Genomic DNA, 56,447 nt, shown 5'->3' with positions numbered 1-56,447 from the left:
CGGGTTATCATGGCTGGTATGTCGCGCTGTGGACGCTTGTCCCGGCGGCGATCTTCCTCGCCATCTGGGCGAACATCGCGCCTGGGCTCGTTACCCAGGATGTGCTGCACAGCCCAGCCGCGCAGGGCTTGCCAGCCGATGATTTCTCGCGCTCGGCGATATTGGGCGAAGCGCGGGCAATCGCGGTGGGATCGCAAGCGGGAGCGTTCAACCCGCTCTCGCAGGGCCTTGTCCAACCCTATAGTGACGCGCTCGCCAAATATGGCATGGCTGGCGCGGCGCTGGCCCTGGTGCTGGCCTTTGCCGGGGGCGCCTACGCCTTCACCCGCGTGCGGCCTGATTTCCGGGCACGCACGCGGGTTGAAAGGCTCGTGATGGCCGTATTGCTCATCGCCTCCCTTCTGGCGATCGTCACCACCCTTGGCATCGTCGTATCGCTGCTGTGGCAGAGCCTTCGCTTCTTCTCGATGGTGAACCCGTTCGATTTCCTCTTCGGCACCAAATGGAGCCCGCAGTCTGCGGCGATGGGCTATGGCAATGACGATGCGTTCGGCGCCGTCCCGCTATTCTGGGGCACCATCTTCATCGGCGCGATCATCGCCATGGTCGTTGCTATCCCGCTCGGCCTGATGAGCGCCGTCTATCTCACCCAATATGCCAGCCCCACCGTCCGCAAATGGATGAAGCCCATCCTTGAAGTGCTCGCGGGCGTGCCCACCGTGGTCTACGGCTATTTCGCCGCTTTGACCGTCGCCCCCGCATTGCGCGACCTCGCCGTGGCGATCGGCATTCAGGGTGCCTCTTCGGAAAGCGCGCTTGCCGCTGGCCTCGTCATGGGCGTGATGATCATCCCGTTCGTGTCCTCCATGGCTGACGACAGCATCGCCGCCGTGCCGCAATCCATGCGCGACGGCAGCCTTGCCATGGGCGCGACCACCAGCGAAACAATCCGCCGCGTGCTGATCCCCGCCGCCCTTCCCGGCGTCGTCGGCGGCGTGCTGCTCGCCGTCAGCCGCGCGATCGGCGAGACGATGATCGTTGTCATGGCTGCGGGCCTGGCGGCAAACCTCACCTTGAACCCCTTCGCGAGCGTGACCACCGTCACGACCCAGATCGTGCAGCTGCTGACCGGAGACCAGGAATTCGACAGCGCAAAGACTCTGGCGGCCTTCGCCCTTGGCCTTGTCCTCTTCGTCGTGACCCTGCTGCTCAACATCGTGGCCCTGCGGGTCGTGAAGAAATATCGCGAGGCTTACGAATGAGCCTTCATATCCGTCATCCGTTCGGGCTGAGCTTGTCGAAGCCCTTCACTTCTCGTCCAGAACTGAAGAGCCCTTCGACAGGCTCAGGGCGAACGGGGTCAATATTGTGAACAGCGAACGCCTCCCCACCGACTGGAAGTCGGACGCAATGCGCAAGCGGATCGCCCGCCGCTATGCGTCGGAACGCCGCTTCAAGGCTGCCGGCCTTCTCGCCGTGGGGCTGTCAGCCGCCTTCCTCGCCTTCCTGCTCTTCAGCATGCTCGGCAATGGATTGCGCGGCTTCAGCCAGACGGAAATCGCCGTGAAGATCGACTTCCCGGCCTCTCCCATCCTGCTTGATCCCTCGGCGATTACGGACGAAGCGCTTGCCAACGCCAATCTGCCGATGGTGACGGGGGAGGCTGTGAAGAAGGCGCTGGGCCCGGATGCCGAAGAATGGGTGTCGCCTGCCGCATGGACGGTCGTTCGCGATGCGATCAAGGCCGACCCCGATATTCTCGGCCGCACGGAGACCCTGCGCCTGCCAGCTTCGACCGGGATCGATCTCGCCACCAAGAGCGACGGCACAGCGGAAGCGGAAGCCGCAGTGGACCGCCTCGAAAAGGCGGGGCTGCTTTCGACCAGCTTCAACAGCGGCTTCCTGACCGGCAGCGACGGTACGGACCCGACCCGCGTGGGCATCTGGGGCGCGTTCAAGGGATCGCTGCTAACCATGCTGGTGACGCTGGTGCTGAGCTTCCCGATCGGCGTCGCGACCGCCGTCTATCTTGAGGAATATGCGCGCAAGAACTGGCTGACCGACATTATCGAAGTGTCGATCAATAATCTCGCGGCCGTTCCCTCGATCATCTTCGGCTTGCTTGGCCTCTCGATCTTCCTCAATTTCCTGCATTTGCCCCGTTCCGCCGCACTGGTCGGCGGCATGACGCTGGCGCTGATGACGATGCCGGTCATCGTCATCGCGGGCCGTAACGCCATCAAGTCGGTGCCCCCCAGCATCCGCGACGCGGCGCTCGGCATCGGCGCAAGCCCGGTCCAGGTGGTCTTCCACCACGTCCTGCCGCTCGCCCTGCCCGGCATCCTCACCGGCACGATCATCGGCATGGCCCGTGCGCTTGGCGAAACCGCGCCGCTGCTCATGATCGGCATGCGCGCCTTCATCGCGACGCCGCCGGGCGGGATCACCGACCCTGCAACGGTTCTCCCGGTGCAGATTTTCCTCTGGTCCGACGAAGTCTCAAAGGGCTTTGTCGAAAAGACCTCCGCCGCCATCATCGTCCTGCTGGTCTTCCTGCTCGCGATGAACGGCCTCGCCATCTACCTGCGCAACAAGTTCGAAAAACGGTGGTAACAATGATGCACGAACCGCAAACACTGGTGCCCGCCACCGAAACCAAGATGACCGCGCGCGACGTGAAGGTCTTCTACGGCGAAAAGCAGGCGATCAAGGGCGTCTCGATCGACGTCGACATGGACAATGTGACGGCTTTCATCGGCCCGTCGGGCTGCGGCAAGTCGACCTTCCTGCGGACGCTCAACCGCATGAACGACACCGTCGCTTCGGCGCGGGTCGAAGGCACGATCACGCTAGATGGCGAGGATATCTACGCCCCGTCGATGGACGTGGTGCAGCTACGCGCCCGGGTCGGCATGGTCTTTCAGAAGCCCAACCCCTTCCCCAAGTCGATCTACGAGAATATCGCCTACGGCCCCCGCATCCACGGCCTCGCCCATGGCAAGGCGGACCTCGACGTCATCGTCGAAAAGTCGCTGCGCCGCGCGGGTCTGTGGGACGAGGTGAAGGACCGCCTGCACGACAGCGGCACCGCGCTTTCGGGCGGCCAGCAGCAGCGCCTCTGCATCGGCCGTGCCATCGCCGTCGAGCCGGAAGTCATCCTGATGGACGAGCCCTGCTCGGCGCTCGACCCGATCGCCACCGCCAAGATCGAGGAACTGATCCACGAACTGCGCGGCCGTTACGCGATCGTGATCGTCACCCATAACATGCAACAGGCCGCCCGCGTTTCACAGCGCACCGCCTTCTTCCACTTGGGCGAGCTGGTCGAATATGGCGTGACATCGGACATCTTCACCAATCCGCGTCAGGAGCGGACCAAGGACTATATCACCGGACGCTACGGCTGAACCGGGGGAGACGAGACATGGCTGAACATACGATCAAGGCTTTCGACGAGGAAATCGACAAGCTGCGCGGCCTCATCGCCGAAATGGGCGGGCGCGCCGAAGCCGCTATCGAGAACGCGATGCTGGCGCTCCAACGTCAGGACAAGTCGCTCGCGGCGCAAGTCGTCGCCGACGACAAGCGCATCGACGCGATCGAGGCCGAAGTCGAAAAGCTGGTGATCCAGGTCATCGCCCTGCGCGCGCCCATGGCAAACGACCTGCGCGACGTGATCGCCGCGCTGAAAATTGTCGGTGTGGTCGAGCGGATCGGCGACTATGCCAAGAATATCGCCAAGCGCGTGCCGCTAATTGCCGCCAACCAGCGTACGCTGGAGCCGGTCTCGCTGCTTCCATCCATGGGTCAAGTCGCGGCTGAAATGGTGCATGACGCCCTCAATGCCTTCGCCGCACGCGACGCAGATCTCGCGCTCGCTGTCATCGAGCGCGACACGGTCGTGGACGACTTCTACAACAGCGTCTTCCGCACGCTCGTCACCTTCATGGTCGAAAACCCCAAGACGATCAGCGAGTGCGCGCACCTGCTGTTCGTCGCCAAGAATATCGAACGGATCGGCGACCACGCGACCAATGTTGCGGAGATGGTCTATTACGCCGCGACCGGCCAGACCCTGCCGGAGCGCGAGCGCGGCGGCACCCAGCCCCTGGAGGACTGAATATGGCGAGAGCCAAGATGCTTCTGGTTGAAGATGACGCGGCCCTCGCAGAACTTCTGATCTGGCATTTCAAGCGCGAGGATTTCGACGTCGCGCACACCGTCGATGGCGAGGAAGCGCTGCTGCTCGCGCAGGAGAATGTGCCCGACATCGTCCTGCTCGACTGGATGGTCGAAAGCCTGTCAGGCATCGAAGTCTGCCGCCGCCTGCGCCGCATGAACGGGACCGCCAATGTGCCCATCATCATGCTCACCGCGCGCGGCGAGGAAGAAGACCGTGTGCGCGGCCTCGAAACCGGCGCCGACGACTATGTCACCAAGCCCTTCTCCCCCCGCGAACTGGTCGCCCGCGTCGGCGCCGTCCTTCGCCGCGTCCGCCCGGCGCTTGCGGGCGAGACGCTGACTTTCGCGGACGTGGAAATGGACACGGTCGGTCACAAGGTCCGGCGCGGTGGCCAGGTGATCCCGCTCGGCCCCACCGAATTCCGCCTGCTCAAGCATTTCTTGGAGCATCCCGGCTGGGTCTTCTCGCGCGAGCGGCTGCTCGACAGCGTATGGGGTCAGGACAGCGATATCGAACTGCGCACCGTCGATGTCCACATCCGCCGCCTGCGCAAGGCGATCAACGCGGATGGCAAATATCGCGACATCATCCGCACGGTCCGATCGGCGGGCTATGCGCTCGATACGGATGGCGTAGGGTAGAGGATCGGTTGGCTTGAGTGCCCCGCATTCATCCCCCCTCCCGCTTGCGGGAGGGGAAAGTGAGCTGAAGGTCATCAATATATCATCAGAAAAAGCGCTCCAGCCGTAGAGCCAGAGCGCTTCCGCAACCTTTCAAGGGCGTATCAAGCCGCCTTGCGCGCCTTCGTCAGCTTCTTCAGCAGCATGTCGCGCTTCAGCCGCGACAGATGATCGATGAACAACACGCCTTGCAAATGATCCATCTCATGTTGCAGGCAGGTTGCCAGCAGACCCTCAAGCTGTTCCTCATGGATGCGCCCGTCCCGGTCCATCCAGCTCGCCCGGATCGTCGCAGGGCGCTCGACCTCGGCATATTGGTCAGGCACCGACAGGCAGCCCTCATTGTAAACCGACAGGTCCGCAGAGCCTTCCAGGATCTCGGGATTGATGAACACCATCGGCTTTTTCACCGAGGGTGCCCCCTCCTCGTCCGATTCGGGCTCCTGCAAATCGATCACCAGCACGCGCTTGGGTACGCCGACCTGGATCGCAGCCAGGCCGATGCCGGGGGCGTCGTACATGGTCTCGAACATGTCGTCGATCAGGCGCTGCAGATCGTCATCGATCGCCTCCACCGGAGACGAAATGGTACGCAGGCGCGGATCGGGCGCCTCAAGGATCGGAAGAATGGCCATGTGGTTAAAATAGCCGCAATGGCGGGCTTTTTCAAGCGACCGCCAAGCTCACGAAACGGGACGCCGTGCCCGCAGTGCCTGGGCCAAAGTCCCCTCGTCCAGATAATCAAGCTCGCCGCCCACCGGCACCCCATGGGCCAGCTGCGTCAGCCGCACCGGAAAGCGCTCCAGCCGCTCTGCCAGATAATGCGCCGTCGTTTGCCCCTCCAGCGTCGCGTTCATCGCCAGCACCACCTCGTCGATGCCGCCCGCCTCCACCCGCGCGATCAGGGCGTCGATGGAAAGGTCCTCCGGCCGCACTCCCTCCAGCGCCGACAATCGACCGCCCAGCACATGGAATCGGCCCGGAAACAGCCGCGACTTGTCCAGCGCCCACAGGTCCGCGACATCCTCCACCACGCACATCGCCCGCGCGTCGCGGCGCGGGTCCGCGCAAATGCCGCAGGGGTCGACCGTGTCGACATTGCCGCAAATGCCGCAGGTCACGAGCCGATCGTTCACCGCATCAAGCGCGCGCAGCAGCGGTTCGAGCGCGCTTTCCCGCTTCTTCAGCAAATGCAGCACAGCGCGCCGCGCCGAACGCGGGCCAAGGCCTGGCAGGCGGGACAGCGCCTGCGTCAGCGCATCGATCTCTGGAGAAGCCATGGAACCGAGATAGGGGCTTGCAAGTCCGGGGTCAAAAGAGTTGAGAGGCCACTATGCGCATCATCTACATGGGAACCCCGGATTTCGCCGTCCCCGCCCTCGTCGCGCTGGCCAAGGCTGGGCACGAGGTCGTTGCGGTCTACAGCCAGCCACCCCGTCCCGCCGGGCGCGGAAAGGCGCTGCGCCCCTCCCCGGTTCAGGCCCAGGCAGAGCAGATGGGCATAGAGGTGCGCACGCCCATCTCGCTCAAGGACCCGGAGGTGCAGTCTGCCTTCGCCGCGCTTAACGCCGACGTCGCGGTGGTGGCCGCCTATGGGCTTATCCTGCCGCGCGCCGTGCTGGATGCGCCTCGCTTTGGTTGCCTCAACATCCACGCGTCGCTCTTGCCCCGTTGGCGCGGCGCAGCTCCCATCCAGCGGGCAATCCTCTCAGGCGACAATGTAACCGGCGTCACGATCATGGACATGGAGACTGGCCTCGACACCGGCCCGATGCGCGCAAAACATGTGACCCCGATCGAGGACAAGACGGCGGGCACCCTCACTGCCGAACTGGCGCAGGCAGGCGCGGAATTGATGGTGGAGGTACTGGACGACCTCCCCGCACACCCCCCTGTTCCGCAACCGGATGATGGCGTCACCTATGCGGCAAAGATCGACAAGAGCGAAGCGCGCATCGACTTCTCTCGCGATGCCCATCAGGTTGAACGGCATATCCGCGCCTTCAACCCCATGCCCGGAGCCTTCCTGGAATATCGCGGAGAACGTTTCCGCATCCTCGCCGCCCATGTCGAGGAGCATGACGGCCAGCCAGGCGAACTCCTCGACAACAGCCTGCTCATCGGCTGCGGTCACGGCGCGATCCGTCCCACCCTCATCCAGCGCGCAGGCAAGGGCGCCATGTCTCCGGGCGAGCTGCTCCGTGGATATGACCTGCCCGCTGGGTCGCGCGTCGATGGCTAACGTCATCTCGCCTCCACCCCGTCATCCCAGCGGAAGCTGGGATCTCCGGCCATGTGGCACTCCCTCTGCCGAGATCCCAGCTTCCCCTGGGATGACGCATGAGAGGATTGAGATCGCGCTACTCCGCCCATGACCCGCTTCGCCTTCACCGTGGAATTTGACGGCCGCCCCTTCATGGGTTGGCAACGGCAATCACATGGCCCCAGCGTCCAGCAGGCGTTGGAGGATGCCATCCACGCCATCACCGGCGAGCGCGCCGTCATCCACGCCGCCGGGCGCACTGATGCAGGCGTCCATGGTCTTGCCATGCGCGCCCATGCCGACATCGACAAGCCGATCGCCCCCTTCCGCCTGATGGAAGCGATGAACGCACGCCTGCGGCCGAACCCGGTCGCGATCCTGGCCTGTGAAGTGGTGCCCGATGATTGGCACGCCCGCTTTTCCTGCGTCCGCCGCGCCTATGTCTACCGCATCGCCAACCGCCGCGCGCCGCTGACCTTCGAGGATGGCCTGTGCTGGCGCGTCATCCAGCCGCTCGACGCGGACGCAATGCAGGAAGCCGCCCAGCTCCTCGTCGGCCGCCACGACTTCACCACCTTCCGCTCCGCTCATTGCCAGGCCGAAAGCCCGCTCAAATCGCTCGATCGCCTCGACGTGGAACGGACAGGCGACCGGATCGCCATCCATGCCGAAGCGCGCTCATTCCTCCACCATCAGGTCCGCTCGATGGTGGGCTGCCTCGCGCTGGTCGGCATGGGCCGCTGGTCGGTCGACGACATGCGCGCCGCCCGCGATGCGAAGGACCGCGCGGCTCTAGGCCTCAACGCGCCCCCCGATGGCCTGTATTTCGTGAGAGCGGCCTACTAAAATCTCGTCATCCCAGCGAAAGCTGGGATCTCCAGCCCCCTAAAGCTTCGTCCGAAATGGCGTGAAATCCGTCCCCTCATCATAGACGTCCAGCCCCTCGGCGCGCTTCAGGCTGTTCACCACAACATAGGTCAAAGGCGTCAGCACCGCTTCCCATGTCACCTTCATCAGCCAGTTGGTGACCATCACGGTCAGCACCTGCGCATTGCTCCATTCCCCGAAAAAGGCCAGCGGATAGAAGAGCAAACTATCCACCCCCTGCCCGACGATCGTCGATCCGATCGTCCGCATCCACAAATGCCTGCCCTGTGTCAGCAGCTTCATCTTGGCCAGCACGAAGCTGTTGGCCAACTCCCCTGCCCAGAATGCCGCAAGCGACGCAAAGACGATGCGCCAGGTATTGCCGAACACCGCCTCATAAGCTGCCTGGTCCGGCCAGCCTTCCGCAGGCGGCAGCTTCACCACCACCCAGCTCATCAGCGCCATGAACAGCATCGCGCCAAAGCCCGCCCACACGCATCGGCGGGCACGGGCATAGCCATAGACTTCCGTAAGCACGTCGCCCAGCACATAGCCGAGCGGAAAGAAAAGGATGCCAGCACCGAATGTAAAGCCGCCCACGGTGGACAGCTTGGCCGCTCCGATCAGGTTCGACAGCAACAATATGGCGACGAACGCCGCGATGAAGAAATCGAAATAGCGCATCGGCCGCTCGCGAAGCGCCTGCGCATCGATTTTCCGAACCCCCAAATCGGTCATGGGGCCCCTGCATATCGGCCTGCCGCGCAATTGCAATGGCAGGCATGATTGCGCGCAGGCACAAGCCCGGCTATCGAAGCGCCAATGCGGCCCCGTAGCTCAGCTGGATAGAGCATTCGCCTTCTAAGCGAATGGTCACAGGTTCGAATCCTGTCGGGGTCGCCATACTCCCTACAAGCGCCAGCCCAGCAGCAGCATCAGCAACCCGGCGATCAGGATCGCGGCGGCCAGGAAGCCCCAGCCGAAATCAAGGTCGTTCCTATTCGCCATCGAGCGGACTGTCGTCCGGCCGCGCCCGCATCAGCAGGTCGTCGGTCACCGTCATGGTGAAGATCGGGTCGGCGTCCGCTGGCACTTCAGCGATCGCATCGACAAAGGCGGCGCGGGTTTCCGGCTCGTCATAGACCATCTTCCGGTCGAACGCCGCGCGCCAGGTCTCTTCGTCCGGCCATTCCGCATAGCCGACGAAGCGCCCATCCGCGTCGCGATGGAGCCGCGATCCGTAGCTGCCATATTTCTCCCGGATCAGGTCAGTTCCCCGCCGCCATGCCGCGCGGAACTGATCTTCCTTTCCGGGATGCACCCGCCACCAGTAAACCGCGACGAACATCGCACCTCTCCTTCAGGGAGAGAATGACGCAGCGGGTCAGAGGTTGCGCCCCCTTGGCGCGCCTCCCCTCCGTTCGGGCTGAGCTTGTCGAAGCCTCTTACTTTTCCAACAAGGAAGAGCCCTTCGACAGGCTCAGGGCGAACGGGTTTTTTGCCTAGCTTCCAGAGATTGAACCAGGATCAGAGAACCGACTGCCCGGTCTTCTCCCAGTCCGCCAGGAACCCCGCAATGCCCTTGTCGGTCAGCACATGGTTGAACAGCGCCTTGATGACCGAAGGCGGCGCCGTCATTACGTCCGCGCCGATCTTCGCGCTTTCCAGCACATGGATCGGGTGGCGCACGCTTGCCACCAGGATTTCCGTGTCGAACGCATAATTGTCGTAGATGAGGCGGATGTCTTCGATCAGCTTCATGCCGTCGAAGCCATTGTCATCATGCCGCCCGACAAAGGGGGAAATGAAGGTCGCGCCCGCCTTCGCCGCCAGCAGCGCCTGGTTGGCGGAGAAACACAGCGTCACGTTCACTTGTACGCCCTCGCTGGTCAGCGCCTTGCAGGTCTTGAGACCGTCGATCGTCAGCGGAACCTTGATGCAGACATTGTCGGCGATCTTCCGCAGCACGGCGGCTTCCTTCATCATCGTCTCATGGTCGAGAGCGACGACTTCGGCGGAGACGGGGCCGTCGACGATGGCGCAGATTTCCTCGACCACTTCTACGAACTTGCGGCCCGACTTGTGGATCAGCGACGGGTTGGTGGTGACACCGTCCAGCAGGCCAGTGGCGGCCAGGTCGCGGATTTCGTTGGTGTCGGCGGTATCGACGAAGAACTTCATGGGGTCTGCTCCGGGCGGGATGTGCGAATCGGCTCCCCTTTAGCGGCTGATCCCGCCTTTAGCCATTATTGCCAGCGGCAGGCTTTACGGAAACAGCTCCGTAACATTATGACGGCGGCACCTTTCCAAAGGACCGATCGATGCACCGCCATATGCGCCCGCACCACATCAAGGGCGCGCTTCTCCCGTTGGCTGCGGCCTGCGCCACGCCCGCCGCTGCTGCCACCGAAGAGTCGCAAGCCTGGATCACCGAATCCCTGATCGTTACAGCCACCCCAGCCGACACGATCACGCTCGACCTCAGCCAGCGGTTCCGCCGCGACAGCTCCAATGGAGAGCAGCAGACAGCCCGCATCCTCATCGACCATCGCATAGCTAGGGGCGTCCAGATCGGCGGCGGCATCGCCTTCTTCCACTCCGAACCGGAACAGGAGCTGCGCCTCTTCCAGCAGGCCACCTTCACGCGCGGAATCTTCCTCGCCCGCACCCGCATGGAGCAACGCTTCTTCGACACGGCCGACCGGCCAAGCTGGCGGCTTCGTCAGAGGGTTCAGGCGTCCATTCCCCTCGGCTCATCAAAGGCCCCTACCCTCATCGCCGCGACGGAATTCTTCTTCCACCTCAACCGCGCGAAGCCCAGCGACAAGACCGGCCTTGCCGTCCTGCGCCAGCAGGTCGGCCTGCGCCAGCCGCTCGGCAGATCGCTGGACGCGCAGCTGCTCTACATGCGGCAACAGACCTTCCGCGACAACGCACCCGACGCCGTCGCCCATATCCCCTGGCTCACCCTCAGCTGGAAAATCTGAACGCGCCGCCTTGCCTCCCGCCCTTGAGGCGATAGGGAGAGGCGGATGAGTTCGCGCGCCCGTGTCATCTTGCTGAACGCTGCCCTGGGGCCGCTCGACTATCGCGTGCCGCACGGCATGACCGTGCAGCCCGGCAGCATCATCGTCGCCCCGCTCGGCCCCCGTCAGCTTATCGGCGTGGTGTGGGAAGAGGATAGCTTCCCCGATGTCGAAAGCGTCGGCGACAACCGCCTGCGCAACATCGTGGGGCCAGTCGACGCGCCTCCGATCCCCGAAACCCTCCGCCGCCTGATCGAGTGGACGGCGGACTATTATCTCGCCCCCATTGCGTCCGTCCTGCGCATGACGCTGGCGTCCATGTCGGCGCTGGAGGGCGCGCGCACCGTCATCGAATATCGCGCCACCGGCGACCTGCCCGACCGCATGACCGAACAGCGCTCCCAGGCGATGGAGCGCATTGGCGAGCGGCAGGGCCTGATCCGCGAACTGGCGCTGATCGGCGGCGTCAGCGACGCCGTCATCCGTGGACTGGTAAAAGCAGGCGCGTTCGAAGCGGTCGAAGTCAGCATCGACACCCCCTTCCCCCGCCCGGACCCGGATCATGCGCCGCCGCAGCTATCCGACGGACAGGCCAGCGCCGCAACCGAGTTCGTGGACGCAGTACGCCAACGCGACTTCGCCCCTTTCCTGCTCGACGGCGTCACCGGCTCGGGCAAGACGGAAGTCTATTTCGAAGCCATCGCCGCGGCCATTCGCGAAGGCCGTCAGGTCCTCGTCCTCCTGCCCGAAATCGCGCTGACCGAGCCTTTTCTCGAACGGTTCGAAAAGCGCTTCGGCACGGTGCCCATCAGCTGGCACAGCGGCCTGCGCCAATCCGAACGCCGCCGCGCATGGCGCGCCATCGCTTCGGGTGAGGCGGCAGTCGTCGTCGGTGCCCGCTCCGCCCTGTTCCTGCCCTATCCCAATCTCGGCCTCATCGTCGTCGATGAAGCGCATGAGGCCAGCTTCAAGCAGGAAGACGGCGTCCATTACCACGCCCGGGACGTCGCAGTGATGCGCGGGCTCATGGAAAAATTCCCGGTCATCCTCGCGTCGGCCACCCCCGCCATCGAAACGCGGCATCAGGTCGAACTTGGCCGCTATCGCGAAATCAAGCTGCCCGCCCGTTTCGGCGGCGCGGAAATGCCTGGCATAGAGGGCATCAACCTCCTCACCGACCCGCCGGAACGCGGCCGCTGGATCGCCCCGCCCCTCATCAAGGCGATCGACGAGACGATGGAGAAGGGCGAACAGAGCCTCCTCTTCCTCAATCGCCGGGGCTATGCGCCGCTGACGCTGTGCCGCCATTGCGGTTATCGCTTCCAGTGCCCCAATTGCACCGCCTGGATGGTCGAACATCGCCTGACCAAGCGCCTCGCCTGCCATCATTGCGGCCATGTCATCCCCTCGCCCCGCTTCTGCCCGGAGTGCAAGGAAGAGGACAGCCTGGTCGCCTGCGGCCCCGGCGTCGAACGCATCGCGGACGAGGTGAAGGCGCTCTGGCCACAGGCGCGCACCGCCATCGTCACATCGGACACGCTCTGGTCGCCAGCCAAGGCCGCCGAGTTCGTGAAGTCGGTGGAGGCGGGCGCGGTCGACATCATCATCGGCACGCAACTGGTGACGAAGGGCTATCATTTCCCCAACCTCACCTTCGTAGGCGTTATCGACGCAGACCTTGGCCTTGAAGGCGGCGACCTGCGCGCATCCGAGCGCACTTTTCAACAGATCGTCCAGGTCGCTGGCCGCGCGGGCCGTGGACAAAAGCCCGGCCGCGTCTTCATCCAGACCCGCATGCCCGAAGCCGAAGTCATCAAGGCGCTGATCGCGGGCGATTCGGAACGCTTCTACGAAGTGGAGACGGAGAACCGCCGCCGCGCCAACGCCCCGCCCTTCGGCCGCTTCGCCGCCATCATCATCTCCAGCGAGGATGCCGATGAAGCCGCCCAGGTCGCCCGCCTGATCGGCAAGTCCGCCCCGCCGATCGACGGCATGCGCGTCTACGGCCCCGCGCCCGCGCCCCTCTCCGTCCTGCGCGGCCGCCACCGCCACCGCCTGCTGATCCACGCCAGCCGCCAGATCGACGTGCAGGCGGCAATCCGTGAGTGGCTGGACAACATCACTTGGAAATCAGGAACGCGCGTCGCCGTGGATGTCGATCCCTACAGCTTCATGTGATGGAGACCCCCTGCGTCAACATCTGCAAGCTGGACAAAGCAGGCCGCTTCTGCACCGGCTGCGGCCGCACAACCGAAGAAATCGCGCGCTGGCGCGGCATGAGCAAGGCGCAGCGGCAGGCGATCATGGAGCGGCTGAAGCGATCGCGTGACGAACGCAATGGGCGATGACTTTTCACGACCAATTCATGCCATATGTTCGGGGCGCATCATCCCATCAAGCAGCCGCATGGGCGGGCAAGCAGCGTGACGTCAGGGATAACAATATTGATAATTGAACTTGGCAGCACCCACATCATATTCGACAATGATGGCGGGACATGTGGGATCATGCCGCTCGAAGAGCGCCCATGGAAGTTCATCGTTGGCGACGATATTGATCGGCTTTAAAGGCATATTTCGTATAGTGTCTGGCATCGCAACTGACAGCAATCGTGTTGGGTGATCCCATAGCGTACCTTTGATCAATCTTCGACCTTCGGCAAACGTTCCAGTGTAGAACCTTATCCGCTTTTTTATGGACTTTCCATTTCGATGAAGCGTAATTTCGCGCTCAAGCTTGCGAATTATTATTTCATCGGGCTTCCATTCTTTGTCGATATTTTTAGCCTGCAAGGCATGGCTGATAGCGGACGTGCCGAGGGAACTGTGAAGCCCGTGCGCGCTGCTGAGCAAGGATGCGACATACATGATTGTTATCATCCGACCATATCCTCGAGCACCCGCAAGGCAGGCCAACTAAGTCATAAGTTGTTGTCGTTGAACTAATGTAAACGGACGGTCCGCTTGCCACCCAAAAGCGCCCCTCAATCGACTCCTCTTTCCCGCTCCAGCAGCACCTTCTTCCGCTCCACGCCATAGGCATAGCCACCCAAGCTCCCATCGCCGCGCAACACGCGATGGCAGGGGATCAACACCGCCAGCCCATTATCCCCGCAAGCAGTCCCAGCCGCACGTACTGCACCCGGCCTCCCGATGGCAGCGGCAATCTCCCCATAACTGCGCGTCTCACCCGCCGGTATCGCCCGCAGCGCGCTCCACACCGCCTGCTGAAAGGCGGTGCCGCGCACGTCCATGGGCACATCAACCGGCCGCCCCGGCTCCTCAATCAATTGCACCACCTGCCCCGCCAGCGCGCTCAACGCCCCATCGCCCGGCAGAATCTCCGCCTTGGGAAAGCGTCGCCGCAAATCGTCCTCGCCTTCATCGAAACTGACCCGACAAAGCCCTTTGGCCGTCGCCGCGACCAACACAGGCCCCAAACTGGATCCCATCACCACATAACGGATCGTGACGCCCCGCCCGCCATCCTTCCAGGCGCTAGGTGTCATGCCCAGATGCCGCTCCGCATCGGCGTAGGCGCGGCTGGGCGCATTATATCCCGCCTCATAAATCGCACTGGTGACGCTGCCCTCTTCTTCCAGCGCCGCCTTCAGCCGTTCCGCACGCAGAGATCGAGCGTAGGCGGCCGGTGTCAGCCCCGTCTCCCGCTTGAACAGCCGATGGAAATGATGCGGCGCATAGCCCGCATGCGCGGCGACCTGTTCCAGCGAGGGCGCTATCTCTGAAGCCGCGATGAAGGCTTTCGCCGCCTCCACGGCGACCCTGTCCCGCCCGACCTCATCCGGCAGACAGCGCAGGCATGCCCGAAATCCAGCCTGCCGCGCCGCAGCCGGATCCGGCAGGAAGATCATATTTTCCCGCCGCGGATGCCGCGCAGCGCAGCTCGGCTTGCAATAGATGCCGGTGGTCAGCACCGCGCCCACGAAGCGCCCATCCATGGCCCGGTCCCGCCGCAGGAACGCGTCCCAGCAGGCATCATCATCCAGCGCCAATGGCGTCGAGGCGGAAAGGTCGGTCATCTGGTTCATCCATATGGGATAGCAGGCGCGATCGGGCCAGCCTTCCCGCGCCTTGCGCTCAAAGCAATTCTGCCATTGCCTCCGCCGGGCTTTACCATATGAATGCGCCGCATCATGGTCGCATTTCTTCGCCGTCTCTGCCTCCTGCTGGCCCTTGCCTCGCCTGTCGCCGCGCAGGCGGAACAGCAGGATATCGCCGCCGCCGCGCGCGGCGTCGTCCGCATCGCCATCGTGGCGACCGATGGCAGCGATGCCTACTTCGTCGGCCATGGCAGCGGCTTTGCCGTCGCGCCGGATAAAGTGCTGACCAACGCCCATGTCGTTGAACTGACGCGCGAGGAAAAGAACCTCGTCATCGGCGTCATCCCTTCGGAAGGGCGCAAAAGCTATGGCGGCCGCGTCATCGCCTATTCGCCCGGCAACGACCTCGCACTCATCCAGCTGGAGGAAGGCCGCCTGCCGGTGAGCACCTTCTACGGCGGCGCCGTCAGCGACGGGCAGCATGTGACGGCGATCGGCTATCCCGGCAATGTCGACCGCGCGCAGGGCCTTGGCCTCAAACAGATGATCGAACCGCTCGGCACTGTAAAAACCAGTGGCAATGTGTCCTCCGGCCGCTCCAGCCAGAGCTTCGACACGATCCTCCATACCGCACCCCTTGCTGCCGGGAACAGCGGCGGGCCTTTGGTGGACGATTGCGGCCGGGTGCTCGGCGTCAACAGCTTCGGATCGATCTCGGACGGGAATGACGCGGAGTTCGGATTTGCCGTGTCCTGGCGCGAAGTGGCATCCTTCCTGCGTCAGGCGGGCGTGTCCTCGCTCCATACCGTCGTCCCCTGCCGCTCCATGGCGGAGGCGGACGCTGCCGAAGCCATGCTGACGCAGCGAGAGGCGCAGCGCAGCGAACAATCCGAGCGCGCCAAGGCCGATGCCCGCGAAGCTGAACTCGACAAGGCCCGCGACGCCGCCGAGCGCGACGTCATCTCCGGCCGTGAAAATGCGATGGCGGGTGCGGCTGTCCTGCTGGCGCTGGCAGTGCTTGGCCTTGGCGCAGGCGGGCTTTTCTACAGCCAGGGCCGCGAACGCCGCGCCACATGGTTCCTCGCGGGCGGAGGCGTGCTGCTGTTCGGCGCGCTCGCGCTGTTTTTCCTGAAGCCCAGCTTTTCCAGCATCGATGACCGGGTAAAGCTCGCCGCCAGCGACCAGGTCACGGGCAACAGCGCCTATGCGTGGGAAGGCGAAAATATCTGCGCGATTGATCTCGATCGCAGCCGCGTCACCATATCGCAGGCGAACGACATCCCCTTCAACTGGACCGCGTCCGGCTGCGCCAATGGCAACAGCCAATATGTGACCGCCGGAAATGACTGGGAACGCGCCACCATCCCAGAAAGCGGCAACTTCATCGCGCTGAGCCGCTTCGACCCCGCAACCGGCACATTGCGCGTCCAGCGCTGGCTGCCCGATGGCGACACGATGGACAAGGCACGCGCGCTGCTGAAGGATGGGCCGATCAAGGAATGCGGCAACAATCCCGATCTCCTCGCCCGCATAGCCTCGCTGCGCAGCGACCTTGGCGCACTCCTGCCCGCCCAGCCTAACGAGCGCCTGGTCTACCGCTGCCGCAAGGGACGGCTCGCCCCGGCCGACCCGGCGAACTGAAGCGATCCGCGCGGTAAAGCGCGCCGCTCATTCGCTTCGATTCCATCCTTGTGACGGAATCGCGTTCCATGGCTTGCATAGTCATAATCCCGCTGCTAACCGGCCCGGCAACAGGGGATCGGGACGGATAGACCGCGCCCCTCTTTTTTGCATGACCGGCAAATCAATTGGAGGACGGTAAGCGCGTGGAGACTACCGGCGGCATTCAGGCCAGCCTCAGCGGACGCTACGCGGTTGCGCTGTTCGATCTGGCTCGCGACGGCAACGCCCTCGACACCGTGGCGGCCAGCCTCGGCGCGATCAAGGCGGCGATTGCCGAATCGGCTGATTTCAAAAACCTGATCAACAATCCCGTGCTCAGCCGCGACGCAGCGGGCAAGACGATCGCGGCGGTCGCATCTTCCATGGGGATCGACGCGCTGACGACCAAGTTCCTGGGCGTTCTGGCGGCTAACCGTCGCCTCTCGCAGCTGCCCGCGGTTATCCGCGCCTATGAAACGCTTCTTTCGAATCACAAGGGCGAAGTCCGCGCGGAAGTGACCAGCGCACATCCGCTCGATTCGAACCAAGTCACCGCCCTGCAGCAGAATCTGCGGGCGCGCGTCGGCCGCGAAGTCGCGCTCGATGCAAAGGTCGATCCCGCGATCCTGGGCGGGCTGGTCGTCAAGATCGGCAGCCAGATGATCGATTCCTCCATCCGCACCCGTTTGAATAGTCTCGCCCAGGCGATGAAAGGCTGAACATGGATATCAACGCCGCAGAAATTTCGAAGGTCATCAAGGACCAGATCGCCAATTTCGGCACCGAAGCGCAGGTGAGCGAAGTCGGTTCCGTGCTGACCGTGGGTGACGGCATTGCCCGCGTCCACGGCCTCGACAACGTCCAGGCGGGCGAAATGGTCGAGTTCGCCAATGGCGTGCAGGGCATGGCGCTCAACCTCGAAGCCGACAATGTCGGCGTCGTGATCTTCGGCTCGGACGCCGAGATCAAGGAAGGCGACACCGTCAAGCGCACCGGCACCATCGTGGACGTTCCCGTAGGCAAGGGCCTGCTCGGCCGCGTGGTCGACGGCCTCGGCAACCCGATCGATGGCAAGGGCCCGATCCAGTACACCGAGCGCAAGCGCGTTGAAGTCAAGGCGCCGGGCATCATCCCCCGCAAGTCTGTGCACGAACCCGTGCAGACCGGCCTCAAGGCGATCGACGCCCTCGTCCCCGTCGGCCGTGGCCAGCGCGAGCTGATCATCGGTGACCGCCAGACCGGCAAGACCGCTGTCGCGATCGACACCTTCATCAACCAGAAGGGCGTCAACGCTTCCGGCGACGAAAGCAAGAAGCTCTACTGCATCTACGTCGCCGTCGGCCAGAAGCGCTCGACCGTCGCGCAGATCGTCAAGCAGCTCGAAGAAAATGGCGCGATGGAATATTCGATCGTCGTCGCCGCGACCGCTTCGGAGCCCGCTCCGCTCCAGTATCTGGCGCCCTACACCGGCGTCACCATGGGCGAATTCTTCCGTGACAACGGCATGCACGCCGTGATCGTGTATGACGATCTGTCCAAGCAGGCCGTCGCCTATCGTCAGATGTCGCTGCTGCTGCGTCGCCCTCCGGGCCGCGAAGCTTATCCCGGCGACGTTTTCTATCTGCACAGCCGCCTGCTGGAACGCGCTGCCAAGATGAACGACGCCAATGGCGCTGGCTCGCTGACCGCGCTGCCGATCATCGAAACCCAGGCAGGCGACGTGTCGGCCTATATTCCGACCAACGTGATTTCGATCACCGACGGCCAGATCTTCCTCGAAACCAACCTCTTCTACCAGGGCATCCGTCCGGCCATTAACGTCGGCCTGTCGGTGTCGCGCGTCGGTTCCGCCGCGCAGACCAAGGCGATGAAGAAGGTTTCGGGCTCGATCAAGCTGGAGCTGGCGCAGTACCGCGAAATGGCGGCGTTCGCCCAGTTCGGTTCGGACCTCGACGCTTCGACCCAGAAGCTGCTGAACCGTGGCGCGCGCCTCACTGAACTGCTGAAGCAGGCTCAGTTCTCGCCGCTGCCCTTCGAAGAGCAGACCGCGTCGATCTTCGCCGGCACCAACGGCTATCTCGACAACGTCGCCGTCAAGGACGTGACCCGCTACGAAGAGCTGATGCTCGCCTATCTGCGTCACGACCATGCCGACGTTCTCGCCGCGATCCGCGACAGCAAGGATCTGGGCGACGACGCCAAGAGCAAGCTGAAGGCCGCGCTCGACAGCTTCGGCAAGACGTTTGCGTAAAGGATAATCCGTCATCCCAGCGAAGGCTGGGATCTCAGGCCTCGAAGGTTCAACCTGGAGGCACGAGATCCTGACCTTCGTCGGGATGACGAACAGAAGGTTCGTCATGGCCAGCCTCAAGGAACTGAAGATCCGCATCGGGTCGGTGAAATCGACCCAGAAGATCACCAAGGCGAAGCAGATGGTCGCCGCGGCCAAGCTGCGCAAGGCGCAGGCTGCCGCCGAAGCAGCGCGTCCCTATTCCAGCCGTCTGGAAGCCGTCGTCGCCAGCCTCGCGTCGAAGATCGCAGGCGGTTCGGGCGAAGGCGCGTCGCCGCTGCTCGCTGGCACCGGCAAGGATGACGTTCATCTGCTGGTCGTCGCCAACTCCGACCGTGGCCTTGCTGGCGCGTTCAACGCCAACATCGTCAAGGCTGCGCGCGCCAAGGCGGACGAGCTGATCGCGCAGGGCAAGACCGTTCGTTTCTACCTGATCGGCCGCAAGGGTCGTCCGGTGATCAACCGCACCTTCCCCGGCATGATCGTCGCGCAGTTCGACACCACCGGTGTCAAGGAACCCGGCTTCAACCAGGCGTCCGAAATCGCGCATGAACTGACCGACATGTATCTGAACGGCAAGTTCGATGTCGCGCATCTCTTCTACTCGCAGTTCAAGTCCGCGCTCGCGCAGATTCCGACCGAACAGCAGATCATCCCGGTGAAGATCCCTGCCGATGCCGACCGCAACGCCATCGGCGCTACGGTGGAATATGAACCGAGCGAGGAAGCGATCCTCGACGACCTGTTGCCGCGCAACGTCACGGTACAGATCTTCAAGGCGCTGCTGGAAAACAACGCGTCCGAACAGGGCGCATCGATGACCGCCATGGACAATGCGACCCGCAACGCCGGCGACCTCATCAACAAGCTGACCATCCAGTATAACCGCAGCCGTCAGGCCGCGATCACCACCGAACTGGTCGAAATCATCTCGGGCGCGGAAGCCCTTTAAGATCACGCACGCAAGGAAGCAGTCATGGCAACCACCAACAATGTAGGCCGCATTTCGCAGGTCATCGGCGCCGTCGTCGACGTGACCTTCCCCGATGCGCTCCCCGCTATTCTCTCGGCGCTGGAAACCAGCAACAACGGCAACCGCCTTGTTCTGGAAGTCGCCCAGCATCTGGGTGAAAACACCGTCCGCACCATCGCGATGGACTCGACCGACGGTCTGACCCGCGGTCAGGAAGTCACCGACACCGGCGCGCAGATCAGCGTTCCCGTCGGCCCGGCGACGCTCGGCCGCATCCTGAACGTCGTCGGTGAGCCGATCGACGAGCGTGGCCCTGTCGCCACCACCGTCACCGCCCCGATCCACGCCAAGGCGCCGGAGTTCGTCGATCAGTCGACCGACGCGTCGATCCTCGTCACCGGCATCAAGGTCATCGACCTTCTCGCCCCTTACGCAAAGGGCGGCAAGATCGGCCTGTTCGGCGGCGCGGGCGTCGGCAAGACCGTGCTCATCCAGGAACTGATCAACAACATCGCTAAGGGCCATGGCGGCACCTCCGTGTTCGCGGGCGTCGGTGAGCGCACCCGCGAAGGTAACGACCTTTATCACGAATTCCTCGACGCAGGCGTTATCGCCAAGGACGCCGACGGCAACGCGATCAGCGAAGGTTCGAAGGTGGCGCTGGTTTATGGCCAGATGAACGAGCCCCCGGGCGCCCGCGCTCGCGTCGCTCTGTCGGGCCTCACGATCGCGGAATATTTCCGCGACCAGGAAGGGCAGGACGTGCTCTTCTTCGTCGACAACATCTTCCGCTTCACCCAGGCGGGCGCGGAAGTGTCGGCTCTGCTCGGCCGTATTCCTTCGGCCGTGGGCTACCAGCCGACCCTGTCGACGGACATGGGCGCGCTGCAGGAGCGCATCACCTCGACCAACAAGGGTTCGATCACCTCGGTTCAGGCCGTGTACGTCCCCGCAGACGACTTGACCGACCCGGCGCCTGCGACCTCCTTCGCGCACTTGGACGCCACCACCGTTCTCAACCGCGCCATTTCGGAACTGGGCATCTATCCGGCGGTCGACCCGCTGGACTCGACCAGCCGCGTTCTGGAACCCCGCGTCGTTGGCCAGGAGCATTATGAGACCGCCCGTGCGGTTCAGGCGATCCTGCAGAAGTACAAGTCGCTTCAGGACATCATCGCGATCCTGGGCATGGACGAGCTTTCGGAAGAAGATAAGCTCACCGTCGCCCGCGCGCGCAAGATCCAGAAGTTCCTGTCGCAGCCCTTCCACGTCGCCGAAGTCTTCACCGGCATCTCGGGCAAGTTCGTCCAGATCGAAGACACGGTGAAGTCGTTCAAGGCCGTGGTCGAAGGCGAATATGACCATCTGCCCGAAAACGCCTTCTACATGGTCGGCGGCATCGACGAAGCCATCGAAAAGGCAAAGAAGCTGGCTGCCGAAGCGGCTTAAGCTCCACAATGTCCCCCTCCCGCAAGCGGGAGGGGTTAGGGGTGGGCCGCGAGCGAAGCGAGCCTCGACCTATCCCTGAAGTTTGCAGGCGATTGCTAACGCAACCGCACCCACCCCTGCCCCTCCCTTGAAAGGGAGGGGGGAGAGTTACAGATGGCACTGCATTTCGAACTCGTGACCCCCGAAAAGCTCGTCCGCTCGGAAGAGGTCTATCAGGTCGTCGTCCCCGGCACCGATGGCGACTTCGGCGTGCTGGAAGGGCACGCGCCCTTCATGTCCACCGTCCGCGACGGCGCGATCCAGATTTTCGCCTCGGCCGGTTCGGCTCCCGAAGTCATCCCCGTCCAGGGCGGCTTCGCTGAAGTCAATGAAAAGGGCCTGACCGTTCTTGCGGAGCATGCTGGCTAAGCCAAAGCGCACCTCCTGATCCGCTTGCCCAAGAAGGCCGCGTTCGCCAAGGAACGCGGCCTTCTTGCATTGCGGCACGGAGCGCGCTCGCCTCGGCCATTAGCCATTTGTCAAAGTTTCCGACCTATTCACCATCTCCAGCCATATTTGATCGGTCTCTTTGTGGTTGGCTCGATCGATCGGAACATGCCGGCGGAGAATTATGAGCGCGTTTGGACGGAAAAATGGACCTGCGGGTATCAAGCCGGGTTTCGGCGTCGCCCGGCCCATGCAGGGCGGCGCACCGCGTGAAGAAGCGCGCGGCGGCGACCAGTTTCCTCCGCTCGACATGGCGCCCTTGCCCGCCAGCGAAAGCCCGGTCGATCCGCTGTCCGCTCCCACGACCCAGATGCAGCGCAACGCCGACGCCCTGCAACGCCTGTCGGACCGCGCCAACGCCGAACATGTCGCCGATGCAGGGCCGCAAGGCTTCGAAGCGTCGGTCCACAAGATCAAGGAGCAGGTCCTCCCCCGCCTGCTCGAACGCGTCGATCCGGAAGCCGCCGCCACCCTCAGCAAGGATGAACTGGCCGAGGAATTCCGCCCCATCATCATGGAGGTGCTGGCCGAGCTCAAGCTCACCCTCAACCGCCGCGAACAATTCGCGCTGGAAAAGGTGCTGGTCGACGAACTGCTTGGCCTCGGTCCGCTAGAGGAACTGCTCGCCGATCCCGACGTCAGCGACATCATGGTCAACGGCCCGGAACAGACCTATATCGAAAAGAAGGGCAAGCTCCAGATCGCGCCGATCAAGTTCCGCGATGAAGAGCATCTGTTCCAGATCGCCCAGCGCATCGTGAACAAGGTCGGCCGCCGTGTTGACCAGACCACGCCGCTCGCCGACGCCCGCCTGCCCGACGGCAGCCGCGTCAACGTCATCGTGCCGCCGCTCTCGCTGCGCGGCACTGCCATCTCGATCCGTAAATTTTCCGCCAAGCCGATCACCATCGACATGCTCGCCCAGTGGGGCGCGATGAGCCCGAAGATGGCCACCGCGCTCAAGATCGCGGGCGCATCGCGCATGAACATCGTCATCTCGGGCGGCACCGGCTCGGGCAAGACCACCATGCTCAACGCCCTGTCGAAGATGATCGACCCGGGCGAGCGCGTCCTCACCATCGAGGACGCGGCCGAACTCCGCCTGCAACAGCCGCACTGGCTCCCGCTCGAAACCCGCCCCCCGAACCTGGAAGGCCAGGGCGCGATCACCATCGGCGATCTCGTCAAGAACGCCCTGCGTATGCGCCCTGACCGCATCATCCTGGGCGAAATTCGTGGCGCGGAGTGCTTCGACCTGCTCGCGGCGATGAACACGGGCCATGACGGCTCCATGTGCACGCTCCACTCCAACTCGCCCCGCGAATGCCTCGGCCGTATGGAGAACATGATCCTGATGGGCGACATCAAGATCCCGAAGGAGGCCATCTCGAAACAGATCGCCGACTCCGTCGACCTCATCGTGCAGGTGAAGCGCCTGCGCGACGGCTCGCGCCGCGTCACCAACATCACCGAAGTCATCGGCATGGAAGGCGACGTCATCGTCACCCAGGAACTGTTCAAGTTCGAATATCATGACGAGGACGACAGCGGTAAGATCGTCGGCGAATATCGCTCCATGGGCCTGCGCCCTTACACGCTGGACAAGGCCCGGCAGTTCGGTTTCGACCAGCCCTTCCTGGAAGCCTGCCTCTGATCCTGCACGCGCGATAGCGGCAACCCAGCCGCTATCCACCGCATAAATCGTAATTTATCCGCCCGGTGGTTGCGTGACCGTGTCCGCCGGTTAAAGCAAACCGCGTGCAACCGCCCGCCCCGATCAGCCCGCCCGAGGAGCTTCCGCCACCGCCACCGGTCCGCGAAGAGCATCCGCTCAAGGGCATAGGTCTGCGCCTGCTGGCCATGATGTTCATGGCCGTCATGTTCGCGCTGGGCAAAGTCGTCGGCACGCGCGGCGTCAGCCTGATCGAACTCATCTTCTACCGCCAGGCGCTGGCTCTGCCGCTGATCGTCACCTGGGTCGCGATGACGGACGGTCTCGCCTCGGTCCGCACGAACCGCCTCGGCGCGCATGTCAGCCGCACCGTGCTCGGCCTCACCGGCATGGTTCTCAACTTCGGCTCATACCTGCTGCTGCCCCTGACCGAGGCGACGGCGATCGGTTTCACCATGCCGATCTTCGCCACCCTGCTCTCTGCGCTCCTGCTGCGGGAGGCGACAGGCCCGCATCGCTGGGCCGCCATCCTGCTCGGCTTCGTCGGGATCATCATCATGGTCCGCCCGGACGGCATGCACTTCCCGCCGCTGGGCCTCGCCGTCGCGCTTTCGGCCGCCGTCATCACCGCCTGCATCGGCCTGCTGCTCCGCGACCTCGGCCGGACGGAAAGGACGGGCGCCATCGTCTTCTGGTTCACGATCCTCTCGATCCCGCCCCTCGGCATCCTGATGCTTTTCGTCGGGAAAGCACATGATCCCGTCACCTGGGCCATGCTGATGGGCGTCGGCATCACCGGGGGCGTGGCGCAACTGTGCATGACCGGGGCGCTGCGCCATGCGCCCGTGTCGGTCGTACTGCCGATGGATTACAGCACGATCATCTGGTCGACCATGCTCGGCCTGCTGATCTGGGGCGAATGGCCGATGTATACGACCTGGATCGGCGCAGCGCTCATCATCCTGAGCGGCCTCTACATCGCGTGGCGGGAACATATACGCTCCCGCCGACCCGCCTCAGCCTAGCAGTTCCGCGTCCAGGCTAATCTCAGCCTTCAGCAGCTTCGACACGGGACAATTTTCCTTCGCCTTCGCCGCCAGTTCCTGAAACTGCGCGTCATCGGCGCCCGGGATCGTGGCCTTCAGCGTCAGCTTGCTGGCCGTGATCGCAAAGCCACCCTCCTGCTGCTCCAGCGTGACGACGGCATTGGTTTCCATCTTCTCCGCCGTCAGCCCGGCTTCGCCAAGGATCATCGACAGCGCCATGGTGAAGCAGGACGCATGCGCCGCCGCGATCAACTCTTCCGGGTTGGAACCCGGTACGCCCTCAAACCGCATTGCAAAGCCATAAGGGTGCGCGTCCAAAGCGCCGCTCTGCGTCGAAATCGCGCCCTTGCCGTCTTTCAGGCCTCCGCTCCATACCGCCGATCCGCTGCGATTGATCTTCATCTCATCCTCCTGTTTCGAAGATTGGGAACCCCGCTGATCGTCCCCGGTTTCATGGGTCTAGCGCATTATGATGCAGGAGGGTGACGATGACTGATCCCGCAACCCAAAATTCCAGTGACCTGATCGCGTCCGACCGTGTGGAAGGAACCGCCGTCTACACCCGGCAAGGAGAAAGGCTCGGCCATATCTCCAACTTCATGGTGGAAAAGCGCAGCGGGCAGGTTCGCTATGCCCTGCTTTCCTTCGGCGGCTTCCTCGGCCTTGGCAACGATCATTACCCCATCCCCTGGTCGATGCTGAGCTATGACACCGATAAGGGCGGCTATGTCGTGGATCTCAGCAAGGACGTGCTGGAAAGCGCACCCCGTCACACGCCCGACACGCCGCCGGATTATGACGACACATATGGCCGCACCGTCTTCTCCTACTATGGCCTCATATATCCTTGGTAATGGGCTCCCGGCCCGACGCGAAGCCCGCCGCCTGACCTGAACGCCAGATGAATCCGATCGCCCAAATTTGGACACAATTGGTCGCTCAAGCATTGTCTACTTAAAGAATAGAATTATGTTCAACCTGTAATTGGACGAGGATCAGACAATGGACCGATTCGGACATCTGGGCGACACGCGCAATCCGGTCGTGCTGACCATTCCCGGTCTGAACAACAGCGGCCCCGGCCACTGGCAGACGCTTTGGGAAGAGGTCAGAGGAGATTGCCAGCGCGTCGACCTGGGCAGTTGGGCCAGTCCCAATCGCAATGCGTGGGTCACGCGCCTGGACGCCGCGATTCGGGAAGCTGACGGGCCGATCATCCTGGCCGCGCACAGCCTTGGCTGCCTTGCGGTCGCTTGGTGGGGTGCCCTGCAGAGCCAGGCCTATGGCTGGCCAGTGACCGGCGCTTTGCTGGTCGCCCCTCCCGATTGCGACAGAATGGAAACGCCGGAGACGATCGGCGGCTTTGGCCCCACTCCCCGCGCTCAATTGCCCTTCCCTTCGCTGGTCGTCGCCAGCCGCAACGATCCTTATATTTTCTTCGAACGGGCGCACAGCATCGCGAAGAATTGGGGCAGCACCTTCGTCGATGCGGGCTTCAGCGGCCACATCAATGCTGACTCCGATCTTGGCAATTGGGAATTTGGCCAATCCCTGTTGGAACAGCTGATCGACAATGCGCATGAACAGGCCTCTGTGATGCGCCAGATGCGGCCCGCCATCCCCATGGCTCATAAGGAAAGGAAGCTGGCAGCAATGCGGATGATCGGCTGAAAAAAGGACGGGCGCTACAAGTCAAACTTGGGCGCCCTATATATTTGCTTTTTTGTCTATTGAATTAGTTGAGATAAAAGCGGGGCCAAGAGGTGCTTATGAGTGACAGCCGAACAGTTGAATTTGCCCGCAATGGCCGCGCAGACGGCCAAAGGGCGGACATAGCCGTCAGCATCGACAAGGTTCGTGGCGTGCTGGAAGCATTACGCTTCGGGTCGATCACCTTGACCGTGCATGACGCGCGCGTCGTCCAGATCGATGTGACGGAAAAGACTCGCCTTACCGCTTGACTAAGATCGGGGGCAATAGGGTCGCAAGGCCAAGCCGCCGGACAGGCGGTTAATAACAGGCGGCAGGGGGTGGGCCGCTGACTGTCCAATACCATTCCCAGACCATCGGCGTTGACCGGCCCACCGGAAATGCCGCGATCAACATTCACCGGACCTCCGGAAGGGGAATTACTATGATTGCGCGTTCTCTGTTGCTCGCCGGCGTGGCGAGCGCATCCATCTTTGCGTCCAGCGTCCATGCTGAGGAAGCGCCTGCACCCGCCGCCGATCAGGCTGCACAGGTCGATCAGGCAGCCAATCCGCGCGGCGACGTGATCATCGTTACCGCCCGCCGCCGTGCTGAAACGGCGCAGGAAGTGCCGCTGGCAATCTCCGTCATTCGCGGCGACAGCATCGAAGCGACCGGCAACTTCAACGTCGTGAAGCTCCAGCAGCTTGCGCCGACATTGCAGGTCTACACCACCAATCCCCGCAACACCTCGGTCAATATCCGTGGCCTTGGCGTGCCGTTCGGCCTCACCAGCGACGGGTTCGAACAGGGCGTCGGCATCTATGTCGATGACGTTTACAATTCGCGCGTCGCTGCCGCCACCTTCGACTTCCTGGACGTGAACCAGGTCGAAGTGCTGCGCGGCCCCCAGGGCACGCTCTACGGCAAGAACACGACGGCGGGAGCGATCAACATCACGACCAACCAGCCGACCTTCGACTTCGAAGGCCGCGCGGAACTGAGTGTCGGCAACCTGAACTATCGCCAGGCAAAGGCCGCGATCTCCGGCCCGCTGTCCGACACCGTCGCCGCGCGCCTTGCCGTGGCCGCGACCAGCCGCCGTGGCACGCTCTACAACGTCACGTCGCAGCGCTGGATCAATGAACAGGACAATCTCGGCATTCGCGGCCAGTTGCTGTTCCGGCCCAATGACGATCTCGATATCACGCTGTCAGGTGACTACAGCAGGCAGGACCCGGAATGCTGCGGCACCACCTTCGTCCGCGTAGGCCGCACGCAGCGGCCGCTCAACCGTCAATATGACGCGCTTGCGGCAGCGCAGGGCTATGTCGTGCCAAGCCGCAATCCCTATGACCGGTTGACTGATCTCGATAGCAACCTGAACGCGGGCAACAAGATCGGGGGCGTGTCGGCGCGCATCAAATGGGACATCGGCCCAGGCACGCTGACATCCGTCACCGCTTGGCGCTTCTGGGACTGGAAACCGGAAAATGATCGCGATTTCACTGGTCTGTCGATCGTGTCGCGCTCGCAAAATCCTTCGCAGCAGGATCAGTATAGCCAGGAATTCCGCTATAATTACGAAAGCCAGAAGATCGACTTCGTGGTCGGCCTGTTCGGCTTCAAGCAGCGGATCGACACCCAGGGCACCGAACAGCAGGGCGTCAACGCTGCCCAATGGAGCCTTGCGCCCTCGACCAATCCGCTGAACCCCGCCAACATCCCCGCGACACTCGCAGGCCTGACCGCCAGCAATACCCAGTATCTGAAGGCTGAGAGCGCCGCCCTGTTCGGTCAGCTCAGCTGGAAAGTCACCGATGCGCTGACGCTGCAGCCTGGCCTTCGCCTCAACTATGACAAGAAGTCCGGCTTCTATCAGCGTGTCGTGACCAACGCACAGGGCCAGGCGATCAGCTGCACGCCCACTCCTGCGCCCGGCACGATCGCGGGCACGTCGCAGCAATGCGGCGTCTACCAGCCGCAGGTCAGCGCGCCGTCCGACAGCGCGTGGAACTTCACCTATGACTTCAACGTCAACTATAAGGTCGCGCGCGACATTCTGGCCTATGCGACCTACGCCAAGAGCTTCAAGACGCTCGGCATCAACCAGAACGGCTTGCCACTCAACATCGACAATACGGTCAATTACGATGCCGCGACGGTGAAGCCGGAATCTGTCCATCATTTCGAAGTCGGCCTGAAGACTCAGCTTTGGGATCGCCGCGCGACCTTCAATATTTCGGCCTTCCGCACCACCATCAAGGACTTCCAGGCGACGGTGAACGGCGGCCAGTTCGGCACTGTGCGTGGCTATCTTGCCAACGCTGAAAAGGTCCGGTCGCAGGGCATCGAAGCGGACTTCAAGGTGGTCGCAAGCGACCGCTTCACCGCTTATGCGAACGCGGCCTATACCGACGCCAAGTACAAGAAGTTCACCAACGCGCCCTGCCCGCCTGAACTGTCCGGAGGCCCCTCGCAGCCTTCCGGCGTCCCGGCCGACTATTCCCAGCCGGGCGTTCCGGGCGCTCCCAGCCCCCGCCAGTGCGACATATCCGGCCAGGACCTGCCCGGCGTGTCCAAATGGGCCTTCTCCTACGGCGCGGAATATAACATCCCGGTCACGCTGCTGGCGAAGGAAGGCCAGGTCTATCTGGGCGTCGACGGCAACTATCGCTCGCACTGGAACTCCAACGCGTCGCCGTCGCGCTATACGGAAGTGAAGGGCTATGCCCTCACCAACTTCCGCGCCGGTTTCCGTGGCGAAGGTTTCGACATCTTCGGCTGGGTCCGCAACGCCTTCGACGTGAACTACATCGAAAATCTCCAGGTTGCGCCCGGCAACACCGGCCTGATCGCGGGCCAGGTCGGCGACCCGCGCACTTGGGGCGGAACACTCAAATTCTCGTTCTGATATCGTAACGAATTCACCCCCTGCGGGAGCGGCACAGGCCTGCCGCTCCCGTTCTTTTTTATTTCGCTATTTCCTTATTGAATTCCAATCCGGGCAAACCGGACCGCCGCCCGATTTGCGCCCCCGGCCCCGCTGGAGTAGAGCGGCCTCATGTCCACCACCTTCACGCTCGACACCTCCACCAGCCGCGCCAATCCGACGCCCGCGCCGATGAAGCGCCTGACCGTTCCAGCCATTCAGCGCCGGAAAGTGGAGGGCAAGACGGACGAGCCGCTGGTCATGCTGACCGCCTACACCGCCCGGCAGGCGCAGCTGCTCGATCCCCATTGCGACATGCTGCTGGTCGGCGACTCACTCGGCCAGGTGATTTACGGCCTGCCCTCCACCCTTCCCGTCACCCTCGACATGATGATCGCCCATGGCGCCGCCGTGGTCCGGGGCAGCTATCACAGCCTCGTCCTCGTCGACATGCCCTTCGGCAGCTACGAAGCCTCCCCCGCCCAGGCCTTCGCCAGCGCCAGCCGCGTCATGGCCGAAACCGGCTGTGCAGCCGTCAAGCTGGAAGGGGGGCAGGCCATGGCCGACACCATCGCCTTCCTCACCCAGCGCGGCATCCCCGTCATGGCGCATGTCGGCCTCACGCCTCAGGCCGTCAACGCGCTCGGCGGCTATGGCGCGCGCGGCAAGAGCCAGGAAGAACATGCCAAGATCATGGACGACGCCCGCGCCGTCGCGAGCGCCGGAGCATTCGCGGTAGTGCTCGAAGGCGTCCTAGAGGACCTGGCTGTCGCCATCACCGACAGCCTAGACATACCCGTCATCGGCATCGGCGCATCGGCGCATTGCGATGGTCAGGTGCTGGTTGCCGAGGATATGCTCGGCATGTTCGAACGCGTGCCCCGCTTCGTGAAACGATACGAAAACATTGCCGAAACCATCAGCAATGCAGCCGAACGCTATGCCGCCGAAGTGCGCGATCGCAGCTTCCCCACGGCAGATCAGGTGTACCGGCCCAAAAAGTGATTTGCGCTAAGCGCCGCCGCCGCTATTGATCGCGCCTTCCGCCAGCTTTTTCTGACGCATATCTGGAGACCCAAGTGGCCCTGACGCCGCAAAACAGCGAAGCCTTCATGCGCGAAGTCGATGAGGCCGTTCGCCAGGACCAGCTGTTGACCTTCTGGCAGCGTTTCGGCCGCTGGATTCTGGCGGCTGTCGTGATCGGCCTCCTGGCCTTTGCGGCCTGGCTCTACTGGCAGCACCACAGCACTACCCAGTCCCAGGCCGTGTCGGAGGAAATGGACAAGGTGCTCGCGGCCGCCGCAGGTGGTGGAACGCCTGATGCCAAGCAGCTCGACGCGCTGACCAATGCTAGCCAACCCGGCTTCCGCGCATCGGCCCTGCTGGTGAAAGCTGGCGTTGCCGCGCGCAAGGGCGACGACAAGGGTGCAATCGCCGCCTACAAGGCGATGGCAGCGGACAGCTCGCTCGATCAGCCCTATCGTGACCTGGCGCTCATCCGCCAGACCGTATTAGAATTCGAAGCGCTTCAGCCGCAACACATTGTCGATCGGCTCAAGCCGCTGGCCGTGGAGGGCGCTCCCTGGTTCGGCAGCGCCGGTGAACTGGTCGCGATCGCCTATATGAAGATGCGAAAGCCCGAACTCGCCGGACCGATGTTCGCCGCGATGGCGAAGGATCCGACGGTGCCGCAGTCGATCCGTTCACGTGCGCGACAGATGGCGGGCTTATTGGGGATAGACGCGGTCGAAACGCCAGCCGCACCGGGACAGGGATGAAGATAAGCGCATGGGGATGCACAGCATGACGAAATTCGCAGTCACCCGCCGGGCCGTGACCGCTGCCGCGATGGTCGCGCTGTTGGCGGGCTGTGGCATAGTGGGTGGCAAGAAGGGCGGCCCCAAGACCCCCGTGGTCGGCAACCGCCTGTCGATCCTGACCAATGAGCAAGGGGTGGAGGTCGATCCGACGCTGGCCGATGTGCCCGTCACGCTCCCGGACGCCTATGCCAATGATCAATGGTCCCAGCCGGGCGGCGGCCCTTCCAAGGCGATGGGCCATCTTGCTCTGAGCGCGTCCCCGGCTACCGCCTGGACCAGCTCGATAGAAGGAAGCACGCCGCGCGCGCGCCTCGCCTCCTCGCCCGTCATCGCCAACGGCAAGCTCTACGTCATCGACGCGGGCGCGCGTGTCATCGCGTTCGATGCCGCAAGTGGCGCCAAACTCTGGCAGACCGCCCTTCCCGCCGAAGGTAGCGGCCGGGCCCTGTTCGGTGGCGGCGTCAGCATCGTCGATGACAAGATTTACGCAAGCACGGGCGTCGGCGACGTGGCCGCACTTAATGCGGCGAACGGCTCCATCTTGTGGAAGAAACGTCCTGGCGGCCCGCTGCGGGGGGCGCCCACGCTCGCCAATGGCCATGTCTATGTCATGGGCCAGGACAACCAGATCTTCGCACTGAACCAGAGCGATGGCGAAGTGCAGTGGACCGACAGCGGCACATTGCAGGTCACGGGCGTGTTCGGCGTTGCGGCGCCCGCCGCCGCGCAGGGGACGGTGATCGCAGGCTATAGCTCGGGCGAACTCACTGCCTATCGCTATGAAAATGGCCGCACCCTCTGGGGCGACGCCCTGTCGCGCACCAGCATTTCGACCGCCGTTGCGTCGCTCACCGACATCGACGCCAATCCTGTTGTCGACCGCGGCCGCGTGTTTGCCATCGGACAGGGCGGCCGCATGGCCTCCTACGAACTGGTGAGCGGCCAGCGCCTTTGGGAAATCAACATCGCCGGCATCTCGACGCCCTGGGTGGCGGGCGAATGGGTGTTCGTCGTGACCAGCGACGCCAAGCTGCTCTGCGTCGCCCGCGCCACCGGCAAGATTCGCTGGATCAGCCAGCTTCGCCGGTGGGAAAAGGAAAAGAAGAAGGCGAACGCCATCCGCTGGACCGGGCCGGTACTCGCGGGAGGACGCCTGATCCTTGTATCCACGCATGGCGATCTCAACTATGTCGATCCGGCGACCGGAGCGATCCAGTCTGAGGTGGACATGGACAGGTCCATGTCGCTTTCCCCCGTTGTCGCGAACAACATGCTCTATATTCTTGCTGACGACGGCAAGCTGACGGCGCTGCGCTAAGGCGGCGCCATAGAAAGGAAACGGGCCCTCATCATGCTGCCCACAGTTGCCATTGTCGGGCGGCCCAATGTGGGCAAGTCCACCCTTTTCAACCGGCTCGTCGGCAAGAAGCTGGCGCTGGTCGATGACCAGCCCGGCGTCACGCGCGACCGGCGTGAAGGGCAGGCAAATCTGCTCGGTGTCGATTTCACCATCATCGACACGGCAGGCTATGAGGATGAAGATCCCCAGACCCTGCCCGGCCGCATGCGCATGCAGACGCAGGCTGCCGTTGAAAGCGCCGACGTCGCGCTGTTCCTCATGGATGCACGCGCAGGCGTGACCCCGCTCGATGAGGAAATCGCTCGCTGGCTGCGCGAAGGTGACGCGCCTGTCGTGCTGGTCGCCAACAAGGCGGAAGGCAGAACGGGTGCCGACGGCGTCATGGAAGCCTTCAGCCTGGGCCTTGGCGAGCCTGTCCCGCTGTCGGCCGAACATGGCCAGGGCATGGCCGACCTCTTCCAGGCGCTCCTCCCCTATATCGACCGCGAGGAAGAGGAAGATGAAGAGGAGGCCGAACCGAGCGAGGCAGACCTTGAGGCCGCCCCCCTCAAGCTCGCCATCGTGGGCCGCCCCAACGCGGGCAAATCGACCCTCATCAACCGCTTGCTAGGTGAAAATCGTCTGCTGACCGGTCCTGAAGCAGGCATCACCCGAGACAGCATCGCGGTCGACTGGGCCTGGACCGATCCTCGCGATGAGGATGCCGACCCGCGCCCTGTCCGCCTGATTGACACCGCAGGTATGCGCAAGCGCGCCAAGGTGCAGGACAAGCTTGAAAAGCTCGCTGTTTCGGACGGTCTGAACGCTGTGAACTTCGCCGAAGTCGTCGTGCTTCTGCTCGATTCCACGCGGGGGCTTGAGGCGCAGGACCTGCGCATCGCTGACAAAGTGCTCGAGGAAGGCCGCGCCCTCGTCGTCGCGCTCAATAAGTGGGACACGGTGGAAAATGGCTCGGCCCTCTATCAGGGCATCAAGCAGGCGCTTTCTGACGGACTCGCGCAAATTCGCGGCGTTCCTATCATGACAGTCTCCGGCGCGACCGGAAAAGGCCTGGATGATCTCATCCGCGTCGCCTTCGAAACGCGCACGGCCTGGTCGCAACGTGTGTCCACCGGCATTCTCAACCGCTGGTTCGAACGCGCGCTGGAAGCCAATCCTCCTCCTGCCCCTGGCGGCAAGCGGATCAAGCTGCGCTACATCACGCAGAACAAGACCCGTCCTCCTACGTTCGTGCTGTTCGGCACGCGTCTGGACGAACTGCCGGAAAGCTACCGGCGCTATCTCGTCAACGGCATCCGGAAGGAGCTGGGCTTCGGCGCCGTTCCGGTGCGCCTGACGTTGCGTAGCGCGCGCAATCCTTATGCCAACAAATGATCCGGTGCATGTGAATGCCAGGGGAATGAAATGCCCCTGGCCTGCCCTGCGTGCCGCCCGGGCCATGCGGTCGGCCGATCTGGTGACGGTAGAAGCGGACGATCCCAACGCCGCCCGCGAACTGGAGGCGCTGACCCGGCAGCATGGCTGGGGCTTTGCCGAAACCGCTCCGGACCGGTTCCAATTGTCGCGCAATTCCTGAAGCTTGCCCGGTTCTGACGCTACGGCTTAACCTGCTGTTTACGCACCCCTTCTATCGTGAAGGTGAAACAGGGAGTGACACCGTGTCATATCAAGAGGCAGAACTGGTCAACCAGCCCGATCTGGCCAAGTCCAGAGCGGAACTGGGCAGCGCATTTGTCCGTATCCTGAGCTACTTTCGCGAAGACGGCGAAAAAGCCATCAGCGCCATCGAGCAGGCCATACGCGAACGCAACGCCATCGCTCTTGTCACTCCGGCTCACACGCTGAAGGGCGAATCAGCCCAGTTCGGCGCCCATCGGCTGAGCGGCATGGCCGAACGGATCGAAATGGTCGCGCGGCGCTGCGTCGAGAGCCACGAAGGACCTGACGAATTGATCGAAGTCGTCGTCGCCCTGCGGCCTTGCTTTACCGAAACCATGTCGATCCTCGATCGCGACTCCAATCCGCTCGTAGCCCGTCGCCCCGCCACCTTCGGCCGTCGCGCCGATAGCCCATCGGCAGGTTTTGGCCGCATGGCCTGACCGGCTGCATATCGCGTATTGAAATAAAACTGATCAGCGCCCCATATGCAGGCGATGATCCGTTTTTCCGTTCTGGACCTTGTCCCCGTCATTGAAGGAAGCAGCGTTGGCGAGGCTCTCTCCAACGCAGCCGCTTTTGCCGCACACGCCGAAAATCTCGGCTTTCATCGCTATTGGGTGGCCGAACATCATGGCATGCCCGGCATCGCCTCTGCTGCAACCTCGGTTGTGCTGGCCTATATCGGACAGGCGACATCCACGATCCGCATAGGCTCCGGCGGTATCATGCTGCCCAACCATGCGCCTTTGCTGATAGCCGAGCAGTTCGGCACGCTTGCGGCCCTTTTCCCCGGCCGCGTCGATCTTGGACTGGGCCGCGCGCCGGGGTCCGACCAGCGGGTGGCTCAAGCCATGCGGCGCACACTTACCGGCGGTCCGGATGAGTTCCCCCGCGACGTGATGGAATTGCAGGCCTATTTCGCGGGCGACGCACGGCTTGGTTTTCAAGCGACGCCGGGCGCCGGCGAAAATGTGCCGCTCTGGATCCTGGGCTCCAGCCTGTATGGCGCTCAACTCGCTGCCGCGCTGGGCCTGCCCTACGCCTTCGCTTCTCATTTCGCTCCTGGGGCACTTGATGAAGCGATCGCTGTTTACCGGCGGGACTTCAGGCCCTCGGCCCAACTCGACCGTCCCTATGTGATGGCAGGCTATAATGTCTTCGCAGCCGACAGCATGGAAGAGGCGCGGCTGCTCGCCACGTCCATGCAGCAGGCGTTCGTGCGTCTGCGCACGGGCCAGCCTGGCAAGCTGCAACCGCCTGTGCCCGGCTATTTTGAAAGCCTGCCGCCCGGTGCGCAGGCCATGTTGTCGGACGTCCTCAGCGCCACGACGATCGGAACGCAGGACAAGGTGGAGCAGGATCTCGCCGCCTTCATCGATCGTACCGGCGTGGACGAGTTGATCCTTGGCGGCCAAATCCATGATTTTGAAGCACGCAAACGCAGCCTGGAGATCGCCATGGCCGCCGCCAAGGCAATCAACTGAGTGCTGGCGCCCCTTGCAACCGCCCGCCGCTCAACAGCTTGGCAAGACCCGGCCAGGCCCGGCTGAGCAGCGATCCCAGCAACAGCACGGCCACCAGCACCAATAGCGGCTGGATCAACAGGTAAGCCGGATAGAATGGCGATCCAAGCTTTCCGAACAATGCGCCCAGCACGGGGCCACCTAGCCAGATCAGGATGAGATGTGAGCAGAAGATGAGGAAGGCGAACGGCTCGATCCTCAACAATATGCCACGTACGGGACTCGCAGCCAGCGCCCAGGACAGCCGCCAGAAGCAGGTAGCGGCCGCAACACGCACCGCCAGGTCGAGCATCGCAACGCCGATGGCGGCTCCCTGCACGGGTTTCAGGGAGAAATGAAGCTGCACCGTCATGAGGAGGAGAAATGGCGTCGCCGCCGCGATCCAACCTAGTGCAGCAACCCGTTCGGCAAGGCCCGCACGACGCGCGATCATACCGATGACGAAGAAGAACAGGATTGCCGGGCGCATCAGGATCGGCGGCCCCCAGCCCGCAATCTGAGCAACCGCAGCCAACATCGCCACGCCCATCAGCAAGCGGCTAGGAAGGCGGATCAGCAGCGGCGCGAAAACCATGCACAGGAACAGGTCCCGCAGGAAAGGCATCTGCACATTGATGTCGGGATTGCGGCTGACGATGAACAGTTCCTGGAACAGCCAGTCGAACGAAACCGGCACGGGAGCCGACAGCCCGAGAGACCAAGCCGCGCCGGACACCAGCAGGATGCCCAGGCCATTCCACAAGATCATCGGTAGCAGGATCGTTCGGGACTTTTGCAGGACATGGCGAAACCAGTTCTGCGTTCGGGATGATCCGCCGACCAACCAGCCCGAAATGACGCCCAGCAACGGCACGGCGCTGCGGCCAAATATCTCCATCAGCAGCCACCGGAGATTTTCCTGTGGCGTACCCCGGGCAATCTCCAGATCATGCCCGTTCAGGCCGGTCCAGGCATGAACATAGACCACACCCAAGATGCAAATCACGCGCGCTATGGCAATCGCATCGGATCGACGCCCCGCGTCGGCCGTCATCAATTGGGTCAAAGGCAAATCCTGAACATACGGCAGTTGCGAACCCGATACGCATAGCCAACGATTCGGACCAGAGCGGAAGGCATCCGCTCACGGCAGAAGGTGGCGATAGCGGGGCCGAAGGGTAGCAAAGACCGCTCATCAAGCCTTTCGGATAAGCCATTTCTTTACCTCTCCATGGCTAAAACGGCGCACCAAATTCCGGCCGCTTGCGCCGGGCACAGATTTCAGGGGGGCGTATGAGCCACATGCCAGGAGCTGCCGAATTCACGCATGGCCATACGCAGCCTACGTCTGCTGCTGCTATCGGAGCGGTGTTCCAGATCGCCGGTTCCAGTTCCAAGGTGCTGATCGACGCAGCTTCCATGGCAGCGCTGGCGCATGACCATGATCCTTGCACGGCGATGGCGGGGCAGGTCGGCAGTCAGGTCAAGATGCGCGTAGGCAATGCATGGTTGATCGCCAGCGTACGCTCGATGACGCTCGACCGGCAGGACAATGGTCTCATCATCGCCGATATCGACTTCCTTGGAGAAGGGGATGAGGACGATGTCACCGGGCAGATCCACCATTTCCGCCGTGGCGTAACCCGCTATCCGGCGCCAGGCACGGAAATATTCGCCGTGTCGAGCGCCGACATGCAGCAGATCTACGCCGCTGATGACCGGCCACATGTGCAGATCGGCACGGTCTATCCCACCACCGACACGCGCGCCGCGCTGTATGTAGACTCCATGCTGGGCAAGCATTTCGCGCTGCTGGGATCGACCGGCACCGGCAAATCGACAAGCGCCGCCCTCATCCTCCACAGGATTTGCGACCTGTCGCCCGAAGGCCATATCGTGATGGTCGATCCGCACGGCGAATATGGCGCAGCCTTTGCCCAGAATGGCGCGGTCTTCGACGTTGGCAATCTTGCGCTGCCCTATTGGCTGATGAACTTCGAGGAGCATTGCGAGGTGTTCGTCACCTCCGAGGGGTCTGACCGCACGGTCGATTGCGACATCCTGGCCAAATGCCTGCTCGCCGCGCGGCAGAAGAACCGGTTGGCGGAAAGCCTTGGCCGCTTGACGGTAGACTCGCCCATTCCCTATCTTCTGTCCGATCTCACCAACATTCTGCAGAACGAGATGGGGAAGCTCGACAAGGGCACGGGCGCCCTCCCCTATATGCGGCTCAAAACCAAGATCGACGAGATCAAGGCAGACCCGCGATACAGCTTCATGTTCTCCGGAATGCTCGTCGCGGACACGATGCAGGAATTTCTGGCGAAGATCTTTCGTCTGCCATCCGGCGGAAAACCCATCTCGATCATCGACGTATCCGCCATGCCTTCCGACATCACATCCGTGGTCGTGTCGGTGCTGTCGCGGCTGGTGTTCGACTATGCGATCTGGGCGCGTGACGAGGCCCAACGGCCGATCCTTCTCGTCTGTGAAGAGGCGCACCGCTATATCCCCAGCACGACAACGGGTACCGGCCAAGCCGTCCGCCGCATCCTGGAACGCATTGCGAAGGAGGGCCGTAAATATGGCGTGTCGCTAGGCCTCATCACACAGCGTCCTTCCGACCTTGCCGAAGGCGTGCTGTCGCAATGCGGCACGATCATCTCCATGCGCCTCAACAATGATCGAGATCAGGCCTTTGTAAGGGCCGCAATGCCCGAAGGCGCGCGCGGCTTCCTTGATTCCATCCCGGCCTTGCGCAATCGGGAAGCAATCATATGCGGCGAAGGCGTCGCCGTGCCGATCCGCGTTGCGCTCGACAATCTGGAAGAAGAACGGCGCCCTGCGTCGGGCGACCCGAGCTTCACAAGCCTGTGGCGCCAGTCTGGCGGGGAAGCCGACATCCTCGACCGCACCATCACCCGCTGGCGCAGCCAAGGCCGCTGATCGTCAACCGGCAGGTGCGAACCGGCCTGCGGGCTCACTCTCGGCATTGACGCTTTCCCGGCATTCTTCCTCATGCACCGGGACGAGCAGCTTCGCCTTGCGCCAGCCGCCAAGGAGATAAGTGATCCCGGCGATCAGGAAAGACGATCCTGAACTTACCGGGAAGCTCAACCATAATGCGTTGGCGCCCAAATAGGGGTAGGCAAAGTAATAGAAGCCAAGCCTGACACCAAAAAGCGTGATGACGAGAATGATCAGCGGCCTCACGACCACGCCATTGGCCCGCATGACGCCGAACAGGATCATGGTGGCTCCAAACAGGAGAAAGCTCCAAGTCGCCAGCAGCTGCATGTTCCAGGCGGCATCGATGGCCGCCCTATTGTCGCCGAGGAAGAGCGACAGCAAGGGTGCATGGAACAGCAGGATGATGCCGATCATCGCGCCTGTAATCAGCAGCAGATAGCCAAGGCCATAAGCCGTGATCCGGCCAATCCTGTCCCAGCGGTTAGCACCGATGTTCTGAGCCGCCATTGCGCTGACCGCTGCGCCCATCGCCATCGCTGGCATCTGCAAATAGGTCCATATCTGCTGCGCCGCGCCATAGGCGGCCGTCACGATAAAACCTTCGCGATTGACGAGGCCGATGATCATCAGGCCGACCGCCGACATGACGATCATCTGCAAACCCATGGGCAGTCCCTTGCCCAGCAGGATGCGCAACTGGTCCGGAGCGGGCACCAGATAACCAAGCTCCCGTCCCCGCAGCCGGAGCGGCAAATCCTTGACATAGACATAGACGACCAGGCCCAGAAGGCTGACGATCCCCGCCACCGCGGTCGCCGCAGCCGATCCGCCGATCCCCATCGCCGGAATTGGTCCCAATCCCAGAATGAACAGCGGATTGAGCACCAGATCGATGATCACGCTCACGAACATGAAGATGAGAGGCGTGCGCGCGTCGCCAGCCCCCCTTAACCCCATCATCATCATGACGCTGATCAGCGTTGCCGGCATGGCGATGAAAATCACGCGCAGATAGACCAGCGCCATGTCGAACGCTTCTACCGGCGTTCCCAACAAGCGCAGCATCGCGGGCGAGAAAGCCCACCCAGCCGCAGCCACGACAATGCCCAATATGGTGCAGAAACCAGTAGCCGAGCCGAACGACCGGCGTGCGGCATCCATGTCACCGCGCCCCGCCGCTTGCGCAATCACCACCGTGGACGCCATGCCGAAGCCAAACACGATGGAAAACATCAGGAACATCGTGATGTTTGCATTGGCCGTGGCGGCAAGAGCCTGCGCACCCAGAAACCGGCCAACCCAGATGGCGTTGATCGATCCGTTCAGCGACTGGAGCACATTGGACGCCAGGGTAGGTATGGCGAACAACAGCAAAGACGACGCGATAGGTCCGTTTACCAGGTCTCTCGCTTCGCGCTTTCCTGCCGCCATTCTCCGCCCCTCCCATGATGTCGCCACATCAGTAACAGATCAGGCGAGGCGATCCAGCGCAGCTGCCAGCCTTTCCGCCTCTGCGGCTTTTTCCGCATGATCCTCCCGCGCTTTCGCCACGGCTTCGGGCTTCGCCTTTTCCACGAAGCTCGGATTGGCAAGACGCCCCGACAGCGAATCCCGTTCCTTTTCTGCTGCGGCCAATGCCTTGGCGAGGCGTGACTTTTCCGCTGCGATGTCGATCACGCCTTCCAGCGGCAGGATGAATGTCGCTTCGTCCACGACGATCTGCGCCGCGCCGCCGGTGACGGCATTGCCGAAGGAAAGGCTTTCGACGCGCCCCAGCCGGACCAGCGCAGCGCCCTGCCTGTCGATGCGGCGGCGCGTCTCATCCGATGCATCGTGAACGACCACAGCCAGCTTGGCGCCCGGTGGTACGTTCAATTCGGTGCGCGCGGTGCGCATCGCGCTGATCAGGCGGATGAGCCAGTCGATCTCCGCCTGCGCCTCGCTATCGACGGCGTAGAGCGCCTGCGGCCAACTGGCGACGATCAGTTCGGTCTCGCGCGTGCCTGTTAGGTTCCACAGCTCTTCCGTGATGAAAGGCATGAAGGGATGCAGCATGACCAGGATCTGGTCGAATGCCCAGCCTGCGACCGCCTTCGTCTCCGAATCCATCGATCCCTTGGTGAGTTCGATATACCAGTCGCAAAACTGGTCCCATACGAAGTGATAGATGGCGTTCGCCGCCGCATCGAAGCGCAGCTCATTCATCGCGGTATCGATCGCTTGGACCGTCGCCACGGTTTCGGCGATGATCCACCGATTGACAGGCGCTTGCGGCTGGGGCGCCTCATGCGAGGCCGATGCGGTGACGCCATTGGACTGAAGGAAGCGCGCTGCGTTCCACAGCTTCGTCGCGAAGTTGCGATAGCCCTCGACCCGCTTCTCATCCATCTTCACGTCACGGCCCTGGCTTTCCATGGCTGCCATGAAGAAGCGAAGCGCGTCCGCGCCGAACTTGTCGATCAAGCCGAGCGGATCGACGACATTGCCCTTGGACTTGGACATTTTCTGCCCGTCCGCCGCGCGCACCAGTCCGTGAAGGTAGAGCTTGCGCCACGGCACATCGCCCATGAACTCCATTCCCTGCATTGCCATGCGCGCATCCCAGAAGAACAGGATGTCAAACCCGGAAATGAGCAGGTCGTTTGGATAATGGCGGGCCAGCGTCTCGCTCTGCTCAGGCCAGCCCAGCGTGCCGAACGGCCAAAGCGCCGAGGAGAACCATGTATCCAGCACGTCGGGATCGCGGGTCAGCGCCTTGTTGCCGGCGAGGGCCTGCGCCTCCTCCTCGCTCTCGGCGACATAGGGATTGCCATCCTCATCATACCATGCCGGAATCTGATGCCCCCACCAAAGCTGGCGCGAGACGCACCAGGGCTGGATATTCTCCATCCAGTTGAAGAAGGTTTTTTCCCAGGTCTTGGGCACGATCTCGATCCGCCCGTCGCGCACCGCCTGCATGGGCGCCTGCGCCAGCTTTTCGGCATCGACATACCATTGGTCGGTCAGCCAAGGTTCGATCACTACGCCCGACCGGTCGCCGAACGGCGTCTGGATGGTGCGCGGCTCAGCGTCGGAAAGGATTTCCTCGCCCTCCTTGTTTTTCGAAACATGCGGAACCAGCAGGCCCAGCGCCTTCATTTCAGCGACGACCAATTCGCGCGCGCCATCCACCCCATCGCGGCGGAAACGATGCAGGCCAAGGAACCGCTCCGGGATCAGGCCATCCGCCGTCTGCACGACATTGGCGTCGGCGTCGAACATGTTCAGCATCTCGGCCGCGCGGAAGCCAGCCCGCTTGCCCACATCAAAGTCGTTGAAATCATGCCCCGGCGTAATCTTGACCGCGCCTGATCCCAGTTCAGGATCGGCGTGCTCGTCACCCACGATCTTGAAGCGGCGTCCGGTGATCGGTTGGAGGATATCCTTGCCGATCACGTCCTTGTAGCGCGGGTCCTCGGGATGCACCGCGACCGCCATATCCGCCAGCATCGTCTCAGGCCGCGTCGTCGCGACGACGATATGATCCGCGCCATCGGCGAGCTTCACGCCGTCGGCCAGTGGATAGCGGAAATGCCAGAAGCCGCCCTTCACTTCCTGCGTCTCGACCTCAAGGTCGGAGATTGCCGAACGAAAGCGCGGGTCCCAGTTTACCAACCGCTTGTCGCGGTACAGCAGCCCGCGCTTGTGCAGTTCCACGAACACCTTGACGACAGCCTTCGAAAAGCCCTCATCCATGGTGAAACGCTCATTGGCCCAGTCCATCGAGCAGCCCAAGCGTCGAAGCTGGCGGGTGATCGCCCCGCCACTCTCGGCCTTCCACTCCCAAACCTTTTCGATGAACTGCTCGCGCGTGTAATTGGTGCGCTTGTCTTGCCGCGCCTCCATCTGCCGCTCGACCACCATCTGGGTTGCGATGCCCGCATGATCGGTGCCCACGACCCACAGTGCATCCTTGCCGCGCAGCCTCTCGTAGCGGATGACGATGTCCTGCAACGTATTGTCGAGCGCGTGGCCGATATGCAGACTGCCCGTCACGTTCGGCGGCGGGTTGACGATGGTGAAGGGCTCGGCGGTAGGCCGCTCGGGGCGGAACAGCCCCTTCTGCTCCCAATGGGCGTACCAACGGGATTCGATTTCAGCGGGGTCGAAGGTCTTGGGCAGTTCGGTCATGGGATGGCGCCTTAATGCCCCTTCCCCGACCATTCCAGCGCTTTTACCAGATCGCCCCAGCCAGCGCCGGAGCGAACGCGGCGATGAGGAGACAGCGGTGCTTCCGGTTCAGCGGCCCGTGATCCGCGCGATTTCCTTCGCCACCATTTCCTCAACCAGCGCCGGAAGGCGGGCGTCCAGCCATTCCTTCAGCATCGGCTTCAGCATCGAACGCACTAGGCCATCCAGCGTATTGTCTTCTCCGTCCTTCGGCGTCACCAACATGGACGACAGGGTCGAGAGGGAATGGCGCGCCGCCACCTCGCTTTCAACGGACAGGATGGAATTGTCATCCCCCGCCAGTTCGACTCGCGAGGCGTCAGCAGTCTTGTGGGCAGGCATCGGCTCCTCCGCTCCAAGCTCGTCAGTCAATTCCAGCACTTCTTCGACAGCCGGGTCGGCAGTTTGGGCGGCCTGCTTGGATGACGTGTCGGACTTGCCACGGCGCGACACCGCCTGCGCGGCCTCCTCGCCTTCCTCCGCAATGATGCGCTTGATGGACGAGAGGATGTCCTCCATCGAGGGTTCCTTGCTCATGTCACCCATCAAAAGCCCCTGTTAACCTAAGGTTGCTGCGCCAACCCAGCAGGCACATTGGCATTTTGTGCAGGCGTGTCAACGGTTCTAGTCGCTTGGGAACGGGGCGCGGGGTCGAAATCCCAATCGAACCACTTACCCTTGACCCGCTCATAATTAACCATGGGGTTGTAGAGCGCGCCGGTTTCCAGGTTCAGGTCATCCGCTTCCGCATGCCCCATCGCTGCCAGCAAACTGAAGCCCGCGACATAGGCGTTTCGGCGCGCCGACACGAGCTGGACCCGGGCATTGAGCGCTTCCTGTTCGGCATTCAATATGTCCAGGATGGTCCGGCTGCCCACCGAATTTTCTGCCCGCACACCTTCCAGCGACAGGTTGGCTGCTTCCACCGCCTTCTGGTTGGACTCGATGCTCTGCACTGAAGCCTGCCAGCTTGCATAAGCGGACCGGGTCTGCGCGATGACGTTCCGCTCCACCTCGATCTCTTGCTCGATCGACTGAGATTGCAGCGCCTGGCTTTGTCGCACCTGTGCTCCGGGCCGACCGCCCTGATAAAGAGGAAGACGCAAGGTCGCGCCCGCTACTGCCTGTTTGTTGACCTGCGAGACATCAGGCTGCCCTTGGACACTGCTCAACGATCCCAGATAATGCGTGTAGCTGCCCTGCGCAAAGCCTGAGAGGGTCGGAAGCACAGCCGCCTTCGCCACCCGCACGTCATATCCGGCCGCTTCGCGTGCCTTACGCGCGGCGGCGAGATCAGGATTGTCGGCCAGCGCTACCTGCACCGCTGTCTCGGGTGCATTGGGAAGACCGGGCAGCGGCGGCGGCGGCTCCAGATTGTCCGGAACAGCACCCACCAGCGCTATGTAATTTTCGCGGCTGTTGATCAGGTTAGCTTGCGCCGTCTGCAAATCGGCCCTTGCCAATGCCAGCCGCGATTCCGATTGGGCGACGTCTGTCCGCGTAAGGTCGCCCACCTCGAACCGATCGCTCGTCGCCTGCAGATTGACGCCGAGCGCGCTTACATTGGCAAGGTTGAGCGAAACGATGGCGCTGTCGCGGATGACATTCATATAAGCACCGACGACCTGCGAAAAGATCGATGCTTCCGTTCCGCGCAGATTGGCTTGTCCAGCCTGCACGCGAACCTTGGCCGCCTTCACCCCGTTCCGAACCGCCCCACCCTGATAGATGGGCACGTTGATGGTCGCTGTGCCGGCCAGCGATCGGTCAGGCGCAAGAAAAGCCTGGGCAGGCTTGACCAGCAGTTCCTGGAATTCGGCGGTCGTGGCGAGGTCAGGCCGTCCATCCGCTTTTCGGATCGGCACATTCTCATCGGTCGCGCGCTGCTGCGCCCGCGCCCCGGTGAGCGTCGGATTATATTGGTATGCCTTCGCCAACGCGCCCTGCAGCGTCTCTGCCTGTGCACTGCCAGCATTCAGGAGCAGCAGACCCGTGGCAGCGGAGCACCGAAGAATCACCTGCTTTGCGGTCATGACGCCCCCAGGCCGGTTAAAAGACAAATCGCTCCGGCGCAGCAAAACCGGGCAGAACTACCATCTCTAGGTCCGTCAGGCTGACAAGACCCAGGACACCGGATACCACGCGGCCGCTGCACAGGCGCGTGACACCGCGCTCAACCAGACCCGTAACGACGCGCGCGCCATCGGCTAGTTGCGCGATCAGCGCAGCGGGCACTTCCTGCACCGCCCCGTCGATGAACAGGATGTCGTACGGCGCACCCTCGGGCGCTCCCGCTGCCAGCGGACCACGGACGATGGTGGCGCCCTCCGCCGCCAGTTGCGGACCATCTTCAGCCTCTACCGCTGTCACCTTCGCACCCAGGGCAGCAAGGAGTGCTGCGCTATATCCCGTCGCAGCGCCGATCAGAAGGACGCGGTCGCCCTGCTCCACCTGCGCTTCCTTCAGCAAACGGCCGGTGGCGAGCGGCGGATTGAGGGCGCGCCCGTTAGCCAGCGGAATCGAACGATCAACATAGGCCATCGCGCGGCGTTCCGAAGGCACGAAGTCTTCCCGTCGCACACGGGCCATTGCGGCAATCACGCGCTGATCATCGACATCGCTGGTGCGAAGCTGGCTTTCGACCATTGCGGCCCGCATCGATGAAAAATTCTGCTCGGTCACGATACTACCTCGATTGGCACAACTGTATTGGCATGACAATACAGCGCTGACATTATCGGGACCTCTAGATCACGGGACAAGCCACGCCAAGCGGCTTTCAGCGCGCGGAGATGATAATCTTGGTCTCGGCGGTCACCCGCCCGCTTGACTTTGGATCAAAAGCCGCACATTTGCGGCCACCCACGCCGAGGCCCGATGGCGGAGTGGTTACGCAGAGGACTGCAAATCCTTGCACGCCGGTTCGATTCCGGCTCGGGCCTCCAAAGCGCTCAGCTTTTGCTCAGGCGATGAGTCGCCAGCCCACCAGGACCAGGATGATTGCCAGCAGCGGCTGAAGCACGCGATCCGACGCGCGCGTGGCAAGCAATGACCCGATGATGATGCCGGGGATCGATCCGATCAGCAGGTTGAAGAGCAGCGTGCCATTCACATTGCCGATCCATAAATGGCCCAGCCCCGCTGCCAGGGTAAGCGGCACGGCATGGACGATGTCAGTCGCCACTAATCGCTGCAGCCGCATGCGGAGGGGATAAAGCGCGAGGAGCAACGTCGCGCCGATCGCTCCGGCACCGACCGATGTCAGTGTCACCATCGCGCCCAGCAGCGCGCCCGCGGCGACGGTCAGCGCGGGCTGCCAGCGCATGAAGCGGTCCGCCGTACCGACGCGACGGGCCAACGCCCAGCGGTGAAAACGGCCGCGCAGGAGGGTCGCTATCGCCGTCGCGATCAGCACCCCGCCCAACGCGTTTGTGACGATACCGCTCTTGATCTGCTGAACATGGGTCTGGGAAAGGATGAGCAGCGTTATGAGCGCGGCGGGAAGGCTGCCGAAACAAAGGCGCTTCACTACTTCATAATCGGGCCCGCCATCCGGTCCGCCATGACGGTGATGGATCGCGCCGCCCACCGATTTGGTTATCGCCGCAAACCAGAGGTCGGTGCCCACCGCCGTGGCAGGAGCGACGCCGAACAGCAGGATGAGGATCGGCGCCATCAGCGATCCTCCGCCGACGCCAGTCATGCCGACCATGATTCCCACGAACAGGCCCGCTACACCATGCAGCCAGTCCATAATCCCCCTACTCCCGCACTCAACTCGCCGTCGCGCCATACGACGACGCCCATGATGCAGCCAAGCCCCGCCCGTGGGATTTTCTACCAATATATAGAAAGTGAGTCAGATGCGCCGCCCGGTAGCTCTCGACTTCCCTTCCTTCGCCCGTCTAAAGAAGGGCGATGATGAAGCTATTCATAGGCAATAAGGCATATTCCAGTTGGTCCCTGCGCGGCTGGCTCGCCTGTAAGCTCAGCGGATTGCCGTTCGAGGAAGTCGTGGTTCCGCTTTACGACGAAGCTTGGGAAAAACGGCGCGAGGGCGACGAATTCGCTCCCTCCTCGGGCAAGGTCCCCATTTTGTGGGACGGCGACGACACGGTCGTCTGGGATAGCATGGCGATCATCGAATATCTGAACGAGAAAACGGGCGGAGACAAATTCTGGCCGACGGATACCGCCGCTCGCGCGATGGCCCGGTCGATGGCGGCGGAGATGCATTCCAGCTTCGCCGCGTTGCGCCGCGAGCACAGCATGAACATCCGCCAGATTTATGAGGCCGTTCAGCCTTCTGAAGCAGTCGCGCAGGATATTGCGCGCATCATGCAGCTGTGGGCGCAAGCGCGCGCCCGCTATGGCGGCACGGGCGATTTCCTCTTCGGCGAATTCAGCGCCGCGGACGTGATGTTCGCGCCGGTCGTCACGCGCTTTATCACGTACCAACTCCCGGTCGCGCGCTTCGCCGAAGCCTATATGCAGGCGGTTATCGCACATCCGTGGATGCAGGAATGGATCGGTGGCGCGCAGGCGGAGGAATGGGTGATCGACCGATTCGAAGCGCCGCCGCTCTCAAACTGACCGCCCGTCGCCAAGCTCAGTCTAAAAAGAAAAGGGCCGGCAAGCACTCGCTACCGGCCCTTTTTCATAAATGATCTGGCAGATCAGCCGACGATTTCTTCCGGCTTGAAGAAATAGGCGATCTCGATCGCGGCATTTTCCTCGCTGTCCGAACCATGGACAGAGTTCGCTTCGATCGACTCGGCATATTCCTTGCGGATCGTGCCTTCGTCGGCGTTAGCCGGATTGGTGGCGCCCATGATGTCGCGGTTGCGCTTTACGGCGTCCTCGCCTTCCAGAACCTGGACGACGACCGGGCCGGAAATCATGAAGGCGACCAGATCGGCGAAGAAAGGGCGTTCCTTGTGAACGGCATAGAAGCCCTCGGCCTGCTCGCGGCTCATGCGGATGCGCTTGGATGCGACGACGCGCAGGCCCGCTTCTTCCAGCTTCTTGGTCACGGCGCCGGTCAGGTTGCGGCGCGTGGCGTCAGGCTTGATGATCGAAAAGGTGCGGGTTACGGCCATGAGGCTCAAAAGCTCCGGATGGTTGGAATTGGCGCGCCCTTTAGACCGCGCCGCCCCGCACCGCAAGGGGGCGTCGACGAGCCCTTCCTGCCTAGGGTCCTTGCACCCATTTCCCCTGCTCCTGCCGCCAGAAGCGAGGCGTCACCCCTTCCCGCTTCGACAAAGCACGCCAGCTTTGCCGCGCGCCTTCAACAGTCAGCGAATCGAAGAAGTAGAAGGTGCGCTCGAACTCCAACGCTTCTTCACGCCATAGCCCGTCGGCAATCGCGATATGCCTTGCGCCATTGGCGGCGCTGCAATCCTGACCTAATAGAATGGGCTGAACGGCCTCCGCCCCCTCTCCTGCCCGGCCGTGGGCCAGAAAGGTTTCAGGCGGGCCGTTCCACAGGCCCGCCGAGATCCGGCCCAGCGCCGCTTCATCCTGCGCAACTACCAGCAGCCGTTCACCCAGGCCGAGCACGCGTGCCGCTATGGCAGGCAGCACCCGGTCCACCGGATCGCGGCTGAGCTGGTAGAAATCGACCTGCATCAGCCTTCGTACTTGTCCGCCACCAGCTGGTCGATCAGGCGCACGCCATAGCCGGTCGCGCCCTTGTCCCAGGTGGCACCCGGCTTGTCGGCCCAGACCATGCCCGCAATGTCCAGATGCGCCCACTTCACCCCATCATCGACGAAACGCTTGATGAATTGAGCCGCCGTGATCGAACCGGCATAGCGCGCGCCCATATTCTTCATGTCGGCGATCGGGCTGTCGATCAGCTTGTTATAGGCGTCGCCAAGCGGGAAGCGCCACAACTGGTCGCCCGCCGCCTTGCCCGCTGCGATCAGATCTTCAGCCAGCCCTTCATCATTGGCGAACAACCCCGCATATTGATCGCCAAGCGCGACGATCATCGCGCCGGTCAGCGTCGCGAGATCAATGATGACCTCAGGCGCATAGGTCTTCTGTGCCCAGGTGATGACGTCGCACAGCACCAGGCGGCCTTCCGCATCGGTGTTGATGACCTCGATCGTCTGCCCGGACATGGAGGTGACGATGTCGCCGGGCCGCTGGGCATTGCCGTCAGGCATATTTTCCACAAGGCCGCAGATGCCGACGACGCGCGCCTTCGCCTTGCGCCCCGCCAGCGCCTTCATTGCGCCCGCGACTGCGCCAGCGCCGCCCATATCCCATTTCATGTCTTCCATGCCCGCGCCGGGCTTCAATGAAATGCCGCCGGTGTCGAACGTAACGCCCTTGCCCACGAACACGACAGGCTTGCCGCCCGCGCCCTCCGTGCCATCCCACTCCATCGCGAGCAGACGCGGTTCACGCACCGACCCCTGCGCCACGCCAAGCAGCGCACCCATACCAAGCTCCGCCATAGCCGCCTTGTCGAGCACGCTGATCTTGACGCCCAGTTGCTCCAGATGGCGGCAGCGTTCGACGAAGCTTTCCGGATAGAGGATGTTGGCGGGCTCGGACACGAGTTCGCGGGCGAAGGCCACGCCGTCGGCAACCGCCGAAAGCCGCTGCCACTCCGCATCCGCGCCGTCCGCGACGATCGACAATTTCGTCAATGTCGGCTTCGCCTTTTCCGGCTGCCGTGTGCGGTAGGTGTCAATCCGCCAGCCCCGCAGCAGGGCGCCCAATGCGAAATGAGCTGCCTTTTCGCCACTTGCGCCGCCAAAGAACTCCACCGCCGCATGGCTCGCGCCGCTTGTGAGCAGGCGCGCCGTCAACGCGGCTCCTGCGCGCTCGAAGTCGGTCTCGCTTCCGCCGCCAGTGCCCACCAGAACGATACGCAGCACCTTGCCGCCTTCTTCGGCAAAACTTTCAAAGCTGCCGCCTGCCTCACCAGTGAAGCGCGCCGCCGCCGCGCCCGCCGCCAAAGTCGCTGCCGCAGAGATCGGCAACGCATCGAAGCCGCCCTTGGGAACGGCAAAGACCAGGGTGTCGGCGTCCGGACGCACCGGGGCGAATGCGATTTCCATCAAGGGTCCTTCTATGTGCTTTGTGATCGTGGGGCGCTACCAAGCGCTCCATGCCAGATAATGTCGCTTCCTCCATCTGGCAAAGCCGTTCGACCGATTTCCCGTAAAAGAAGCGTGACGAAAGATTGCGGCGCGCGCAAAGCAGTGCGATAGGCGGGCAACGAAGCGCCCCTGAAGAGGCACGATCCCCTTGCAGAATTTCTCCCATACCTCGCGTCTGAAACATATGCTGGCGGCAAGCGCGGCCACGGCCTGCCTGGCTGTGATCCCCCATGCTCTCGCGCAGGACCTGCAAACTCCGCAGGCGACCATCGGCGCGCCGGATGCCCCGGTGCCAACCAGCGACGAACAGATCGGCTTTTCCGCCGACGCGCTTGAATATGACAGCAATACGGAGATTGTGACGGCCAGCGGCAATGTGCAATTGCTGCGGCAGGGCAACCGGCTGCGCGCGGACACCGTGGTGTGGAACCGCACGACCGGCCAGGTGGAAGCGCGCGGCAATGTCTCGGCGACCGATCCCGAAGGCAACATCGCTTATGGCGATCGATTTCAGGTCACAGACACGCTGAAGGACGGAACCGTCGAGAATATGCTGCTCGTCCTCCAGTCGGGCGGCAGGCTTGCGGCGGTGCAAGGCGTTCGGGTGAACGGCGTCTACACGCTGCACAAAGCCGCTTATACCGGTTGCAGCGTGGAGGACAGCGATGGCTGTCCCAAGGAACCCACCTGGCAGATCAAGGCGGTGAAGGTCGTATATGACCCGGTCGCCGCGCGGGTGCGATATCGTAATGCCAGCGTGGAAGTATTCGGCCTGCCGCTCATCCCTCTGCCCGGCTTTTCGCACCCCGTCGGCGGCACGGGAGGCACGGGGCTGCTGGTGCCGAACCTCCGCTATGACCGGAACAATGGCATCGAAGTCGCCCTGCCCTATTATATCAAGCTGGCGCCAAACCGCGATCTGACGATCACGCCGCATATCTATTCCAAGACGCTGCCGATGCTGGAGGCGAATTTCCGCCACCGCTGGGACCGGGGCGCTTATCAGATCACCGGCTACGCGACCCACGCGCGGCGCATCGACGCCAGTAGTTCCCTTCCCACGGCGACGGGCCCTGTCGGATCCGAAAGGGACTTCCGCGGCTATCTGGATGCCAGCGGCGCCATGCAGCTGACGCCGGAATGGAGCGTAAACGGATCGCTTCGCGTGGCAAGCGACCGCACCTTCCTCCGCCGCTATGACATCAGCCGCGACGACCGGCTGCGTTCGACCCTCGGCGCACAACGCATCGGCGAGAACAGCTATTTCTCGATTGCTGGCTGGGCCGTCCAGACCTTGCGCCTTGGCGATTCTCAAGGGCAGACGCCGATCGCCCTGCCCGTCATCGACTACCGCTTGCGCCTCCTCGATCCGCTGCTTGGCGGCCGCATTCAGCTTCAGGCGAACAGCCTTGCCATTACCCGCACGCATGGCGAGGATACCCAGCGCGCCTTTGCCGCCTTCGAATGGAACCTGCGCAAGCTGACGGGCATGGGGCAGGAGGTGAATTTCACCACCTATCTGCGCGGCGACGTTTACCACAGCAGCGACAATGACCTGAACAGCATTGCGCGCTATGCCGGCGATCCAGGCTGGCAGGCACGCGGCATCGCAGCCGCTGCGATCGATGTCCGCTGGCCCTTCATGGGCGAAGCCTTTGGCGGCGTGCAGCGTATCGCTCCCCGCGTGCAGATCGTCGCCGCGCCGAAGCTGGCGAACCTGTCCGTCCCCAACGAAGATGCGCGCGCCATCGACCTGGAAGACAGCAACCTGTTCGCGCTCAACCGCTTCGCCGGATACGACCGGTTCGAAGATTCGACCCGCATCACCTATGGGCTGGAATACAGCCTTTCGCTCCCCGGCTTTTCATTGGAAAGCGTGGTCGGCCAAAGCTATCGACTCAACAATCGCGAAAGCATCCTGCCCGACGGCACCGGCCTTTCCGACCGCATGTCCGATATCGTCGGCCGCACCACCGTCCGCTTCCGCGATTTCGTCAGCCTCATCCATCGCTTTCGCCTGGATAAGGACGGGTTGGCCGTCCGCCGCAACGAAATCGATGCCACCGTGGGGAGCCGCAAGACCTACGCGATGGTCGGCTATCTCCGGCTCAACCGCAACGCCGCGCCGGGCCTTGAGGATCTTCAGGACCGTGAGGAGTTGCGCTTTGGCGGGCGCGTGCAGTTCGCGCGCTTCTGGTCCGTGTTCGGCTCCACGGTCGTCAACCTGACCGACAGAAAGGAAGATCCGCTGAGCGCGTCCGACGGCTACGAACCCGTCCGCCATCGCCTCGGCGTCGCCTATGAGGACGACTGTCTGACGCTCGGGCTGACCTGGCGGCGGGATTATCTGGCCGCTGGCGACGCGCGAAAGGGCAACAGCTTCCAACTACGGCTGGCTTTTCGGAATATCGGCATATAAGGATCAGCCTCCGCCCCTGCCGCTCAGGACCGGTTAAGGCGGACCGTCGCATCAGGCGACGGACCGTAATGGAGAGTTTTCCCGACGATGCAGCCTGTCGTTCCCATGCCTTCCCGCCTTGGACAATCCCTTCGGGCCAGCGCGCGCGCCCTGCTCCTGTCCTCGATCCTCATGGGGTCGTTCGCCAACACCCTCACTGCGCAAACCGTCAATGACGATGATAGCGGCGTCGCAGCACAACAGTTGAACCTGCCCAAGGACGTGACCGTCTTTGGCAAGAATGACCCCAACGTCCGCAAGGCGACGGCCATCGTCAACGGCCGCATCATTACCGGCACGGACGTAGACCAGCGTCTTGCCCTCATCATCGCCGCCAACGGTGGCAAGGTTTCGCCCGAGGAGCGGGAGCGTCTGCGGGTACAGGTGCTGCGCAACCTGATCGACGAAACGCTTCAGATTCAGGAAGCAGCCGCCCACGACATCAGGATCGACAAGGCGGAGGTCGACCAGAGCTATGAAAGGGTCGCGGCCAATTTCCGCCAGTCACCCGCCCAGTTCGACCAATATCTGCGGGCTCAGGGCAGCGCGCCCGCCAGCATCAGGCGCCAGATCGAAGGCGAACTTGCATGGAGCCGCCTGCTCCGCCGCAACATCCAGCCTTTCGTCAATGTCTCGGCCGATGAGGTGAAATCCGTCGTCGATCGCATGAACGCGGCCAAGGGCAGCGATGAATATCGGATCGGTGAGATCTACCTGTCTGCGACACCGGAAAATCAGGCCCAGATCGTCTCCAACGCGCGCAACATCATCGAACAGATCAAGCAGGGCGGCAGCTTCGCCGCCTATGCGCGGCAATTTTCGGAGGCATCGACCGCAGCGGTCGGTGGCGACCTCGGCTGGGTCCGCCCCGCGCAACTGCCCGATGAACTCGCCAAGGCTGCCAATGAAATGCAGGTGGGGCAGCTTGCCGGGCCGATCCCCGTTCCGGGCGGCGTCTCCGTTATCTATGTCATGGACAAGCGCAAGGTGCTGACCGCAGATCCGCGCGATTCCCTCCTCAGCCTCAAGCAGCTGTCGATCAGCTTCCCCGCAGGCACCACCAAGGAGCAGGCGAGCGCCCGGGCCGCGAGCTTCGCCGCGCAGACCAAGGCGCTCAAAGGATGCGGCCAGGCCAATGAACTGGGCGGCAAGATCGGCGCCGATGTCGTCGACAATGACAATGTGAAGGTCCGTGACCTTCCCCCGCAGTTGCAGGACATCCTTCTTGGCCTGCAGGTCGGTGAAGCCACGCCGCCCTTCGGTTCGGTCAACGATGGCGTGCGCGTGCTGGTGGTCTGCGGTCGCGACGAAGCAAGCGGCGCCGCAGCACCGAATGCGGAACAGATCATGGCACAGCTGGAGGAAGAACGGGTCAACAAGCGCGCCCGCATCTATCTGCGTGACCTTCGCCGCGATGCCGTCATCGACTATAACTGATCCAGCCCCGGCTCGTCCGGAGCTTGCGCCCTTTGCCGTACCGCTGGGCGACCCGGCGGGCATAGGTCCTGAAATCGTCGCAAAAAGCTGGGTGATGCGCAAAGCACGCGGATTGCCGAGCTTCTTTGCGGTGGGCGATGCCGCTTCCTTGCGCCGGGTCTGGGCTGGCCCTGTCGCCCCCATCGCTACGCCTCAGGAAGCCGTGGCACTGTTTGACTCCGCCCTGCCGTGCCTCCAGGTCGCTGACGCCGGCGACATCGTTCCAGGTTCCCCCAGCGTCGATGGCGCGCGCACCGCATTCCAGGCGCTGGAGGCGGCCGTGGGTCTCGCCCGCACCGGATCCGCCGCCGGGATCGTCACCGCTCCGGTCGGCAAGGAACAGCTTTACGGTGTCGGCTTCACCCATCCCGGCCAGACCGAATTCGTCGCGGAACGCTGTGGCGTAGCGCCCCACAATGCCGTGATGATGCTCGCCGGGCCGTCGCTGAAGGTCGTGCCCGTCACCATCCACATTCCGCTTGCCGACGTGCCCTCCGTCCTCACGATCGACCTGATCCGCGCCCGCGCGACCACCACGGTCAAGGGGCTGCAACGCAACTTCGGCATTCCCCGCCCCCGCATTGTCGTCGCTGGCCTTAACCCCCATGCTGGCGAAGGTGGGGCGCTAGGCCGGGAAGAAATAGAGATCATTAGCCCCGCAATCGACTCCCTTCGTGAGGAAGGCATGGATATAGTCGGCCCCCTCTCCGCCGACGGCCTTTTCCATGCGCGTGCCCGTGAGACCTACGATGCGGTGCTGTGCATGTATCATGACCAGGCGCTGATCCCGCTCAAAACGCTGCATTTCGATGAAGGCGTCAACATCACGCTGGGTCTCCCGATCGTGCGCACCTCCCCCGATCATGGAACGGCCTTCGGCATCGCAGGGAAGGACAGCGCAAACCCCGGCGCGATGATGGCTGCGCTGAAGATGGCGGCGGAAGCGGCCCGGTCGCGACTTTCCCATGGCCTCTGACCCACGGCCGGTCCTGCCGCCGCTGCGCGAAGTCATCGCCGCGTACGGCCTGCAAGCGAGCAAGGCGCTCGGGCAGAATTTCCTGCTCGACGAACAACTGCTCGACCGCATTGCGGCCATTCCAGGCCCGCTAAAGGATCAACCGGCGTTCGAAGTGGGTCCAGGCCCCGGCGGCCTCACCCGCGCTATCCTGCGGGCAGGCGCGCGGCTGGTGGCGGTGGAGCGCGACGATCGATGCCTCCCTGCGCTCGCGGAACTGTCGGACAGCTTCCCTGGCCAATTGCGGATCATTTCCGGCGACGCCATGCAGGTGGATGCACAGGCCGAAGCTGGCACTGGCGCGCACATCATCGCGAACCTCCCCTATAATGTCGGCACGGCACTGCTGGTCGGCTGGCTCTCGGCGCCTTGGGAGCCGCTTCCCTGGTGGTCATCACTTACGCTCATGTTCCAGATGGAGGTGGCCGAACGCATCGTCGCGAAGCCGGGCGGCGACCATTATGGCCGCTTGGCCGTTCTGTCGCAGTGGCGTAGCGAGGCCCGCATCGCCATGAAGGTCCACCGCAGCGCCTTCACGCCGCCGCCCAAGGTCATGTCAGCCGTCGTTCACATCACCCCCAAGCCCTCTCCGAAGGGCGTGGAGCTGAAGCAACTCGAACGCCTCACCGCCGCCGCATTCGGCCAACGCCGCAAGATGCTCCGCCAAAGCCTGAAGAGCGTGCCCGGCGCGCTGGATGCGCTTGGACAGATCGGCATAGACTCACAAAGACGCGCCGAAACTGTGAGCGTCGAGGAGTTCGTGGCTCTAGCCCGTCTGATGAGCGAGCGATCCTAGAGCTTCGTTTTTCTCGAACTCACGAACATGGAGGCCAAAATGAGGTGAGCGGCTTACCTAAAGACGCTCAAACCGGCCTAAAAACCTCAAGGTGTCTCCGTCTCGGGAGCCTTCGGCACTACCGTCACGCCTTCCTTCGCGCTTAGCACGGTCGCGGGCGGCCCCTTCTGAATCGCCGCAGCAAGCTTGCCAACGGCCGCACAGTCGCTCTTGCATGCACTCTGCGCCTGGGCGAGATTTTCCCTGGCCTTGGCGATGGCACCCTTTTCGACCATTGCTTCGCCCTGACCGACCAAGGCATTAACATCATTTGGATCGAGCAGCAGCGCTTCGCGATAAAGCCGGATCGCCTTGCCCTGAAGGCCCTGCGCACGCGCCACTTCGGCCATTTCGATATAGGCAGAGCGATTGCGCGGATCGACGGCCAGCGCCGTTTCCAGCGCATCATTCGCCGCCGCGTAATTCCCCGCCTGGCGCGCCGCGACGCCCGCCTGCTGCCATTCGATCGACAAGGGAGATATCTGTGCGTCCGGCCGCTGTGTCAGCCCCGCGCTCGACACGGTGGTCAACAGAACGGCCAAGGCGATCGAAGCAGGGGTAAAACGCATGCACAACTCCAGCCATGTTTCAGGCGATGATTCCACCCGAGTGTCGTCATTTTGCCCAGGCTTGTCCATCGCCTCTTTCATGCAACAGCGCGCAGCCGGGCGAAATAGAAACCATCCGTCGCATCATGTCCGGGCGTCAACAGCCGTCCCTGCCCATGGGCTCGCCCCGCACCCATCGCCA

General features: G+C 63.0%; 55 protein-coding genes and 2 tRNA genes (2 of these 57 cut by a window edge). 37 read left to right on the top strand and 20 right to left on the bottom strand.

Annotated features, from left to right (window positions below; genetic code table 11):
- From pstC to phoB, 5 genes are all read left to right on the top strand, one after another.
- A protein-coding gene (pstC, locus tag MU848_RS05670; protein WP_247230758.1) for a phosphate ABC transporter permease subunit PstC crosses the window boundary here: on the top strand, positions 1 to 1,262 show its 3' portion. Its footprint begins 133 nt before the window's first position; only the last 1,262 of its 1,395 coding nucleotides appear in the window; its start codon lies beyond the left edge, outside the window; its stop codon occupies positions 1,260 to 1,262.
- A 106-nt stretch (positions 1,263 to 1,368) separates the two neighbouring features.
- Entirely contained in the window at positions 1,369 to 2,613 is a 1,245-nt protein-coding gene (gene pstA, locus MU848_RS05665; protein ID WP_247230756.1) for a phosphate ABC transporter permease PstA, read from the top strand.
- Between the two features lie 5 nt (positions 2,614 to 2,618).
- Positions 2,619 to 3,407 carry a phosphate ABC transporter ATP-binding protein PstB gene (gene pstB / locus MU848_RS05660; protein WP_028055672.1) on the top strand — a complete coding sequence of 263 codons (789 nt, stop codon included), beginning with the start codon at positions 2,619 to 2,621 and terminating at the stop codon, positions 3,405 to 3,407.
- Positions 3,408 to 3,424: 17 nt separating this feature from the next.
- Positions 3,425 to 4,120, top strand: a complete 696-nt coding sequence (phoU, locus tag MU848_RS05655) for a phosphate signaling complex protein PhoU (RefSeq protein WP_097091996.1) — start codon at positions 3,425 to 3,427, stop codon at positions 4,118 to 4,120.
- A 2-nt stretch (positions 4,121 to 4,122) separates the two neighbouring features.
- On the top strand, positions 4,123 to 4,824 hold the full coding sequence (gene phoB, locus MU848_RS05650; protein WP_097091997.1) for a phosphate regulon transcriptional regulator PhoB: 702 nt from the start codon (positions 4,123 to 4,125) through the stop codon (positions 4,822 to 4,824).
- A 143-nt stretch (positions 4,825 to 4,967) separates the two neighbouring features.
- On the opposite strand, the gene def is transcribed toward phoB, so the two are convergent.
- Entirely contained in the window at positions 4,968 to 5,498 is a 531-nt protein-coding gene (gene def / locus MU848_RS05645; protein ID WP_097091998.1) for a peptide deformylase, read from the bottom strand.
- A gap of 48 nt (positions 5,499 to 5,546) precedes the next feature.
- The gene (gene recR, locus MU848_RS05640; protein ID WP_201514636.1) at positions 5,547 to 6,143 is read right to left on the bottom strand and encodes a recombination mediator RecR; all 597 of its coding nucleotides are present in this window, start codon (positions 6,141 to 6,143) and stop codon (positions 5,547 to 5,549) included.
- A gap of 53 nt (positions 6,144 to 6,196) precedes the next feature.
- On the opposite strand from recR, the gene fmt reads away from it, so the two are divergent.
- Positions 6,197 to 7,105, top strand: a complete 909-nt coding sequence (gene fmt / locus MU848_RS05635; RefSeq protein WP_247230754.1) for a methionyl-tRNA formyltransferase — start codon at positions 6,197 to 6,199, stop codon at positions 7,103 to 7,105.
- Between the two features lie 129 nt (positions 7,106 to 7,234).
- Complete coding sequence (gene truA / locus MU848_RS05630; protein ID WP_247230752.1) at positions 7,235 to 7,972, top strand: tRNA pseudouridine(38-40) synthase TruA; 738 nt, start codon at positions 7,235 to 7,237, stop codon at positions 7,970 to 7,972.
- A 39-nt stretch (positions 7,973 to 8,011) separates the two neighbouring features.
- Here the strand turns inward: truA and MU848_RS05625 are convergent, their stop codons facing one another.
- Positions 8,012 to 8,731, bottom strand: coding sequence for a queuosine precursor transporter (locus MU848_RS05625; protein ID WP_201514639.1), 720 nt, complete (start codon positions 8,729 to 8,731; stop codon positions 8,012 to 8,014).
- Between the two features lie 88 nt (positions 8,732 to 8,819).
- On the opposite strand from MU848_RS05625, the gene MU848_RS05620 reads away from it, so the two are divergent.
- Positions 8,820 to 8,896: transfer RNA gene (locus MU848_RS05620), tRNA-Arg, on the top strand.
- 94 nt (positions 8,897 to 8,990) lie between these two features.
- Here the strand turns inward: MU848_RS05620 and MU848_RS05615 are convergent.
- On the bottom strand, positions 8,991 to 9,341 hold the full coding sequence (locus MU848_RS05615) for an antibiotic biosynthesis monooxygenase family protein (RefSeq protein WP_097092003.1): 351 nt from the start codon (positions 9,339 to 9,341) through the stop codon (positions 8,991 to 8,993).
- A gap of 179 nt (positions 9,342 to 9,520) precedes the next feature.
- Entirely contained in the window at positions 9,521 to 10,174 is a 654-nt protein-coding gene (fsa, locus tag MU848_RS05610) for a fructose-6-phosphate aldolase (protein ID WP_097092004.1), read from the bottom strand.
- A 140-nt stretch (positions 10,175 to 10,314) separates the two neighbouring features.
- On the opposite strand from fsa, the gene MU848_RS05605 reads away from it, so the two are divergent.
- From MU848_RS05605 to MU848_RS05595, 3 genes are read left to right on the top strand one after another with little or no spacing between them, the layout of a single operon-like run.
- Positions 10,315 to 10,980 (top strand): DUF2490 domain-containing protein, encoded by a 666-nt coding sequence (locus MU848_RS05605; protein WP_247230750.1) that lies wholly within the window; start codon positions 10,315 to 10,317, stop codon positions 10,978 to 10,980.
- A 45-nt stretch (positions 10,981 to 11,025) separates the two neighbouring features.
- Positions 11,026 to 13,197, top strand: coding sequence for a primosomal protein N' (locus MU848_RS05600; RefSeq protein ID WP_247230748.1), 2,172 nt, complete (start codon positions 11,026 to 11,028; stop codon positions 13,195 to 13,197).
- A complete protein-coding gene (locus tag MU848_RS05595) occupies positions 13,197 to 13,367 on the top strand; it encodes a DUF1289 domain-containing protein (RefSeq protein WP_247230746.1) in 171 nt (56 codons plus the stop codon). The genes MU848_RS05600 and MU848_RS05595 overlap by 1 nt, the downstream gene beginning before the upstream one ends.
- Before the next feature lie 81 nt (positions 13,368 to 13,448).
- Here the strand turns inward: MU848_RS05595 and MU848_RS05590 are convergent, their stop codons facing one another.
- Together MU848_RS05590 and ada are read right to left on the bottom strand one after the other, a co-directional pair.
- Positions 13,449 to 13,886 carry a hypothetical protein gene (locus MU848_RS05590; protein ID WP_247230744.1) on the bottom strand — a complete coding sequence of 146 codons (438 nt, stop codon included), beginning with the start codon at positions 13,884 to 13,886 and terminating at the stop codon, positions 13,449 to 13,451.
- 116 nt (positions 13,887 to 14,002) lie between these two features.
- Positions 14,003 to 15,067, bottom strand: coding sequence for a bifunctional DNA-binding transcriptional regulator/O6-methylguanine-DNA methyltransferase Ada (gene ada, locus MU848_RS05585; protein WP_281494303.1), 1,065 nt, complete (start codon positions 15,065 to 15,067; stop codon positions 14,003 to 14,005).
- Between the two features lie 105 nt (positions 15,068 to 15,172).
- Between ada and MU848_RS05580 the strand changes: the two genes are divergently transcribed.
- From MU848_RS05580 to MU848_RS05545, 8 genes are all read left to right on the top strand, one after another.
- A complete protein-coding gene (locus MU848_RS05580; protein ID WP_247231666.1) occupies positions 15,173 to 16,720 on the top strand; it encodes a S1C family serine protease in 1,548 nt (515 codons plus the stop codon).
- Positions 16,721 to 16,905: 185 nt separating this feature from the next.
- A complete protein-coding gene (locus tag MU848_RS05575; RefSeq protein WP_247230742.1) occupies positions 16,906 to 17,460 on the top strand; it encodes a F0F1 ATP synthase subunit delta in 555 nt (184 codons plus the stop codon).
- A 2-nt stretch (positions 17,461 to 17,462) separates the two neighbouring features.
- Positions 17,463 to 18,992 (top strand): F0F1 ATP synthase subunit alpha, encoded by a 1,530-nt coding sequence (atpA, locus tag MU848_RS05570; RefSeq protein ID WP_097092009.1) that lies wholly within the window; start codon positions 17,463 to 17,465, stop codon positions 18,990 to 18,992.
- Positions 18,993 to 19,098: 106 nt separating this feature from the next.
- The gene (locus MU848_RS05565) at positions 19,099 to 19,983 is read left to right on the top strand and encodes a F0F1 ATP synthase subunit gamma (protein ID WP_097092010.1); all 885 of its coding nucleotides are present in this window, start codon (positions 19,099 to 19,101) and stop codon (positions 19,981 to 19,983) included.
- Positions 19,984 to 20,007: 24 nt separating this feature from the next.
- Entirely contained in the window at positions 20,008 to 21,453 is a 1,446-nt protein-coding gene (gene atpD / locus MU848_RS05560) for a F0F1 ATP synthase subunit beta (protein WP_097092011.1), read from the top strand.
- A 153-nt stretch (positions 21,454 to 21,606) separates the two neighbouring features.
- Positions 21,607 to 21,861 (top strand): ATP synthase F1 subunit epsilon, encoded by a 255-nt coding sequence (locus MU848_RS05555; RefSeq protein ID WP_066524624.1) that lies wholly within the window; start codon positions 21,607 to 21,609, stop codon positions 21,859 to 21,861.
- A gap of 202 nt (positions 21,862 to 22,063) precedes the next feature.
- Positions 22,064 to 23,593: a CpaF family protein gene (locus tag MU848_RS05550; RefSeq protein ID WP_247230740.1), complete on the top strand. Its 1,530-nt coding sequence runs from the start codon at positions 22,064 to 22,066 to the stop codon at positions 23,591 to 23,593.
- A gap of 206 nt (positions 23,594 to 23,799) precedes the next feature.
- A complete protein-coding gene (locus MU848_RS05545; RefSeq protein ID WP_380800644.1) occupies positions 23,800 to 24,636 on the top strand; it encodes a DMT family transporter in 837 nt (278 codons plus the stop codon).
- On the opposite strand, the gene MU848_RS05540 is transcribed toward MU848_RS05545, so the two are convergent.
- A complete protein-coding gene (locus MU848_RS05540) occupies positions 24,628 to 25,059 on the bottom strand; it encodes an OsmC family protein (RefSeq protein ID WP_201514647.1) in 432 nt (143 codons plus the stop codon). The two genes, MU848_RS05545 and MU848_RS05540, sit on opposite strands and share 9 nt — an antisense overlap.
- 86 nt (positions 25,060 to 25,145) lie before the next feature.
- On the opposite strand from MU848_RS05540, the gene MU848_RS05535 reads away from it, so the two are divergent.
- The 11 genes from MU848_RS05535 (at position 25,146) to MU848_RS05485 (ending at position 35,601) form a co-directional block, all read left to right on the top strand.
- The gene (locus MU848_RS05535) at positions 25,146 to 25,511 is read left to right on the top strand and encodes a PRC-barrel domain-containing protein (protein WP_247230738.1); all 366 of its coding nucleotides are present in this window, start codon (positions 25,146 to 25,148) and stop codon (positions 25,509 to 25,511) included.
- Positions 25,512 to 25,659: 148 nt separating this feature from the next.
- Positions 25,660 to 26,328 (top strand): RBBP9/YdeN family alpha/beta hydrolase, encoded by a 669-nt coding sequence (locus tag MU848_RS05530; RefSeq protein WP_201514649.1) that lies wholly within the window; start codon positions 25,660 to 25,662, stop codon positions 26,326 to 26,328.
- Positions 26,329 to 26,426: 98 nt separating this feature from the next.
- A complete protein-coding gene (locus MU848_RS05525) occupies positions 26,427 to 26,618 on the top strand; it encodes a YezD family protein (RefSeq protein ID WP_097092016.1) in 192 nt (63 codons plus the stop codon).
- Positions 26,619 to 26,791: 173 nt separating this feature from the next.
- The gene (locus MU848_RS05520) at positions 26,792 to 29,260 is read left to right on the top strand and encodes a TonB-dependent receptor (protein ID WP_247230736.1); all 2,469 of its coding nucleotides are present in this window, start codon (positions 26,792 to 26,794) and stop codon (positions 29,258 to 29,260) included.
- A 150-nt stretch (positions 29,261 to 29,410) separates the two neighbouring features.
- Positions 29,411 to 30,283 (top strand): 3-methyl-2-oxobutanoate hydroxymethyltransferase, encoded by an 873-nt coding sequence (panB, locus tag MU848_RS05515; RefSeq protein WP_247230734.1) that lies wholly within the window; start codon positions 29,411 to 29,413, stop codon positions 30,281 to 30,283.
- 74 nt (positions 30,284 to 30,357) lie between these two features.
- The gene (locus MU848_RS05510; protein WP_247230732.1) at positions 30,358 to 31,056 is read left to right on the top strand and encodes a tetratricopeptide repeat protein; all 699 of its coding nucleotides are present in this window, start codon (positions 30,358 to 30,360) and stop codon (positions 31,054 to 31,056) included.
- Between the two features lie 10 nt (positions 31,057 to 31,066).
- Complete coding sequence (locus MU848_RS05505) at positions 31,067 to 32,416, top strand: PQQ-like beta-propeller repeat protein (RefSeq protein WP_380800325.1); 1,350 nt, start codon at positions 31,067 to 31,069, stop codon at positions 32,414 to 32,416.
- A 33-nt stretch (positions 32,417 to 32,449) separates the two neighbouring features.
- Positions 32,450 to 33,832, top strand: coding sequence for a ribosome biogenesis GTPase Der (gene der / locus MU848_RS05500; RefSeq protein ID WP_247230730.1), 1,383 nt, complete (start codon positions 32,450 to 32,452; stop codon positions 33,830 to 33,832).
- Complete coding sequence (locus MU848_RS05495) at positions 33,819 to 34,034, top strand: sulfurtransferase TusA family protein (protein WP_097092022.1); 216 nt, start codon at positions 33,819 to 33,821, stop codon at positions 34,032 to 34,034. The genes der and MU848_RS05495 overlap by 14 nt, the downstream gene beginning before the upstream one ends.
- A gap of 82 nt (positions 34,035 to 34,116) precedes the next feature.
- Positions 34,117 to 34,557 carry an Hpt domain-containing protein gene (locus tag MU848_RS05490; protein ID WP_201514655.1) on the top strand — a complete coding sequence of 147 codons (441 nt, stop codon included), beginning with the start codon at positions 34,117 to 34,119 and terminating at the stop codon, positions 34,555 to 34,557.
- Positions 34,558 to 34,611: 54 nt separating this feature from the next.
- Positions 34,612 to 35,601: an LLM class flavin-dependent oxidoreductase gene (locus MU848_RS05485; RefSeq protein ID WP_247230728.1), complete on the top strand. Its 990-nt coding sequence runs from the start codon at positions 34,612 to 34,614 to the stop codon at positions 35,599 to 35,601.
- Here the strand turns inward: MU848_RS05485 and MU848_RS05480 are convergent.
- Positions 35,594 to 36,673: an acyltransferase family protein gene (locus MU848_RS05480; protein WP_247230727.1), complete on the bottom strand. Its 1,080-nt coding sequence runs from the start codon at positions 36,671 to 36,673 to the stop codon at positions 35,594 to 35,596. The two genes, MU848_RS05485 and MU848_RS05480, sit on opposite strands and share 8 nt — an antisense overlap.
- 239 nt (positions 36,674 to 36,912) lie before the next feature.
- On the opposite strand from MU848_RS05480, the gene MU848_RS05475 reads away from it, so the two are divergent.
- Positions 36,913 to 38,565, top strand: coding sequence for an ATP-binding protein (locus MU848_RS05475; protein ID WP_380800320.1), 1,653 nt, complete (start codon positions 36,913 to 36,915; stop codon positions 38,563 to 38,565).
- A gap of 3 nt (positions 38,566 to 38,568) precedes the next feature.
- On the opposite strand, the gene MU848_RS05470 is transcribed toward MU848_RS05475, so the two are convergent.
- The 5 genes from MU848_RS05470 to MU848_RS05450 form a co-directional block, all read right to left on the bottom strand.
- Positions 38,569 to 40,020, bottom strand: coding sequence for an MATE family efflux transporter (locus tag MU848_RS05470; RefSeq protein ID WP_247230725.1), 1,452 nt, complete (start codon positions 40,018 to 40,020; stop codon positions 38,569 to 38,571).
- A 39-nt stretch (positions 40,021 to 40,059) separates the two neighbouring features.
- A complete protein-coding gene (locus tag MU848_RS05465; RefSeq protein WP_247230723.1) occupies positions 40,060 to 42,759 on the bottom strand; it encodes a valine--tRNA ligase in 2,700 nt (899 codons plus the stop codon).
- Between the two features lie 108 nt (positions 42,760 to 42,867).
- Positions 42,868 to 43,344: a DUF2497 domain-containing protein gene (locus tag MU848_RS05460; protein ID WP_247230721.1), complete on the bottom strand. Its 477-nt coding sequence runs from the start codon at positions 43,342 to 43,344 to the stop codon at positions 42,868 to 42,870.
- Between the two features lie 17 nt (positions 43,345 to 43,361).
- Entirely contained in the window at positions 43,362 to 44,831 is a 1,470-nt protein-coding gene (locus tag MU848_RS05455) for a TolC family outer membrane protein (RefSeq protein ID WP_201514660.1), read from the bottom strand.
- A gap of 16 nt (positions 44,832 to 44,847) precedes the next feature.
- A complete protein-coding gene (locus MU848_RS05450; RefSeq protein ID WP_247230719.1) occupies positions 44,848 to 45,480 on the bottom strand; it encodes a protein-L-isoaspartate O-methyltransferase family protein in 633 nt (210 codons plus the stop codon).
- A gap of 189 nt (positions 45,481 to 45,669) precedes the next feature.
- Between MU848_RS05450 and MU848_RS05445 the strand changes: the two genes are divergently transcribed.
- Positions 45,670 to 45,743, top strand: a tRNA-Cys gene (locus tag MU848_RS05445).
- A 17-nt stretch (positions 45,744 to 45,760) separates the two neighbouring features.
- On the opposite strand, the gene MU848_RS05440 is transcribed toward MU848_RS05445, so the two are convergent.
- Positions 45,761 to 46,552 carry a sulfite exporter TauE/SafE family protein gene (locus MU848_RS05440; protein ID WP_247230718.1) on the bottom strand — a complete coding sequence of 264 codons (792 nt, stop codon included), beginning with the start codon at positions 46,550 to 46,552 and terminating at the stop codon, positions 45,761 to 45,763.
- 164 nt (positions 46,553 to 46,716) lie between these two features.
- Here MU848_RS05440 and MU848_RS05435 point away from each other — a divergent pair, with 164 nt between their 5' ends.
- Positions 46,717 to 47,391: a glutathione S-transferase family protein gene (locus MU848_RS05435; protein ID WP_247230716.1), complete on the top strand. Its 675-nt coding sequence runs from the start codon at positions 46,717 to 46,719 to the stop codon at positions 47,389 to 47,391.
- An 83-nt stretch (positions 47,392 to 47,474) separates the two neighbouring features.
- Here MU848_RS05435 and ndk read toward each other — a convergent pair whose 3' ends face one another.
- The 3 genes from ndk to MU848_RS05420 form a co-directional block, all read right to left on the bottom strand.
- A complete protein-coding gene (gene ndk / locus MU848_RS05430) occupies positions 47,475 to 47,897 on the bottom strand; it encodes a nucleoside-diphosphate kinase (protein ID WP_037461517.1) in 423 nt (140 codons plus the stop codon).
- A 91-nt stretch (positions 47,898 to 47,988) separates the two neighbouring features.
- Complete coding sequence (locus MU848_RS05425) at positions 47,989 to 48,426, bottom strand: DNA polymerase III subunit chi (RefSeq protein ID WP_247230714.1); 438 nt, start codon at positions 48,424 to 48,426, stop codon at positions 47,989 to 47,991.
- Complete coding sequence (locus MU848_RS05420) at positions 48,426 to 49,871, bottom strand: leucyl aminopeptidase (protein WP_247230712.1); 1,446 nt, start codon at positions 49,869 to 49,871, stop codon at positions 48,426 to 48,428. Before MU848_RS05420 ends, MU848_RS05425 begins: the two co-directional genes overlap by 1 nt.
- Positions 49,872 to 50,097: 226 nt before the next feature.
- On the opposite strand from MU848_RS05420, the gene MU848_RS05415 reads away from it, so the two are divergent.
- The 4 genes from MU848_RS05415 (at position 50,098) to rsmA (ending at position 55,658) form a co-directional block, all read left to right on the top strand.
- On the top strand, positions 50,098 to 52,332 hold the full coding sequence (locus tag MU848_RS05415; RefSeq protein ID WP_247230710.1) for an LPS-assembly protein LptD: 2,235 nt from the start codon (positions 50,098 to 50,100) through the stop codon (positions 52,330 to 52,332).
- 87 nt (positions 52,333 to 52,419) lie between these two features.
- On the top strand, positions 52,420 to 53,808 hold the full coding sequence (locus tag MU848_RS05410) for a peptidylprolyl isomerase (RefSeq protein WP_247230708.1): 1,389 nt from the start codon (positions 52,420 to 52,422) through the stop codon (positions 53,806 to 53,808).
- Complete coding sequence (pdxA, locus tag MU848_RS05405; protein ID WP_247231658.1) at positions 53,786 to 54,823, top strand: 4-hydroxythreonine-4-phosphate dehydrogenase PdxA; 1,038 nt, start codon at positions 53,786 to 53,788, stop codon at positions 54,821 to 54,823. The genes MU848_RS05410 and pdxA overlap by 23 nt, the downstream gene beginning before the upstream one ends.
- On the top strand, positions 54,813 to 55,658 hold the full coding sequence (gene rsmA / locus MU848_RS05400) for a 16S rRNA (adenine(1518)-N(6)/adenine(1519)-N(6))-dimethyltransferase RsmA (protein WP_247230706.1): 846 nt from the start codon (positions 54,813 to 54,815) through the stop codon (positions 55,656 to 55,658). The genes pdxA and rsmA overlap by 11 nt, the downstream gene beginning before the upstream one ends.
- 86 nt (positions 55,659 to 55,744) lie before the next feature.
- Here rsmA and MU848_RS05395 read toward each other — a convergent pair whose 3' ends face one another.
- Both MU848_RS05395 and MU848_RS05390 read right to left on the bottom strand, forming a co-directional pair.
- Positions 55,745 to 56,266 (bottom strand): tetratricopeptide repeat protein, encoded by a 522-nt coding sequence (locus tag MU848_RS05395; protein ID WP_247230704.1) that lies wholly within the window; start codon positions 56,264 to 56,266, stop codon positions 55,745 to 55,747.
- Positions 56,267 to 56,343: 77 nt separating this feature from the next.
- Positions 56,344 to 56,447, bottom strand: the final stretch of a protein-coding gene (locus tag MU848_RS05390; protein ID WP_247230703.1) for an RsmB/NOP family class I SAM-dependent RNA methyltransferase. 1,072 nt of this gene lie beyond the right edge of the window; the window shows 104 of its 1,176 coding nt (coding positions 1,073–1,176); the start codon falls outside the window, past its right edge; it ends in the stop codon at positions 56,344 to 56,346.

Source organism: Sphingobium agri (genome assembly GCF_023051225.1).
GTDB lineage: Bacteria > Pseudomonadota > Alphaproteobacteria > Sphingomonadales > Sphingomonadaceae > Sphingobium > Sphingobium agri.
This window is presented reverse-complemented; position numbering and strand designations above follow the sequence as displayed.

Bases quoted from the DNA above. Each gene is read 5' to 3' on its own strand.
- pstB (WP_028055672.1), top strand. From the start codon at position 2,619: ATGCACGAACCGCAAACACTGGTGCCCGCCACCGAAACCAAGATGACC.
- phoU (WP_097091996.1), top strand. From the start codon at position 3,425: ATGGCTGAACATACGATCAAGGCTTTCGACGAGGAAATCGACAAGCTG.
- phoB (WP_097091997.1), top strand. From the start codon at position 4,123: ATGGCGAGAGCCAAGATGCTTCTGGTTGAAGATGACGCGGCCCTCGCA.
- def (WP_097091998.1), bottom strand. From the start codon at position 5,498: ATGGCCATTCTTCCGATCCTTGAGGCGCCCGATCCGCGCCTGCGTACC.
- recR (WP_201514636.1), bottom strand. From the start codon at position 6,143: ATGGCTTCTCCAGAGATCGATGCGCTGACGCAGGCGCTGTCCCGCCTG.
- fmt (WP_247230754.1), top strand. From the start codon at position 6,197: ATGCGCATCATCTACATGGGAACCCCGGATTTCGCCGTCCCCGCCCTC.
- truA (WP_247230752.1), top strand. From the start codon at position 7,235: ATGACCCGCTTCGCCTTCACCGTGGAATTTGACGGCCGCCCCTTCATG.
- MU848_RS05625 (WP_201514639.1), bottom strand. From the start codon at position 8,731: ATGACCGATTTGGGGGTTCGGAAAATCGATGCGCAGGCGCTTCGCGAG.
- MU848_RS05615 (WP_097092003.1), bottom strand. From the start codon at position 9,341: ATGTTCGTCGCGGTTTACTGGTGGCGGGTGCATCCCGGAAAGGAAGAT.
- fsa (WP_097092004.1), bottom strand. From the start codon at position 10,174: ATGAAGTTCTTCGTCGATACCGCCGACACCAACGAAATCCGCGACCTG.
- MU848_RS05605 (WP_247230750.1), top strand. From the start codon at position 10,315: ATGCACCGCCATATGCGCCCGCACCACATCAAGGGCGCGCTTCTCCCG.
- MU848_RS05600 (WP_247230748.1), top strand. From the start codon at position 11,026: ATGAGTTCGCGCGCCCGTGTCATCTTGCTGAACGCTGCCCTGGGGCCG.
- MU848_RS05595 (WP_247230746.1), top strand. From the start codon at position 13,197: ATGGAGACCCCCTGCGTCAACATCTGCAAGCTGGACAAAGCAGGCCGC.
- MU848_RS05590 (WP_247230744.1), bottom strand. From the start codon at position 13,886: ATGTATGTCGCATCCTTGCTCAGCAGCGCGCACGGGCTTCACAGTTCC.
- ada (WP_281494303.1), bottom strand. From the start codon at position 15,067: ATGAACCAGATGACCGACCTTTCCGCCTCGACGCCATTGGCGCTGGAT.
- MU848_RS05580 (WP_247231666.1), top strand. From the start codon at position 15,173: ATGGTCGCATTTCTTCGCCGTCTCTGCCTCCTGCTGGCCCTTGCCTCG.
- atpA (WP_097092009.1), top strand. From the start codon at position 17,463: ATGGATATCAACGCCGCAGAAATTTCGAAGGTCATCAAGGACCAGATC.
- MU848_RS05565 (WP_097092010.1), top strand. From the start codon at position 19,099: ATGGCCAGCCTCAAGGAACTGAAGATCCGCATCGGGTCGGTGAAATCG.
- atpD (WP_097092011.1), top strand. From the start codon at position 20,008: ATGGCAACCACCAACAATGTAGGCCGCATTTCGCAGGTCATCGGCGCC.
- MU848_RS05555 (WP_066524624.1), top strand. From the start codon at position 21,607: ATGGCACTGCATTTCGAACTCGTGACCCCCGAAAAGCTCGTCCGCTCG.
- MU848_RS05550 (WP_247230740.1), top strand. From the start codon at position 22,064: ATGAGCGCGTTTGGACGGAAAAATGGACCTGCGGGTATCAAGCCGGGT.
- MU848_RS05545 (WP_380800644.1), top strand. From the start codon at position 23,800: ATGATGTTCATGGCCGTCATGTTCGCGCTGGGCAAAGTCGTCGGCACG.
- MU848_RS05540 (WP_201514647.1), bottom strand. From the start codon at position 25,059: ATGAAGATCAATCGCAGCGGATCGGCGGTATGGAGCGGAGGCCTGAAA.
- MU848_RS05535 (WP_247230738.1), top strand. From the start codon at position 25,146: ATGACTGATCCCGCAACCCAAAATTCCAGTGACCTGATCGCGTCCGAC.
- MU848_RS05530 (WP_201514649.1), top strand. From the start codon at position 25,660: ATGGACCGATTCGGACATCTGGGCGACACGCGCAATCCGGTCGTGCTG.
- MU848_RS05525 (WP_097092016.1), top strand. From the start codon at position 26,427: ATGAGTGACAGCCGAACAGTTGAATTTGCCCGCAATGGCCGCGCAGAC.
- MU848_RS05520 (WP_247230736.1), top strand. From the start codon at position 26,792: ATGATTGCGCGTTCTCTGTTGCTCGCCGGCGTGGCGAGCGCATCCATC.
- panB (WP_247230734.1), top strand. From the start codon at position 29,411: ATGTCCACCACCTTCACGCTCGACACCTCCACCAGCCGCGCCAATCCG.
- MU848_RS05505 (WP_380800325.1), top strand. From the start codon at position 31,067: ATGGGGATGCACAGCATGACGAAATTCGCAGTCACCCGCCGGGCCGTG.
- der (WP_247230730.1), top strand. From the start codon at position 32,450: ATGCTGCCCACAGTTGCCATTGTCGGGCGGCCCAATGTGGGCAAGTCC.
- MU848_RS05495 (WP_097092022.1), top strand. From the start codon at position 33,819: ATGCCAACAAATGATCCGGTGCATGTGAATGCCAGGGGAATGAAATGC.
- MU848_RS05485 (WP_247230728.1), top strand. From the start codon at position 34,612: ATGATCCGTTTTTCCGTTCTGGACCTTGTCCCCGTCATTGAAGGAAGC.
- MU848_RS05480 (WP_247230727.1), bottom strand. From the start codon at position 36,673: ATGACGGCCGACGCGGGGCGTCGATCCGATGCGATTGCCATAGCGCGC.
- MU848_RS05475 (WP_380800320.1), top strand. From the start codon at position 36,913: ATGAGCCACATGCCAGGAGCTGCCGAATTCACGCATGGCCATACGCAG.
- MU848_RS05470 (WP_247230725.1), bottom strand. From the start codon at position 40,020: ATGGCGGCAGGAAAGCGCGAAGCGAGAGACCTGGTAAACGGACCTATC.
- MU848_RS05465 (WP_247230723.1), bottom strand. From the start codon at position 42,759: ATGACCGAACTGCCCAAGACCTTCGACCCCGCTGAAATCGAATCCCGT.
- MU848_RS05460 (WP_247230721.1), bottom strand. From the start codon at position 43,344: ATGGGTGACATGAGCAAGGAACCCTCGATGGAGGACATCCTCTCGTCC.
- MU848_RS05455 (WP_201514660.1), bottom strand. From the start codon at position 44,831: ATGACCGCAAAGCAGGTGATTCTTCGGTGCTCCGCTGCCACGGGTCTG.
- MU848_RS05440 (WP_247230718.1), bottom strand. From the start codon at position 46,552: ATGGACTGGCTGCATGGTGTAGCGGGCCTGTTCGTGGGAATCATGGTC.
- MU848_RS05435 (WP_247230716.1), top strand. From the start codon at position 46,717: ATGATGAAGCTATTCATAGGCAATAAGGCATATTCCAGTTGGTCCCTG.
- ndk (WP_037461517.1), bottom strand. From the start codon at position 47,897: ATGGCCGTAACCCGCACCTTTTCGATCATCAAGCCTGACGCCACGCGC.
- MU848_RS05425 (WP_247230714.1), bottom strand. From the start codon at position 48,426: ATGCAGGTCGATTTCTACCAGCTCAGCCGCGATCCGGTGGACCGGGTG.
- MU848_RS05420 (WP_247230712.1), bottom strand. From the start codon at position 49,871: ATGGAAATCGCATTCGCCCCGGTGCGTCCGGACGCCGACACCCTGGTC.
- MU848_RS05415 (WP_247230710.1), top strand. From the start codon at position 50,098: ATGCTGGCGGCAAGCGCGGCCACGGCCTGCCTGGCTGTGATCCCCCAT.
- MU848_RS05410 (WP_247230708.1), top strand. From the start codon at position 52,420: ATGCAGCCTGTCGTTCCCATGCCTTCCCGCCTTGGACAATCCCTTCGG.
- pdxA (WP_247231658.1), top strand. From the start codon at position 53,786: ATGCCGTCATCGACTATAACTGATCCAGCCCCGGCTCGTCCGGAGCTT.
- rsmA (WP_247230706.1), top strand. From the start codon at position 54,813: ATGGCCTCTGACCCACGGCCGGTCCTGCCGCCGCTGCGCGAAGTCATC.
- MU848_RS05395 (WP_247230704.1), bottom strand. From the start codon at position 56,266: ATGCGTTTTACCCCTGCTTCGATCGCCTTGGCCGTTCTGTTGACCACC.